Origin of the sequence: Streptomyces sp. CB02923, from assembly GCF_001905005.1 — a bacterium.
In the GTDB taxonomy this organism is placed as follows: Bacteria; Actinomycetota; Actinomycetes; order Streptomycetales; family Streptomycetaceae; genus Streptomyces.
This window is the reverse complement of record NZ_LWKZ01000012.1, coordinates 1,210,685-1,266,860: the sequence shown is the minus strand read 5'-3', so window position 1 is coordinate 1,266,860 and position 56,176 is coordinate 1,210,685. Positions and strand designations below refer to the sequence as shown.

Genomic DNA, 56,176 nt, shown 5'->3' with positions numbered 1-56,176 from the left:
GACGCCGACACGACGGCCGCCGTCGCGGGCGCCCTGGCGGGCGCACTGGGCGGCAGCAGAGCCGTCCCGGAGCACTGGGCCCGGGCCATCGGCCCGGTCCGCGGCAGCTGTCTCCCCTCCATGGCCGGTTACCACGTCCTGGACATCGCGGAGTTGCTCACTCCCCTGCCGGACGAGGCGACGGCGTCATGACCCTCGAACCACGCCCGGCCGGAGAGCACCGGGACTCGGCAGCGCCCATCGGCGACGCACCCAGCGGGCCCACCGAGCCCACTGACACCATTGGACCTTCTGGCCACTTTGAACCCACTGGAACCACTGCCCCTATTGGACCCACTGACCCCCTTGGCCTCGCCGGACCTGTTGAGCCTGTTGGGCCTGTTGGGCCTGTTGGGCCTACCGTCCCACCACCGGCCCGGTCCGACGCGGACGCTCCGCCGGGCCCCCGTCCCCCGCCGCGGCGCCGGGTCGAAGGGCTGCTGCTCGGACTGGCGGCGGGGGACGCGGCCGGATGGCCCGCGGCGCGGCACCGGGCGGCGCGGATGCCCGAGTGGACCCGGCGGCTGACCCGCGAGCTGGACACCTTCGCCGAGCAGAACGCGACGACGACCCTGCCCGTCCCCATCGCCCTCAACCAGCCGCCGGAACCACTGCGGCTGGGCCCGTCGGACGATGCCGAATGGGCGGCCTTCACCGCGGAGGCCGTGCTGGCCGCCGGGGGCACCCCACCCGGTGGCCTCGTCCGGGACCACCGGATCCGTACCGCCATCGACCTCGCGTGGAGCGCGCTGGCCGACGAGATCGCCGCGGCCGCCGAACGGGCGCCCGAGGTGGAGTCGGCGGTGCTGCCCCTGCGGGCCCGCATCTCGGTACGGGCCGGGCTCGGCAACCTGGCCGCAGGCCTCCGCCCGCCCGCCACCGGCCACGACAACCCCCACTTCTTCGACGACGCCGCCTGCGTACGGGCCTGCGTGCTGGCCGTCGTCCACCCCGGCGATCCGCTCGCCGCCGCGGAACTGGCGGAGTTCGACGCCCGGTACACCCAGGACGGTGACGGCGTGCACGGTGCCCGCGCCATGGCCGCCGCCGTCGCGGCGGCGCTCGGCGGTGCCACCGCGGACGCCTGCGCCGACGTGGCACTGGCCCAGCTGCCGGAGGGCACGGAAATCCGCCGCAACGCCCTGCACGCCGTCCGCCTCGCCCGCGCCGTGGCCGCGGACCGCCCCGATCACCCCGATCGCCCCAACCGCTCCGACCGCTCCGGTGACGCGTTCGCCCTCGTGCCGACCTTGGAGCACCAGATCGTCGATCACGTCTACAGCTACGGCATCGCCGCGGCGGAGACCGTCCCCGTGGCGCTCGCCCTCGGTATCGCCGGCGGCGGACGGCCGGCCGAGGCCGTACCGGCCGCCGCCTGTCTGTCCCGCGTCGCCGACTCGGCCCCCGCGCTCACGGGCGCGCTGACCGGCGCGATCAGCGGGGCGCCCGGTGTCCCCGGCAGCTGGCGCGATGCCTGTCGGACCCTCTCGGGCTGTGCGCTGCCCCGGCTGGCGGGCACCGACCTCGTCGAACTGGCGGCCCAGCTCGCCCGTACGGACCCGACCCCACCCGGGCCCGCCCATCCCCGCCCCCGTACGTCGGAACCCCGTCCCGGAAGGACTGAACGGTCATGACGTATCCCGTACCTCCCACACCACAGCCGGAACGACGACAGACGCACGCACAGGCACAGGCACAGGCGCACGCGCAGTCGCGGACACAAACGCAGGCACACGTACGGGAGTCGGCGGGCTCCGCAGCAACCCCATCGCCGCCGTCGCCCCCGTCCTCCCCCTCCCTGGAGGACCGGGCGGTCGGCTGCCTGGTCGGGGCCGCGGTCGGTGACGCTCTCGGCGGGCCCGTCGAGGGCTGCACACCGGAACAGATCACGGCGCGGCACGGCGGCCGCGTCACCGGCATCGTCGGCCCCTTCCACGCGGACTGGCGCACCGCACGCCCTCTCGCGCCGTACCACAAGGGCGACGGGCACGTCACCGACGACACCCTGATGACCCATGCGCTGGTGCGGGTCTACGAGAAGGTCCGCGACCATCTGGACGCGTACGCCGTCGCCGAGCACCTGGTGCCCGACCTGATCGGCGCGCCCCGCTGGATTCCCGAGCTGGAGGCGGAGGCACTTCCGCTGCACCGCCTCTTCCTCGCCGAGAAGTGGCTCGTGGCCCGGCTGCACTACGGACACGTCGACCCGCGCGAAGCGGGTGTCGGCAACATCGTCAACTGCGGCGCGGCGATGTACATGGCGCCGGTCGGCATCGTCAACGCCGGTCATCCCGAAGGGGCTTACGCGGAGGCGGTGGACATCGCCGGCGCCCATCAGTCCTCGTACGGGCGGGAAGCCGCCGGTGTCCTCGCGGCCGCGGTGGCCGCCGCCTTCAAGCCGCGGGCGACACCCGCGTCCGTCGTCGAGGACGTGCTGTGCCTGGCCAAGGACGGTACGCGCGCCGCCGTGGAAGCCGTCTGCACGGTGGCCGGGCGGTACACCGACTTCGAGTCCGCGCTGGAGCCCCTGCGTACGGCCGTCGAGCCCTTCGACACCGTGGGTCCTGCCTACCGCGAGCCCTCCCTCGGCGCCCGCCGCCCGTCCCGGCTGCACTCCATCGAGGAACTCCCCATCGCCCTGGGCATGTTGCTCGTCGGCGCGGGCGACTTCCGCCGTACGGTCCTGGGCGCGGTCAACTACGGCCGTGACTGCGACTCCATCGCCACCATGAGCGGCGCGGTCGCGGGGGCCCTGCGCGGTGAGCGCACGATCCCGGCGGAGTGGGGCGAAAAGGTCTCCCGCGCGAGCCGGCTCGATCTGCGTACCCCCGCCGTGGCGCTCGCCGAGGTCGCCCGCGAGGTCTTCGCGCGGGACCGGCGGCGCCGGCTCGACCACGAGCGCGCCTTCACGGCCATCGCGGGTGCGTGATGGCCCGCCGGCAGCCGGGCGAGTCCCCGGACCAGCGGCCCGGAGCCCTGCGCCTGACCTGGGTACAGCCCGAGGACCTGATCGGGCACGAGCTGCGGCAGGCCGCCGAGGACGGGCGTGACGCCTCGTCCGTCGAAGACCGCTGGCGCGCGGCGGGCGGCCACCCCGCCCCTGCCCGGTCCGGCGCCTCCCCGCGCCCGGCCGAGCCGCACCTGCGCGCCCTGGCCGGCCGGCTGCTCGACGAACTCGCCGAGCAGCCCTCCCCCTTGGCCGACGACGAACCCACCGACCTCCCCGCGATCAAAGCGGCCTGCCCCGGCCGGCCGCCCGACGTCGCACCGGTTCCCGGGCCCCAGCGCGCGTCCGGCCCCCTGCCCGCGTCCGATGCCCTCCGTCCCCGTCTGGAAGCCGCCTGGCTGGGGCGGGCGGCCGGGTGTCTCCTCGGCAAGCCGGTCGAGAAGCTGCCGCTCTCCGGGATCCGCGCGCTCGCCCGGGGCACCGGGAACTGGCCGCTGCGCGGCTGGTTCACCGAAGTCGGCCTGGACCCGGCCGTCGCGGCCCGCCATCCCTGGAACGCCCACAGCCGTGCCACCTCGCTGGCCGAGAACATCGACGGTATGCCCGAGGACGACGACCTCGACCACCCGGTGCTCGGCCTGCTGCTCCTCCAGCGCCACGGCCACGGCTTCCGCACCACCGACGTGGCCCGGCTGTGGCTCGACGAACTGCCCGCGGGGCGGACGTTCACGGCGGAGCGCGTGGCGTACCGCAATCTCCTGGACGGCATCGAGCCCCCGCACACGGCCTCCTTCCGCAACCCCTTCCGGGAGTGGATCGGCGCGCTCATCCGGGCGGACGTCTTCGGCTGGACCCGCCCCGGCGACCCGGCCGGTGCCGCGGAGGCCGCCTGGCGGGACGCGACGCTCACGCACACCGCCAACGGTGTGTACGGCGAGATGTTCGCGGCGGCCGCCATCGCCGCGGCGGCGGGCGGTGGCACGGACGTGCACGGCTGTCTGCGGGCCGGGCTCGCCGTCGTACCGCAGCGGTCGCGGCTGGCCAGGGCCGTACGGTTCGGCATCGAGGCGGCGCGCGCCGAACCCAGCGGTTCCGACGCCGGTTTCGCGGATGTCGTCGACCGGCTCCACCACGCGTTCGGCCACCACCACTGGGTGCACGTCGTGCCCAACGCGGCGCTGCTCGCCGCCGCCCTCACCCACGCGGACGGCTCCTTTCCCGGCTCCATATGCCGTGTGGTGTCCGGGGGCTGGGACACCGACTCCAACGGCGCGACGGCCGGTTCGATCACCGGTCTCCTGGCAGGGTCACCGGACGCACTGCCCGCCCGCTGGACGGCGCCGCTCCGCAACCGCCTCGCCACCACCATCAGCGATCTGAACGGCATCGGCTTCGACGCGCTCGCGGCCCGGACCGCTGAGCTGGTCGTCACCCGCAGCGCCGCCCGGCGACCACCGGACACCGGTCCTTGAGCGCTCCCCTCCCCCGGCCCGGCCCACCCCCCGAAGAACCCGAAGGACACGAAGGACACGAAGAGCTCGAAGGACTCGAAGAATGCGAGGCACACCGTGCGGCAACAACAACCACCGCCCGCGCACCACCCTCCCGCCACCGCCCCCGGGCCCCTCGCCGGGCTGCGGGTGCTCGACCTGGCCACCCTCTTCGCCGGGCCACTGGCCGCCACACTGCTCGGGGACTTCGGGGCCGAGGTCATCAAGGTCGAGCACCCGCGGCGGCCCGACCCGTCCCGCGGCCACGGCCCCGCCAAGGACGGCGTCGGCCTGTGGTGGAAGCTGCTCGGCCGCAACAAGAAGACCGTCACCCTCGACCTCGCCGCCCCGGGCGGCCGGGACGTCCTGCTGCAACTGGCCGCCACCGCGGACGTCGTGATCGAGAACTTCCGCCCCGGCACCCTGGAGAAGTGGGGCCTGGGCCCCGCCGAGCTGACCGCCGTCCAGCCGGGGCTGGTGCTGGCCCGGGTCACCGGATTCGGCCAGTTCGGGCCGTACGCGCACCGCCCCGGCTTCGGCACCCTCGCCGAGGCGATGAGCGGGTTCGCCGCGCTCACCGGGGAGCCGGACGGCCCTCCGACGCTGCCGCCCTTCGGGCTCGCCGACTCCATCGCCGCGCTGACCACCGCGTACGCCGTCATGGCGGCGCTGCGCGGCCGGGAGAGCAGCGGCCGGGGCCAGGTCGTGGATCTGGCGATCATCGAGCCGATGCTGACGGTCCTCGGCCCGCAGCCGGTCTGGTACGACCAGCTCGGCCACGTCCAGCCCCGTACGGGCAACCGCTCCTCCAGCAGCGCGCCCCGCAACACCTACCGCACCGCCGACGGCGACTGGCTCGCCGTCTCCGCCGCCACCCAGTCCGTCGCGGAACGGGTGCTGCGCCTGGTCGGCCACCCGGAGTTCGTCTCCGAGCCGTGGTTCGCGACCGGCGCGGGGCGGGCCCGGCACGCCGACGAGCTGGACGCGGCGGTGGGCGGCTGGATAGCGCGGCACGGCCGGGACGAAGTGATGGCCGCGTTCGAACAGGCCGAGGCGGCGGTCGCACCCGTCTGCGACATCCGCGGGGTCATGGACGACGAGCAGTACCGCGCGCTGGGGTCGATCACCGAGGTCCCGGACGACGAACTGGGTACGGTCCGGATGCAGAACGTCCTCTTCCGCCTCTCCGCGACGCCCGGCGCCATCCGGTGGGCGGGCCGGCCGCACGGCGCGGACACGGACGCGGTGCTGTCCGGTCTGCTCGGCCTGTCCGCGGCGCGGATCGCCGCGCTGCGTGCGGACGGTGTCGTATGACCGCCACCGGCGCCCTGCCCGCCGCCCCGGCCCCCATCCCGCCGCTGACCTGGCTCTACGTACCGGGTGACCGTCCGGCGGTGGTCGCGAAGGCGCTGGTGTCCGGGGCCGACGCGGTCGTGATCGACCTGGAGGACGCGGTGGCCGACGACCGTAAACCGTACGCCCTGCGGGCCACCGCCGAACTGCTCGCCGCACGACGGCCCGTGGACCCTGGCCCCGTCCCCGCCCCCGCGATCCACGTCCGGGTGAACGCGCTCACCGGCCCGCGCGCCGCGACGGAGATCCGGGCCCTCGCGGCTCTCCCCGCGCTGGCCGGGCTCCGGCTGCCCAAGGTGAGCGGGGCGGCTGACGTCCGCCGCGCCGCGGCCTGGGCGGCCAGGGCCGGACCGGCCCCCAGAAACGCCGTAGAGGTGCCACCCCTGCACGCACTGCTCGAATCCGCCCTCGGTGTGGAGAACGCCTTCGCCGTCGCCACCGCGCACCCGGCGCTGTGCGGCCTCTCCCTGGGCGAGGCCGATTTGCGGGCCGAGCTGAGCGTACGGGACGAGGACGGACTCGGCTGGGCCCGCGGCCGTACGGTGATCGCCGCCCGCGCGGCCGGGCTGCCGCCCCCGCCGCAGTCGGTCTTCCCCGACCTGCGGGACACCGAGGCGTTGGCGTTGTCGTGCGCACGGGGCCGGGCCCTGGGCTTCCTCGGCCGGGCCGCGCTGCACCCGCGCCAGCTGCCGGTGATCGAACGGGCCTACCTGCCCACCGCCGAGGAGGTCGAGAACGCCGTGGAGACGGTGCAGGCGGCAACCGGCCGCGGAGGCGCCTGTGCCCTGCCCGACGGCCGCTTCGTCGATCCGGCCGTGGTCGCCGCCGCCCGCCGCGTCCTCGCGCTGGCGGCCCGCGGAACCCGATGCGGGGAGGGCCGATGAGCCCGCGGGGACCGGCGCAAGCACACCCGGCGAACCGGCGTAGGCCAGCGCACGCAGCCCCGGCGAACCGGCATGGGCCAGCACACACAGACCCGGCGAACCGGCATGGGCCAGCGCGCTCAGACCCGGTGAGCCCGCCGGACACGGCGGAGGCCGTCCCGACCCCGCTGGGTCCGGACGGCCTCCGTGAAAGTCGGGCGGTACGACGCCGCGGGTCAGGACTCCTTGCCGCTCCGGCTCCCGGAACCGGCGTCCTTCGTCAGCTTCGCGGCACCCTTGGCCACGCTCTCCGCACCGCTGCCCGCAGCCTCGGGAGCCGCCTTGGCGTCCTTGGCATCCTTGCCGCGCTCGTCGCCTTGGGCGCGCTCATCGCCTTCGGCGCGCTCGGCGGTCTTGGTACCCGCCGTGGCCCCGGCGGTCCCCGCCTTCGCACCGTCCGCCTTCGCACCGTCCTTCTTCGTCCCGGCGTCGTCCGCGGCCGCGTCCAGTGCTCCCGGCTCGACGACCTCCTCGCGGCCCGGGATCTTCTTCGCGGAGACCACGATGTAGACGACGGACACGACGAGGCCGATGAGCGCGGTCCACACGTTCAGCCGCAGACCCAGGATGTGGTGGGCCTCGTCGACCCGCATGTACTCGATCCAGGCACGGCCGGCGCAGTAGGACGCCACATACAGTGCGAACGCCCGTCCGTGGCCCAGCTTGAAGCGCTTGTCCGCCCAGATGACGAGCAGCGCGACGCCGATGCACCACAGCGACTCGTACAGGAACGTCGGGTGGTAGGTGCCGCCGACCCGGCCGATGGACGGATCGTCGCTGATCTTCAGCGCCCACGGGAGGTCGGTGGCACGGCCGTAGAGTTCCTGGTTGAACCAGTTGCCCCAGCGGCCGATCGCCTGGCCCAGGGCGAGGCCGGGCGCCAGCGCGTCCATGTACGCGGGCAGCGGGATGCCGCGGCGGCGGCAGCCGATCCAGGCGCCCACCGCGCCGAGCGCGACGGCGCCCCAGATCCCGAGGCCGCCCTCCCAGACCTTGAAGGCGTTGAGGGGGTGGCCGCCCTCGCCGAAGTACGGCTCGTACGTCGTGATGACGTGATAGAGGCGGCCGCCGACGAGCCCGAAGGGCACCGCCCACACGGCGATGTCCGCGACGGTTCCGGAGCGGCCACCGCGCTGGATCCAGCGCTTGTTGCCGAGCCAGACGCCGATGAAGACGCCGATGATGATGCAGAAGGCGTAGCCGCGCAGCGGGATCGGGCCGAGGTGAACGACACCCGTGGAGGGGCTGGGAATGAATGCGAGGTCCATGGCAGGGACGACGCTACCGCGCCAGGTGGGCGCGACGACAACCCACCCGGCTACGGCTGTGTAACGACCATCACTGCCGGCGGTCGATTACGGACACCGTATCGGCCCGCCCCGACGCCGGACCGGGCCGACGCCGCACCGCATCGACCCGCCCCACCACCGGACCGGCCCGACGCCACACCGCCCCGGCCCGCCCGGCCAGTACCCCGGCCCGCCCGGCCAGCACCCCGGCCCCTCCGGCCAGCACCCCGGCCCGCCCGGCCATCGCACCGGCCCGCCCCGTCACGGCGCCGGGGACCGGTCCGCGCTCCCGCCCGTATGCCCGGCACCGGAGCCGGTACCGGCACTGTGCCCAGCTCCGGCACTGTGCCCGGCCTCCGCACCGGCACCGGCGCCCTGTCCGGCTCCGGCCCCGTGACCCGCACCGGCCGTCGTGCCCGCGCCCGCCGAGTGCCCGGCCCCACTGCCCGCCGAGTGCCCGGCCCCGCTGCCCGCCGAGGCGCCGGCCGTACCGGCCCCGGTCTGCGCCGTGCCGCTGCCGGAGTTGGCGCCGGACGGTTTGTCCCCAGAGGGTCCGCCGCCCGCCTTCTGGTCCTTGGCGGCGTCCCGGACCTTCTTCTTGAGCCCGTCGGGGGTGAGGTTCTTCTCGTCCGCCAGGTTCTTGCCGTTGAGCAGGACCGTCGGTGTGCCGCGGTGACCGGAGTTGGTGAAGGCGGAGTTGGACTTGTGGACGAAGTCCAGGTATTTGCCGTCGTTGACGCACTGGGTGAAGGTGTCGCCGGCCAGCCCGTTCACCTTCCCGGCCAGCTGGATCAGGTACTTCTTGTCCGCGAAGCGGTCCTGCTGCTCCGGCGGCTGGTTCTCGTACAGCACGTCGTGGTATTCGCGGAAACGGCCCGCGTCCTGGGCGCAGAGCGCGGCGTTGGCGGCGGTGACCGACCCCTTGCCGCCCATGCTGCCGTCGATGATCGTCGCGAGGTGGTAGTCGCTCTTGAGCTGCCCGGAGTCCTCCAGCTCGTGGATGGCGCCGCGGAAGCCCTTCTCGAACTGGGCACACGCGGGGCAGCGGAAGTCCTCCCACACCGTGAGTGTGGACGGGGCCTCCTTCTTGCCGACCGGCACCGCGGGCTTGTCGCTGTCCTGGGTTCCCTTGGGCAGGGCCACCTTGCCGCTGCCGGAGTTGTCGTCGCCCGAGGAGGCGGCCCAGACGCCGACGCCACCGGCGACGACCAGCACCGCCACCACGGCCGCACCGACCTTCAGCTGGCGGCCGCGCCGCTCGCGCGCCTTCTCCTTCGCCCGCTGGGCCTGGAGCCGCTCACGGGCGCTGTTCTTTTTGTCTTGATTGTTCTGGCTCACGCCCCTGAACAACGAAACGGAGGGGTGCCCTCGCACCCCTCCGCCGCGTTCTTCGTCCTAACGAGGGACAGTCCCGCCGGACACCAGCCCGGACACCGATCCGGGCACCGATCCGGACACCGGCCCGGACACCCGCGGGCACCCCGCTCGGACCACCCGGACGTGCGACACCACTCCACCGGGGGCCGAACACACGCCCGCCGAGGTCGGCCGCACGCCGCCCGGGATCATCCGCGCTTGCGTACGCCCGCGGCCAGTTCGCCCGCCAGTTCGCGGACGCCCGCGAGCCCGGCCGCCAGGTCGTCCCCGGCGTCCAGCAGCCGCTTGACGAAGGCCGAGCCGACGATGACCCCGTCCGCGAACCGGGCGACCTCGGCGGCCTGCCCGGCGTTCGAGACGCCGAGGCCGACGCAGACCGGCAGGTCGGTGGTGGCCCGGGTGCGCTCGACCAGGTCCTGCGCCTCGCGGCCCACCGACTCACGGGTGCCGGTGACCCCCATGAGCGAGGCCGCGTACACGAAGCCGCTGCCCGCCTCGGTGATCTTCGCCAGCCGTTCGTCCCGGCTGCTCGGCGCGACCACGAACACGGTCGCCAGTCCGTGCTCTTCGGCGGCCGCGCGCCACACCCCGGACTCCTCGACCGGCAGGTCGGGCAGGATGCAGCCGGCGCCGCCCGCGGCGGCCAGGTCGGCGGCGAAGCGCTCGACGCCGTACGCGTCCACCGGGTTCCAGTACGTCATGCACAGCACCGGCGCACCGGTCGCCGCGTACACCTCGCCGACCGTACGGATGACGTCCTTGATCTTGACGCCGCCGCGCAGCGCGATGTCGTCGGCGGTCTGGATGACCGGGCCGTCCAGCACCGGGTCGCTGTGCGGCAGCCCGATCTCGACGACGTCGCAGCCGCCCTCGATCATCGCCGTGACGGCCCGTACCCCGCCGTCCACGGTCGGGAAGCCGGCCGGCAGATATCCGACCAGCGCGGCCCGGTTCTCCTCCTTGGCCGCGGCCAGGGTGCTGCTGAGCAGCCCGACGTTGCCCGCCATCACTTGTTCCCCTCGTCGTGCGCGCCGAGCGCGGTGTCCGTGGCGTCGGTGTCGTCCGCCTCCACCGCGTCGTCGGCGGGCGCCCCGTACAGCCCGAAGTAGCGGGCCGCGGTGTCCATGTCCTTGTCGCCGCGCCCGGACAGGTTGACGAGGATCAGCCCGTCCGTGCCCAGTTCCCGGCCGAGCTCCAGCGCGCCGGCCAGCGCGTGGGCGCTCTCGATGGCCGGGATGATGCCCTCGGTCCGCGACAGCAGCCGCAGGGCCTGCATCGCCGCGTCGTCGGTGACGGCCCGGTATTCACCGCGGCCGGTGTCCTTGAGGTAGGAGTGCTCGGGCCCGATACCCGGGTAGTCCAGTCCGGCGGAGATCGAGTACGGCTCGGTGATCTGCCCGTCCTCGTCCTGCAGGACGTAGGAGCGGGAGCCGTGGAGGATGCCGGGGGTGCCCTCGGTGAGGGTGGCGGCGTGCTCGCCGGTCTCGACGCCGTGGCCGCCGGGCTCGCAGCCGACGAGCCGTACGGAGGCGTCCTGGAGGAACGCGTGGAACAGGCCGATGGCGTTGGAGCCGCCGCCGACGCAGGCCACCGCGGCGTCCGGGAGGCGCCCGGCGCGCTCCAGGATCTGGCGGCGCGCCTCGACGCCGATGACCCGGTGGAAGTCGCGGACCAGGGCCGGGAAGGGGTGCGGTCCGGCGACCGTGCCGAAGAGGTAGTGGGTGCGGTCGACGTTGGCGACCCAGTCCCGGAACGCCTCGTTGATGGCGTCCTTGAGGGTGCGACTGCCGGACTTCACGGCGATGACCTCGGCGCCGAGCATCCGCATCCGGGCGACGTTCAGGGCCTGCCGCTCGGTGTCGATCTCGCCCATGTAGATGGTGCATTCGAGGCCGAAGAGGGCGCAGGCGGTGGCGGTGGCCACGCCGTGCTGGCCCGCGCCGGTCTCGGCGATGACACGGGTCTTGCCCATGCGCCGGGTGAGCAGTGCCTGGCCCAGTACGTTGTTGATCTTGTGCGAGCCGGTGTGGTTGAGGTCCTCGCGCTTGAGGAAGATCCGGGCGCCGCCGGCGTGCTCGGCGAAGCGCGGCACCTCGGTCAGGGCGCTGGGCCGCCCGGTGTAGTTGACCATCAGGTCGTTCAGCTCGGCGGCGAAGGCCGGGTCGGCCTTGGCCTTCTCGTACTCGGCGGCCACCTCGTCCACCGCGGCGACCAGCGCCTCGGGGATGAACTTGCCGCCGAAGTCGCCGAAGTACCCTCCGGCGTTCGGGACCTGACCCTCCGGGTCCGGGATGAAGAAGTCAGAAGACATCCGACGTACTCCTCGATCGGGGCAACTGCCCCGGAAGTATGGATTTGCGGGCATCACGGGTCGCGGTGCCGCCGACGCACGCCCGATGCACTCCTCGTACGGCGACGCCGACGGCGCATGGCGACAGCCACGCCGGCAACAGCAGCGAGGAGACGAAAAAGGCGGGGCGGCGGAAGCGCTGTACGCGGTACGGCCGACGGACGGCCCGTACCGGGATCAATCACCCACGCTCGGCAACGAGCGGCTACAGCAGGCCGTTACGACGCCATCGCCGGCCGTTGATCTGGCCCGGCTCCGCGCCGATGTGATACCTGACCCGCCGTCCGCGCACCCGGCGTGCCGGCGCCCGGCAGCCGCGCGGCCGGCACCCGCGCCCCAGCGCCGCGTGCGGATCGCGCGCGGCACCGGCCGCGGCGAGCACGCCGGCCGGCCCCGGGAGCGGTCCCGGGCCGGGGCGGTGGAGGTGGGCGGCGGTCATGGGAGGAGTCAGCCCCGTCCGTGCCGGATGGCGGGGTGGGAGCCGGCCGCGACCAGGTCGGCGACGGCGGTCTTCGGGTCCTTGCCGGTGACCAGCGACTCGCCGACCAGCACGGCGTCGGCGCCGTCGTTGGCGTAGGCGATCAGGTCGTGCGGCCCGCGCACCCCGGACTCGGCGATCTTGACGATGTGGTCCGGGATCTCCGGCGCGATCCGCGCGAAGTTCCCGCGGTCGACCTCAAGGGTCTTCAGGTTGCGGGCGTTGACCCCGATGATCCGCGCGCCGGCGTCGACGGCCCGCTCGACCTCTTCCTCGTCGTGCACCTCGACCAGCGGCGTCAGCCCGATCGACTCGGCCCGCTCGATCAGGGAGACCAGGGCCTCCTGCTCCAGCGCGGAGACGATCAGCAGCGCCAGGTCGGCGCCGTAGGCACGGGCCTCCCACAGCTGGTAGGCGGTGACGATGAAGTCCTTGCGCAGGACGGGGATGTCGACCCGGGCCCGTACGGCCTCCAGGTCGGCGAGCGAACCGCCGAACTTCCGCTGCTCCGTCAGTACGGAGATGACCGCCGCGCCGCCCGCCTCGTAGTCGGCGGCGAGGCCGGCCGGGTCGGCGATGGCGGCCAGCGCGCCCTTGGAGGGGCTGGAGCGCTTGACCTCGCAGATCACCGTGACGCTGTCGCCCTTGAGGGCCGCGACCCCGTCCTTGGCCGGGCGCGCCTTGAGGGCCCGCTCCTTGAGCTCGTCGAGGCCTACGCGCGCCTGCCGCTCGGCAAGGTCGGCGCGGACTCCCTCGATGATCTCGTCGAGCACACTCACGCGAGCGGCCTCCTTCTTCAGCGGTGGAGGGTGACAGTCGCCCTCGGGGCCGGTGTCGTCCCGTCAGGCTCTCCGATGGTATCCGGCGAGGGGCAAAGGTCTCACATCCGGTTGACGGCGGTCCCACCAGGTGGACGGGCGCACCGCGAGCCGGGCGAGAAAACAGCAGGTCAGATGACCTTTCGATACCCCGTGGCGCAGATCTCGCGGACCTTGGTCCACCAGCCTCACCGCGCCCCGGAAACGGAGGGCACCCGTCCCCGGCATCCCCGCCCCAGGCCGTATCTTTCCGGATCCGTCACGGAATCAGCCCCTCCCCGAAGGGAAGATTGCGCACGGCCGTGAAGGCGAGGAGCAGCCCGCCCAGTGCCCACCAGTGCGCCGCTCCGGGCCGTGGGCCCGCCGTAGGGCGCCCGCGCGCTGCCCGTACGGCCCAGGCCGCCCAGAAGAGCGCGAAAGCCGCGTAACCGGCGACCGCCAGGGCGTTGGCTCCGGCGGCCGTGACGAGGTCACCGTGCGCGACCGCGTGCGCACTGCGCAGTCCGCCGCAGGCCGGGCAGAAGACGCCGGTGAGGGCCAGCAGGGGGCAGGCCGGGTAGTGACCGGGCTCGTTGGGATCGACGAGGCCCACGAAGGCGAAGGCGGCGACGACGGCCGCCAGGGTGCCGAACGGTGCCAGCAGCCGCCGGACGAGGCCGTGCGGACCACGGCGGCGGGCCGCTCCGCGGACAGGCTTGCCCACAGGCCCGGACGCGGAGACCGGCCCACCGGCCGGAGCCACGGGTTCACTCACGTGGCGATTGTGCTGCGGTATGGGCGAGGCCGCAGCCCACCGACCGCGTACGGGTGACAAATCCCCTCAGCCCCCGCCCCGGCTCGAACCGGGACCGAACCGAACCCCAACCGGGATCCACAAAGGCAAAGGCAACGCCAACACCAACAGCAACGACAACGGCGCAACCCCCCAGCCCCCGTACGGGCGGTGCCACCGGGCACCCCCTCCGCACGGGCCGTGAAGCCGCGCCGTCGTAGGATCCGCTGCCGCCGGGCCGGGCCCGGCGGGGACTCAGCCCTCCTGGGGCCGGGCCTTGGCCGGACCGTGGCCGGTCGCGCCCTTCTTGCCACTCTGGCCCATGCCGAGCGCGCGCATCACGCCGCCGACCACGGCGCCGAGGCCGATCAGGACCATGCCCGCCCAGAACCCGGGCACGTTCGCCAGCACGATGAAGGCGCCGGCGACGCAGAAGCCGATGAACGAGATGATGACGCCGGTCCAGGCGGCGGGAGTGTGTCCGTGGCCACTGCTCGACATGAGTGCTCCTCGTAGCTTTTTCGCGCCTGAGTCGGGCGCGGTGATCCCTCGCCATCCATTGTCCCCGATGGCCGGGGTGCGGCCACTACCGGGTCGGGTCCTCGCCCCGGTCCAGGGACTTCCACATCTCTTCCGGGCGGTCCGGGTCGGCGGCGGCGGAGCTGCGCGGGCCGCGGGCGGCCGCGCCGGCCCGTTCGTAGCGCCCGGACATCGCGGGCCAGTGGCGCCCGCACAGCAGTGCCAGCACCCCCGCGACCAGCAGCAGGAGGCCGCCGACGACCGCCGCCCAGGGCCAGAAGGTGTGCGAGACGTCCTGGACGCCCGCGTCGGACAGCCCGGTGGCGGTGGCCGCCTTCTCGCGGAGCGCCGCGGTGTCGGAGAGGCCCAGGTACGCGCCGACGACGGTGCCCAGGCCGCTGAGGGCGAGCAGCGCGGCGACCGCCGTCCGGCCCGCCCCGCGTACGGCGAAGAGGGCGACCAGGGCGGCGAGCCCGACGATGGCGAGCGCGCCGGGCACGCCCGTGACGTCCTGGCCCGAAGCAGTCTGCGGCAGCTGTCCCTGGGCGACGACGGCGGTGGCCCTGGCCCAGGTGCGGCCGGAGGCCAGCAGCACGACGGCGGCGCCGGCCGCGCCGAAGATCAGCGCGAGCGCGAGGCTCCTTCCGCTGCGCGCGGGCTTGGCCGGCGAAGTCGGCGGGGACACGGTCGCGCCGGTGCGGGGGTGGTCTACGGCAGTCACGCCTACCACTGTACGGAGGTGGCCCGACCGCCTTCCGTCCGCGGTGCCCCAGCCTCGTGGAGGCCCTGCTCAGGCCCCCAGCCCGTTGGCCGTGTGCACCGCCCGCAGCACCGCGGCCGCCTTGTTGCGGCACTCCGTGTCCTCCGCCACCGGGTCGGAGTCCGCGACGACGCCCGCGCCTGCCTGGACGTAGGCGGTGCCGTCCCGCAGCAGCGCCGTGCGGATCGCGATGGCGGTGTCGGAGTCGCCGGCGAAGTCGAGGTAGCCGACGCAGCCGCCGTACAGACCGCGGCGGCTGGGTTCCACTTCCTCGATGATCTGCATCGCGCGCGGCTTGGGGGCGCCGGAGAGGGTGCCCGCGGGGAAGCAGGCGGTGAGCACGTCGAAGGCGGTACGGCCGGGCGCCAGCCGCCCGGTCACGGTGGAGACGATGTGCATGACATGGCTGTAGCGCTCGACGGACATGAAGTCGACGACCTCGACGCTGCCGGGTTCGCAGACCCGGCCCAGGTCGTTGCGGCCGAGGTCGACGAGCATGAGGTGCTCGGCGCGCTCCTTGGGGTCGGCCATCAGCTCGTCGGCGAGGGCCTGGTCCTCCGGGACGGTCGCGCCGCGCGGCCGGGTGCCCGCGATGGGGTGCAGGGTGGCCTGCCCGTTCTCGACCTTGACCAGCGCCTCGGGGCTGGAGCCGACGATGTCGACGCCGTCCTCGAAGCGGAGCAGGTACATGTACGGGCTGGGGTTGGTGGCCCGCAGCACCCGGTAGACGTCCAACGCGGAGGCGCGGCACTCGGTTTCGAAGCGCTGCGAGGGCACGACCTGGAAGGCGTCACCCGCGCGGATGCGCTCCTTGATGTCCTCGACGACGTCCTGGTACGACTCCCCGCCCCACTTCGCGGTGTACGGCGGAAGTTCGGAGGGCGGCAGGGCCGCGGCGCTCGCGGGGGCCGGGCGGGCCAGGTCGTAGGCCATGGTGTCCAGGCGGGCCACGGCGTCCGCGTACGCCTCGTCCACGCCCGTTTCCAGGTCGTTGTGGTTGATGGCGTTGGCGATCAGCAGGACCGTGCCGTTCCAGTGGTCCAGTACGGCCAGGTCGGAGGTGAGCAGCATGGTCAGCTCGGGCAGGCCGAGATCGTCCGTGGTGCTGTCGCCGATCTTCTCCAGCCGGCGCACGATGTCGTAGCCGAGGTAGCCGACCATGCCGCCGGTGAAGGGCGGCAGGCCCTGGCCCTCGATCAGGTCGCGCGGGGTGTGCAGTGCCTCGACGGTGGCGCGGAGCGCGGCGAGCGGGTCGCCTTCGGTGGGCACGCCGACCGGCGGGGTGCCCAGCCAGTGGGACTGTCCGTCGCGCACGGTCAGGGTGGCGGCGCTGCGCACGCCGACGAACGAATACCGGGACCAGGTACGGCCGTTCTCGGCTGATTCGAGCAGGAAGGTGCCCGGTCGTTCGGCGGCCAGCTTGCGGTAGAGGCCCACCGGGGTGTCGCCGTCGGCGAGCAGGCGCCGGGTGACGGGGATGACCCGGCGGTCCTTCGCGAGCGTGCGGAAGTTCTCCAGGTCCGGTGTGGCGGTGCCGGTGGTTCCCGTGGTCATGGCGCGGAGCCTACTGCCCTTCTCTGAGCACATCCTCATCGAAGCAGGTGCGGGCGCCGGTGTGGCAGGCCGCGCCGACCTGGTCGACCTTGACCAGGACGGTGTCCGCGTCGCAGTCCAGGGCGACGGACTTCACGTGCTGGACGTGTCCGGATGTGTCGCCCTTGACCCAGTACTCCCGGCGGCTGCGGCTCCAGTACGTGCAGCGGCCGGTGGTGAGCGTGCGGTGCAGCGCCTCGTCGTCCATCCAGCCGAGCATCAGCACCTCGCCGGTGTCGTACTGCTGGGCGATGGCGGGGACCAGACCGTCGGCGTCGCGCTTGAGGCGGGCGGCGACGGCCGGGTCGAGCTGGGAATTCGGGACGCGGCTGCTCATGGGTCCATTGTGCCGTGTGCCGGGCGGCCCGTGTGCCGGGCGTCCGGTGTGCCGGGTGCTGCGCGGGCGGCGCGCGCGAAGGCGGGTGACGTACGGCATCCTGCATCCATGACCCGCCAGCCGCCGCCTCCGGACGCCGACCGCACGGCGAAGGTCGCGTCGGCGGTGCTGCTCGCGATCTTCGCCGCCGGGCTGCTGGTCGCCGCCGTACTGCTGCTGCGGAGCTGATCGCGTACGGCCGTCACCGCGGGGTACGGCCGTCACCGCGGGGTGCGCGGCGCGTGGCGCCGTGGCACCCGCCGCGCACCGGTCGTAGGCTGGGCGCATGTCGACCCATGCGAAGCGCGAACGGCTGCTCCTTGCCGACCTGTTGGAGGGCGCCGGGCCCGATGCGCCGACGCTGTGCGAGGGCTGGACGACGCGGGACCTCGCCGCGCACGTGGTGGTGCGCGAGCGGCGTGCGGACGCGGCGGGCGGCCTGATCGTCAAGCCGCTGGCGGGCCGCCTGGAGCGGGTGCAGCGGGAGTTCTCCGAGAAGCCGTACGACGAGCTGCTGCGGCTCATCCGGAGCGGCCCGCCCCGGCTGTCGCCGTACGCGCTCAAGCAGGTCGACGAGGCGGCCAACACCGTCGAGTTCTACATCCACTCCGAGGACGTGCGGCGGGCCCGGCCTGACTTCACGCCGCGCGAGCTGGACCCGGTCTTCTCGGACGCGCTGTGGTCGCGCCTGGAGAAGGCGGCGCGCATCCTGGGGCGCAAGTCGCCGGTGGGGCTGGTGCTGCGCCGCCCGGACGGCCGGACGGCGGTCGCGCACCGCGGCGCACCGGTCGTCACGGCCACCGGTGAGCCCGGCGAGCTGCTCCTGTTCGCGTTCGGGCGGCAGGCCGCGGCCGACGTCGGGCTGGACGGGGACAAGGACGCGGTGGCCAAGGCCCTGGAGGCCGGGCTCGGTCTGTGAAGGCACCTGCCCGGGGGCCGGCCGGCCCCCGGGCGTTCACCGGGTCCGGTCGACTTCGTAGAGTCCGCCGAATTCCTGGAGTTCCAGCGCGCGCAGCCGCCGGTAGTCCGCCTCGATCTGCCGCTCGTCGCCGTGCAGCAGGTAGCAGACGCCGGGCGACGTGGCCGCGTCCACCGTGGGGCTGAGGTAGGCGCCGGCCTGCACGCCGAGGTAGTGGTCGGCGTACGACGGCAGGTCGCGCAGCCGCTCGAAGCCGTCCAGGGACATCAGCCGCCCCGCGAACGGGGAGATCAGCGAGACGTAGCGCAGCCCGGTGCGCGGCTCGGCCGGGACCGCGGCGCGGGCGGCGAAGGCGGCCGGGTCGCTGCCGGCCAGTGCGGTCAGCTCCACGTGGTTGGTGCCGAAGCAGCGGCTGACCACGTGCGGCAGGATGCTGCCGGCCAGCCGGGCGCCGGTCTCGATCAGCACGGGGCCCTCGTCGGTCAGCATGACCTCCGAGTGGGCGGGCCCGTGCCGGACGCCGAGCGCGTCCAGGACGCCCAGGAGGTACGGCCTGAGGGCGGCGGCAGCGGGGTCGTCCGCGGTCAGCGGCTCCTCGTAGTCGTAGATCGCCGCCCCGCCGCGGCCGCGCCGCTTGTGATAGCGCCAGATCTCCGCGATGTGGTGGCGGCCGTCGACGCTGACGGTGTTGGCGAAGTACTCGGTGCCCGTCAGGCGCTCCTGGATGACGACGGTCTTGTTGCGGTTGCCCTGGATGTTGGACGAGCTGAGGATGTGGCCGAAGGAGGTGCACAGTTCGACCGGGTCGGCGCAGAAGAAGACGTTGTCGGTGCCCGCGCTGTCGGCGGGTTTGACCACCAGCGGCCAGCGGCCGTGCGCCCGCGCCCAGGAGAGGGCCGTGTCGAAGCGGGAGGTGCGCAGGGTGTCGGGGGCGCGCAGCCCGTGGGCGCGTACGGCCATGGCCATGTCGTACTTGTCGCGCCGTACCCGCCGCTCGTCCGGGGTGTTGCCGGGCAGGCCGAGGCGGCGGGCGAGGACGTCGGCGAGGTCGACGCCGGTCTCGTTGCCGGGCAGGACGAAGGCGGGGGCGGCCGCGCGCACCGCCGCCAGCAGCGCCTCCAGGTCGCCGTCGTACACGAGGGTCTCCGTGAAGGCTCCCTGCGGGAACGTGCGCTGGAGGTAGTCGGGAATGGCCGGAGTGCTCTGCACATGGACGCACTTGACACCGCGTTCGGCCAGGGCGGCGGGCAGGAAACGGCCGGTGGAGTAGGCGTCAACGATCAGACACTGCATGGGTCCTGCCTTCCTGGACCACCGCGGCCGGGGGCGCTCCCCGGCGGGCCAGCAGCCCGATCGCGATGAAGACGGTGATCACGGCGATGCCGACGGTCGACGGCACCGAGAACATCAGCCGGGAGTCGGCGAGCTGGATCAGAAGGGTCATGGCGGGGGCGAGCGCGCAGATCATGGAGGCGGTCATCGGGGTCACCTTCCGCACCCCGATCTGCACCAGATAGGCGGGGATGGAGACGCCGATGACGGCCACCACGGCCCCCGGCACCAGGGCCCGGCCCAGCTGCTCCGCGCCGGAGAAGGCGGCCAGGGTCCAGCCGACGGCCGCCACCAGGCCGAAGCGCAGGCCCATGACGGTGGGTACGTCCACCCCGGTCGCGCCCAGGCGGGCGGAGAAGACGACGTTGGCGGCCCCGCCGGCACCGGAGGCGACCGCGGCGCACAGGCCCAGCGTCATGGCCAGGGCGGCCCGGTCGCCCACCCCGCTGCGGCCGTCCAGCGACGCCCAGACCAGGCCGGCCAGGGTGAGCAGGATGCCGACCGCGGAGAGGAGCTCGCCCGGCAGGACGCGGTCCCGCTTCCACCACACGGCCTGGAGGAGGACGGTGAAGGCGGGGCCGATGGCGATGGAGACGACGTTGGTGACGGCCGGTTCCATGAGCTTGAGGGCGTACAGGAGGGTCAGCCAGGTCACGGCGGTGGTGATGTTGAGGACGATCAGGTCGACGGCGTGCGCGCGGACGACCGCCAGGAGCCGGGCCGGGCGCAGCCGGACGACGGTCAGCAGGCAGAAGAACGCTCCGGTGAGGGTGAACGCGACCGCGGCCACGCTTCCCGGGTCCACGTGCTGGAGGCGCTCGGAGGCGAAGACGTCCACCAGGGCGGAGAAGAGGCTGAAGACGAACAGCGCGGTCATGATGCCCCCTCAGTGTCGCGGGCGCGGCCCGAAGACCGCCTCGCCGACCCGGACCGTGGTCGCGCCTTCGGCCACCGCGGTCTCGAAATCGGCGCTCATCCCCATACTGAGCTGCCGCAGGCCGCATTCGGCTGCCAGTGCGCGCAGCAGGGCGAACTGCGGACGGGGGTCGCGTCCGTAGGGCGGGATGCACATCAGGCCGACGACGGGCAGCCCGTACGTGCCCACGCACTCCTTGACGAACGCGCCCGCCGCGGCGACGGGCACTCCGCTCTTGTGGGCTTCGTCGCCGGTGTTGACCTGGACGAAGCAGTCCGGGCGGCGGCCTGTGCGCTCCATGGCGGTGGCCAGGGCGGCGGCCAGGCGGGGCCGGTCCACGCTGTGCAGGACGTCGAAGGCGCCGACGGCCGCGGCGGCCTTGTTGGTCTGCAGCGGTCCGATGAGGTGCAGCCGGGTGCCGGGGTAGCGCTCCCGCAGCGGCGGCCACTTGCTCTGCACCTCCTGCACCCGGCTCTCGCCGAAGTGGCGGTGCCCGGTCTCCAGGGCGTCGGCGAGCACGGGCGGTGCGTGGAACTTGCTGACGGCGACGAGCCGTACGTCCCCGGGCAGCACCCCGGCCCGCTCGCAGGCCAGGTGGAGGCGGCGGGTGACGGCGGCCAGGCGCCGCGCGGTATCCGGCTCCGTGGCGGACGGCTGCTCCGCGGTCACGAGTCCGCCTCCGTCCCGTACTGCGCGTACTTGCCGTCCCAGATGCTGAGGTATTTCCAGGCGGAGTCGAACAGCACGGTGACCACGACCTCTTCCGGGGGCAGCGTCCTGGCCAGCCGCTGGGCGGCGAAGATGTTGCCGCCGGCGGTGGGACCGACGGGCAGCCCCTCCTCGGAGATGAGGCGCTTCATCGTGTTCCAGCCGTCGTCGCCGGTGATCAGTCCGACCTCGTCGACGAGTTCCTCCCGCAGGTTGGACGGCACCTTGCCAGGACCCAGGCCCATCATGTTGTGGGTGTGGTGCTCGAAGGGCAGGCCGTTGCGCTTGGCGTACAGGGCGGCCGAGCGGTCCACTTCGACGGCCCAGGTCCGCAGGCCGGGGTGGGCGTCCTTGAGGATGTCGGCGATCCCGGTGAAGGTGCCGCCGGTGCCGATGGAGCAGATGAAGTGGCCGGGGACCGCGCCCGCTTCCCGCAGGTCGGTGACGATCTCGCGGCCGCAGGAGCGCCAGGCGCGCCAGTTCAGTTCGTTGGTGGACTGGTCGAGGAAGTGGCTGCCGGGGTGTTCGGCAACGTACCGGCGGGCGGTCTCCTCGCCCTCCAGCAGGAAGCCTTCGGGGGAGGTCTCGACGACCGTGCCGCCCCATGACGCGATCTGCTTCCTGCGTTCTTCGGTCATGCCCTCCGGCATGACGATGATGATGCGGTATCCGCGCTGGGCGCCGACCCGGGAGAGCGCGGCGCCGCCATTTCCGGTCGAACACTCGATCAAGGTCATGCCGGGGCTGATCGTTCCTGCCTTCTCCAGCTCATCGATCATGTAGGAGAAGACACGGTCCTTATGACTTCCGGTGGGATTGTTGAATTCGCATTTGGCGAATATCCGCGCGGCTCCGGGTTCGGCAATGTGACGCAGTTCATACAATTGCGTGCGGCCGGTCCCGGCGCCGGGGCTGGTCGTGCTCACACAGAACTCCTCGGGCGGGTGTGAACGGGTGTGATCCGGCGTGGCTGCATCCGGAGAACGTACGGATGCGGGTCCCCGGGGAACGTACGGCGCGAGGGCGTGCGGCGCCATTCCCCGTGCGGCGGTCAGCCCAGGACGGCCACGCGGCCGGAGTCCGGGTCGACGGCGATGCGGATGACGGAGCGGACCTCGATGCCGAAGCGTTCGGCGACCCGCTGCCGGCCGCCGTTCTCCGGCTTCTCCACCGCCACCAGGACTTCTTCGACCCGGGCACCGGCCGCCCGGACGGCCTCGATCAGGGCGATGAGGGTGCCGCCGGTGCTGATGGTGTCGTCGACGATCGTCACCCGGTCGCCCGGCTCGATGCCGTTGATGTAGAGCGTGCCCGCGAAGTACTCGCTGTCTATGGGCACCGAGATGCCGTGGTCGCTCAGGTCGTAGGTGTACCAGCGGGCGACCGCGAGCGGCAGTCCGACGGCCAGTGACACCGCGCCGCCGAGGATCGCTCCCTTGTCCTCCTCGACCAGGATCTTCCCGGCCTCGAAGGTGCCCAGTTCGACCAGCCGGCTGGTCGCCTCCGCGAGCACTTCCGGGCGGAGTGCGGGCGACTGGTCGGTGAATTCATTCACCGTGGTGATGTGTCGCCCTGATTTGACGGTCGGCGCGCCCGCGTAAACTTCTTCCAGCAACATCGGCATTCCTTGCCTTTCCCCCGTTGGTGCCCATTGCTGTGCCGTCTTCCGGCAAGTGCAGCCTTTTTTACCGCCGCAAACGTAGAAAAGGCAATGGCCTTCCTGGCTTCTGCCTGGAAACAGCCTGTTCGCCTTGGGGCCCCTGGGCCGCGCGAGAATTCGCGCCCCCTGCCACCTGGGCACCGGCCCCGCCGGAGGCGCGCGCTTTCCGGGTTGTGTGACTGAAAACAGCCCTGCCATCGGTTCCGGACAGGCTGTCAAGGTGCCGGGACCCGTCACCTGCCCGGCATCTCCAGCCCCGGATGTGTCAGCAGGATGCGCCGGAGTTCGCGGGCGGCCCGTGGCGGCGAGACGTCCCCCCGGTGCGCGACCGAGATCACCCGGTGCATGTCCGGGCTGGCGAAGCGGGTGACGCGCAGCCCGGAACGTTCGGCGACCATGCTGGGGACGACCGCGACGCCCAGCCCGGCCCGTACGAATCCCAGCACCGCGTCCATCTCGCCGCCCTCGACGGTGAAGACCGGCTCGAACCCGGCCGCCCGGCACGCCGCCATGGTGAATTCCCGCAGGTCATAGCCGCGCCGGAACATCGCCAGCGGCCGGTTCTGCAGATCCTCGACGCGCATCCGCCGGCCGCCTGCCACCGGGGCCGGGCGGTCCGGCGCGGAGACCACGACCAGTTCCTCCCGCAGCAGTTCGGCGGTAGCCAGCGCCGGGGCCTGCTCCGGAAGCGGTGTGATGATGAGCGCCAGGTCCAGTTCACCGTCCGCCAGAACGCGTACCAGGTCCTGCGAACCGTCCTCGTGGACGACCAGTTCCACGCCCGGGTAGGCGGCGTGGAAGACGCTCAGTACGTCCGGGACCAGGCTCGCGCACAGGCTGGGCGGCGCGCCGAGCCGCAGCCGGCCGCGCCTGAGCTGCGCGACCTCCTGCACCTCGCGCCGGGCGGTCTCGGTGTCGGCGATGATGCGCCGGGCCAGCGGCAGCAGGGTCCGGCCCGCGTCGGTGAGGGTGATGTGGCCGCGCGCCCGGTGGAAGAGATCGGCGCCCAGCTCCCGCTCCAGGGCCTTGATCTGCTGCGACAGGGAGGGCTGCGCGACGTGCTCGCGTTCGGCGGCGCGGGTGAAGTGGCGGGTGTCGGCGACCGCCGCGAAGTAGCGGAGTTGCTGGAACTGCATACCGCCGATGATAGGCGTCGATAGGAAGGCCCTATGGAGATCAGCCGTTCCATGTCTTGGACTGATGGGCCGGGCGGTCCTTAACGTCAGGACTCATGGCACTGGACACCCGGACGGAACGACGGCCGTCCTTCGCGGGCCTGCTGTGGCGCTCGACCGTCGGCAAGAAGACCGCGATGGCGGTCAGCGGCGTGGTGATGCTGCTGTACCTGGTCGCGCACATGCTGAGCAACCTCAAGATTTTCTTCGGGCCCGACGAGTTGAACGGCTACGCGCACTGGCTGCGCACCGTCGGCGAACCCTTTCTGCACCACGAGTGGTTCCTGTGGATCGCCCGGGTGGTGCTGCTGGCCGCCGTCGTCACGCACGGCGTGGCCGCCTTCCAGCTCAGCCGCCGCGACATCAGGGCGCGGCCGAGCAAGTACGCGCACCGGAAGCGGCGCACCAGCTACGCCACCCGCACCATGCGCTGGGGCGGCGTCATCCTCGCGCTGTTCATCGTCTGGCACATCCTGGACCTGACGACGCTGACGGTGAACCCGCGCGCCGAGGCCGGGCACCCGTACCAGAACCTGATCGCCTCCTTCGACCGCTGGCCCGTCACCACGCTCTACATCGTGGCGATGCTCGCCCTCGGCCTGCACGTCCGGCACGGGTTCTGGAGCGCCGCGCAGACGCTGGGCGTCGGCAGCGCCGCCCGCGACCGGGTGCTCAAGACCGTCGCCAACCTCCTCGCCCTGGTGCTGACGGCGGGCTTCGTCGCCGTACCGGTGGCCGTCGTGACCGGAGCAGTGAGCTGACCATGACCTCGTACACCGATTACCGGACCGGGGACCCGGTCGCCGACGGCAAGGCGCCCGCGGGCCCGGTCGCCGAACGCTGGGACACCCGCCGCTTCACGGCCAAGCTGGTCAACCCGGCCAACCGCCGCAAGCACACCGTCATCGTCGTCGGCACCGGCCTGGCGGGCGGCTCCGCCGGTGCCACACTCGCCGAGCAGGGCTACCACGTCGTGCAGTTCTGCTACCAGGACTCGCCGCGCCGCGCCCACTCGATCGCCGCGCAGGGCGGCATCAACGCCGCGAAGAACTACCGCAACGACGGCGACTCCGTACACCGCCTGTTCTACGACACCGTCAAGGGCGGCGACTTCCGCGCGCGCGAGTCCAACGTGCACCGCCTCGCGCAGATCTCCGTCGAGATCATCGACCAGTGCGTGGCGCAGGGCGTGCCCTTCGCCCGGGAGTACGGCGGACTGCTCGACACCCGCTCCTTCGGCGGCGTGCAGGTCTCCCGTACGTTCTACGCCCGCGGCCAGACCGGACAGCAGCTGCTGCTCGGCGCCTACCAGGCGCTCTCCCGCCAGATCGCCGCGGGCAACGTCGAGCTGCACCCGCGTACGGAGATGCTGGACCTGATCGTGGTGGACGGCCGGGCGCGCGGCATCGTCGCCCGCGACCTGGTCACCGGCCGCATCGACACGTACTTCGCGGACGCCGTCGTCCTCGCCTCAGGCGGCTACGGCAACGTCTTCTACCTGTCGACGAACGCCATGAACTCCAACGCCACCGCCATCTGGCGGGCCCACCGGCGCGGCGCGTACTTCGCCAACCCCTGCTTCACCCAGATCCACCCCACCTGCATCCCGCGCACCGGCGACCACCAGTCCAAGCTGACGCTGATGAGCGAGTCGCTGCGCAACGACGGCCGTATCTGGGTGCCGAAGGCCCAGGGGGACGACCGCCCGCCCAACAAGATCCCCGAGGACGAGCGCGACTACTACCTGGAGCGGATCTACCCCTCCTTCGGCAACCTCGTCCCCCGCGACATCGCCTCCCGCGCGGCGAAGAACGTGTGCGACGAGGGGCGCGGCGTCGGCCCCGGCGGCCAGGGCGTCTACCTGGACTTCGCGGACGCCATCGCCCGGATGGGCCGCAAGGCCGTCGAGGAGAAGTACGGCAACCTCTTCGACATGTACGAGCGGATCACCGCGGAGAACCCGTACGAGGTCCCGATGCGGATCTACCCCGCCGTGCACTACACGATGGGCGGCCTGTGGGTCGACTACGACCTCCAGACCACCGTCCCCGGCCTGTTCGCCGTCGGCGAGGCCAACTTCTCCGACCACGGCGCCAACCGGCTCGGCGCGTCCGCCCTCATGCAGGGCCTGGCCGACGGCTACTTCGTCCTGCCGTCCACGATCAACGACTACCTGGCCCGCAACCCCCACCACGACGACATCACCGCCGACCACCCCGCCGTCCAGGAAGCCCTGGCCGAAACGGAGGACCAGCTCAACCTCCTGCTGTCCGTCGACGGCGACCGCACCCCCGACTCCTTCCACCGCGAGCTGGGCGAACTCATGTGGGAGCTGTGCGGCATGGCCCGTACGGAAACGGGCCTGCGCAAGGCGCTCGACCGCATCCCGCAGATCCGCGAGGAGTTCTGGCGCCGCATCAAGGTGCCCGGCACCGGTGAAGAGTTCAACCAGTCGCTGGAGAAGGCCAACCGCATCGTCGACTACCTGGAACTGGCCGAGCTGATGTGCCTCGACGCGCTGCACCGCGCCGAGTCCTGCGGCGGCCACTTCCGCGAGGAGTCGCAGACCCCGGACGGCGAGGCGGCCCGCCGCGACGAGGCGTACTCCTACGCCGCCGCCTGGGAGTTCACCGCCACCGGCGCCGCTCCCGTCCTGCACAAGGAAGACCTCGTCTTCGAGTACGTCCACCCCACCCAGCGGAGCTACGCATGAAGCTGACCCTGCGCGTCTGGCGGCAGCACGACGCCGACGCCGACGGCGGCATGTCCACCTACGACGTGGACGGCATCTCCCCCGACATGTCCTTCCTGGAGATGCTCGACACCCTCAACGAGGAACTCATCCTCAAGGGCGACGACCCGGTCGCCTTCGACCACGACTGCCGCGAAGGCATCTGCGGCGCGTGCAGCCTCGTCATCAACGGCGACGCGCACGGCCCGGAGCGCACCACCAGCTGCCAGCTGCACATGCGGTCCTTCCGGGACGGCGACACGATCGACGTCGAGCCGTGGCGCGCGGCGGCCTTCCCCGTCGTACGGGACCTGGTCGTCGACCGCTCCGCGTTCGACCGGATCATCCAGTCCGGCGGCTACATCACCGCGCCGACCGGCGCCGCGCCCGAGGCACACGCCACGCCCGTGCCGAAGCCGGACGCCGACTTCGCCTTCGAGCACGCGGAGTGCATCGGCTGCGGCGCGTGCGTGGCGGCCTGCCCGAACGGTTCGGCGATGCTGTTCACCTCGGCGAAGGTCAACCACCTCAACGTCCTCCCGCAGGGCGCGCCGGAACGCGAGAGCCGGGTCCTGGACATGGTCACCACCATGGACGACGAGGGCTTCGGCGGCTGCACCCTCGCCGGGGAGTGCGCCACCGCCTGCCCGAAGGGAATCCCGCTGTTCAGCATCACGAAGATGAACCGGGAGTACGTACGGGCGGCCCGCAAGGGCAGGCGGTGATCCGGCCGTCCCCGCGGCTCAGTCGAACGCGCCGTGCCTGCGCAGCCAGGCCATCGGGTCGACCGCCGACCCGTGGGCGGGGGTCGAGCGCACCTCGAAGTGCAGGTGCGGGCCGGTGACGTTGCCGGTGGCGCCGGACCGGCCGATGCGCTCGCCGGCGTCGACGGTCGCGCCCACCGGCACCCGGATCTGCGACAGATGCGCGTACTGCGTGTACGACCCGCTGTGATGGCGTACGACGACCTCGTACCCGAACGCGCCGCCCCAGCCCGCCGTCACGACGGTCCCGCCGCGGGCGGCGCGGACGGCGGTGCCGACGGGTACGGCGAAGTCCTGCCCGGTGTGCCCGTTGGCCCAGTGGCCGCCACCGGCCCCGAACCCGGCGGTGAGCGTGCCGCCCCTGACGGGCCGTACGGCGTCGTTTCCGGCCGCGGCGCGCACGGCGGGCCGTTCGGCGGCGCGGGAGGAGCGCCGCTGCGGCGCCGCGGCCGGACCGCTCAGCTTCAGTTTCGTACCGACCTTGATCAGGTCCGGATCACCGCCGACCGCCGAGCGATTGCTCGCGTACAGCTTCGTCCAGCCGCCCTTGACCCCCTGCTTCGCGGCGATCTCGGAGAGGCTGTCACCGGGGGCGACGGTGTACGTCCCGCCGTCCGCGGCGGAGGCGACGGACGCGCCGACGACCGGCAGCGCGAGGGTGGCGGCCGCGGTCGAGGCGCGGGTCAGTAATCGCCCCGCACCACTGCGGCGGCGGGGTGCTCGGTGACGGCCGGTCGGGGAGAACATCATCGCGGGGCGTCCTTCCGGTGGGCATCCGGGATCCGAACGCGAGCACGGTATGGAGACCTCGCCCATGAACACAAGCACCACGGGGGAATCGGACAGCGGCTGTCCCGATAGGCCCGTTACGCGCCCGGGTCGAGCCCCTCCGCAGTTCCCTTCACGTTCCCTTGCCGTCACTCGGAGGCAAGACGGCCTCGAACGGGCCGACTGCACCAGAGCGGGCAGCGCACTCGGCGGCGGACCTCTGCCGCCTTCTGCGCGCGACGCTCTCGCAGACGATCGCGTACGCCAGCCGCTCGACCGACACGCCCGCCTTCTCGGCTCCGGCGCGCAGTTCGGTCAGTTCTTCCTCGGTGACATCAACCGTGATCGCAGGCATGGCCGCAGACTAGACGGCTCACAGCCGCGCCCGCTCCCGACGTCACCGCTACGGGTGACCGGCCGTACTCACTCGCGACCGGATCACCGCACCGGATGCCCCGCCCCCCGCAGCGTCTCCTTGACCTCGCCGATCCGCAGATCACCGAAGTGGAAGACGGAGGCGGCCAGCACCGCGTCCGCACCGGCCTCGACCGCCGGGGGGAAGTCGGTCAGGCGGCCCGCGCCGCCGCTGGCGATGACGGGGACGGTGACGTGCTTGCGGACGGCGGCGATCATTTCCGTGTCGTAGCCGTCCTTGGTGCCGTCGGCGTCCATGGAGTTCAGGAGGATCTCGCCGGCGCCGAGCTCCGCGGCGCGGTGGGCCCATTCGACGGCGTCGATGCCGGTGCCGCGGCGGCCGCCGTGCGTGGTGACCTCGAAGGAGCCGGTCTCCGTGCGGCGGGCGTCGACGGACAGGACCAGGACCTGGCTGCCGAAGCGTTCGGCGATCTCGCGGATCAGGTCGGGGCGGGCGATGGCGGCGGTGTTGACGCCGACCTTGTCCGCACCGGCGCGGAGGAGCTTGTCGACGTCCTCGGGCGCGCGGACGCCGCCGCCGACGGTGAGCGGGATGAAGACCTGCTCGGCGGTGCGCCGCACCACGTCGTAGGTGGTCTCGCGGTTGCCGGAGGAGGCCGTGATGTCGAGGAAGGTCAGCTCGTCGGCGCCCTCCTGGCCGTAGATTTTGGCCATTTCGACGGGGTCGCCGGCGTCGCGGAGGTTCTTGAAGTTGACGCCCTTGACGACCCGGCCGTTGTCGACGTCCAGGCAGGGGATGACTCGGACCGCCAGGGTCATGTGCTCGTGGCCTCTCTGAATGCTTCGAGTTCGACTTCGACCAGTACGCGCGAGTCGGCGAAGCCGGAGACCACGACCAGGGTCGCGGCGGGCCGTACGGCGTCGAAGAGTTCCTTGTGGGCGCGGGCCGCCTCGTCCACGTCCCGCGCGTGGGTCAGGTACATGCGGGTGCGGATGACCGCGTCGGCCCCGAGCCCGAACGGCTCCAGCGCCGCCAGCGCGTTGCTGAAGGCGACCTTCGTCTGCTCGTACGGGTCGCCCTCCCCGTACAGCACGCCGCCGGCCAGCGGCATCGTGCCGGCGACCAGGACGCGGTCGCCGGCCGCCACGGCGCGCGCGAAGCCGATGATCTCTTCCCAGGGACTGTCGGTCTGCGCGCGCTCGATGGTCATGACGACACGGCCTCCAATGCCTCTTCCAGGGTGAATGCCTTGGCGTAGAGCGCCTTGCCGACGATCGCGCCCTCCACACCTTCCGGTACCAGTGTGGCGATGGCGCGCAGGTCGTCCAGGGAGGAGACGCCGCCGGACGCGACGACCGGCTTGTCGGTCGCGGCGCAGACGTTGCGCAGCAGTTCCAGGTTGGGGCCCTGGAGCGTGCCGTCCTTGTTGATGTCGGTGACGACGTAGCGGGCGCAGCCCTCGGAGTCCAGGCGGGCCAGCGTCTCGTACAGGTCGCCGCCGTCGCGGGTCCAGCCGCGGCCGCGCAGCGTCGTACCGCGTACGTCCAGGCCGACCGCGATCTTGTCGCCGTGCTCGGCGATGACCTTGGCGACCCACGCGGGGGTCTCCAGCGCGGCGGTACCGAGGTTGACGCGCTTGCAGCCGGTGGCGAGCGCGGCCTCCAGGGACGCGTCGTCGCGGATGCCGCCGGAGAGTTCGACCTTGATGTCCATCGAGCGGGCCACCTCGGCGATCCGCGCGCGGTTGTCGCCGGTGCCGAACGCCGCGTCGAGGTCGACCAGGTGCAGCCACTCCGCGCCGGACTGCTGCCAGGCCAGCGCGGCCTGCAGCGGGTCACCGTAGGACGTCTCGGAGCCGGACTCGCCGTGCACGAGGCGGACCGCCTGGCCGTCGCGGACGTCGACGGCGGGGAGGAGTTCGAGCTTGCTCATCGCGGAGGGTCCTAGAGGGTCTTGGTCCAGTTGGACAGCAGCTGGGCGCCGGCGTCGCCGGACTTCTCGGGGTGGAACTGGGTGGCCCACAGCGGGCCGTTCTCGACGGCGGCCACGAACGGCTCGCCGTGCGTGGCCCAGGTGACCTGGGGTGCGCGGATGTGCGGGTTGCCGACTTCCAGCTCCCAGTCGCGTACGGCGTAGGAGTGCACGAAGTAGTAGCGGGCGTCGGCGGGCAGGCCGTCGAACAGCCGCGTGCCCTCCGGTGCCTCGACGGTGTTCCAGCCCATGTGCGGGACGACGTCGGCCTTGAGCGGGCCGACCGTGCCGGGCCACTCGTCCAGGCCCTCGGTCTCCACGCCGTGCTCGATGCCGCGGGCGAAGAGGACCTGCATGCCGACGCAGATGCCCAGGACCGGGCGCCCGCCGGACAGGCGGCGGCCGATGACCCAGTCGCCGCGGGCCTCGCGCAGGCCCTTCATGCAGGCGGCGAAGGCGCCCACGCCGGGGACGAGCAGTCCGTCGGCGTTCATGGCCTTGTCGTAGTCACCGGTGATCTCCACGTCGGCGCCGACATGGGCGAGGGCGCGCTCGGCGGAGCGGACGTTGCCGAAGCCGTAGTCGAAGACGACGACCTTCTTGGCGGGCGTGGCGCTCTTCGCGGGTGCGGCGCTCAATTCCAGACCTCCAGGCGGAGGATGCCGGCGACCAGGCACATGGCCGAGCCGATGCCCAGCAGGACGAGCACGCTCTTGCCCATCCCCTGCTTCCAGAAGGAGTAGAGCCCGCCGAGCAGGAAGAGGCCGAGGACGATGAAGACGGTGGAGAGGCCGTTCACAGCGCTCCCTTGGTGGACGGGAGGATGCCGGCGGCGCGCGGGTCACGCTCGCTGGCGTACCGCAGCGCGCGGGCCAGCGCCTTGAACTGGCACTCCACGATGTGGTGGGCGTTGCGGCCGTACGGGACGTGGACGTGCAGGGCGATCTGCGCCTGCGCGACGAAGGACTCCAGGATGTGCCGGGTCATCGTCGTGTCGTACGTGCCGATCATCGGCGCGATGTTCTCGGGCTCGGTGTGCACCAGGTACGGACGCCCTGAGAGGTCGACGGTCACCTGGGCGAGCGACTCGTCCAGCGGGACGGTGCAGTTGCCGAAGCGGTAGATGCCGACCTTGTCGCCGAGGGCCTGCTTGAAGGCGGCGCCCAGCGCGAGGGCGGTGTCCTCGATGGTGTGGTGGGTGTCGATGTGCAGGTCGCCGTCGGTCTTGACCTTGAGGTCGAAGAGGCCGTGCCGGCCGAGCTGGTCGAGCATGTGGTCGTAGAAGCCGACGCCTGTCGACACATCGACCTGGCCGGTGCCGTCGAGATCGATCTCGACCAGCACCGAGGTCTCCTTCGTGGTGCGCTCCACGCGCCCAACGCGGTTCATCGGTTCTCCTTCAGTACTGCACGGACCGCGTCGAGGAACGCGTCGTTCTCGGCCGGGGTTCCCGCGGTGACCCGCAGCCAGCCCGGTACGCCGTTGTCACGGACCAGGACACCGTGGCCGAGCAGGGCCTGCCAGGCGGCGTGCTGGTCATCGAACCTGCCGAACTGGACGAAGTTGGCGTCGGAGTCGACCACCTCGCAGCCGGCCGCGCGCAGTTCGTCCACCAGCCGGTCGCGCTCGGCCTTGAGCTGTTCGACGTACTTCAGGAGCGTATCGGTGTGCTCCAGGGCGGCGAGCGCGGTGGCCTGGGTGACGGACGAGAGGTGGTACGGCAGGCGTACCAGCTGGACGGCGTCGACCACGGCCGGATCGGCGGCCAGGTAGCCCAGGCGCAGCCCGGCGGCGCCGAACGCCTTGGACATGGTGCGCGAGACGACCAGGTTGGGGCGGCCCTCGATCAGCGGGAGCAGCGAGGGACGGTGGCTGAACTCGCCGTACGCCTCGTCCACGACGACCAGCGCGCCGCCGGTGCCGGCACGGGCGGCCTGCGCGGCCTCGTACAGCGCGAGAACCGTTTCGGCGGCGACGGCGGTGCCGGTGGGGTTGTTGGGCGAGCAGACGAAGACCACGTCGGGCCGCAGCTCGCCGATGGCCGCCACGGCCGCCTCGACGTCGATGGTGAAGTCGTCGTTGCGCGGCCCGGAGATCCAGCCGGTGCCGGTGCCGCGGGAGATCAGGCCGTGCATCGAGTACGAGGGCTCGAAGCCGATCGCGGTGCGGCCCGGACCGCCGAAGGTCTGGAGCAGCTGCTGGATGACCTCGTTGGAGCCGTTGGCGGCCCAGACGTGGGCCGCGGTGACCTCGTGGCCGCCGGTGCGCGTCAGGTAGGCGGCGAGTTCGGTGCGCAGCTCGACCGCGTCCCGGTCGGGGTAGCGGTTCAGCTCGCGGGCGGCCTCGGTGACGCGCTCGGCGATCCGCCGCACCAGGGGCTCGGGCAGCGGGTACGGGTTCTCGTTGGTGTTCAGGCGTACCGGTACGTCGAGCTGCGGCGCGCCGTACGGGGACTTGCCGCGCAGCTCGTCCCGGATGGGGAGGTCGTCGATCTTCGTCACGTGCCTGCTCACTTGCTCTGCGGGACCTTCCAGTCGAACCTGGCCTTCAGCGCGGCGCCGTGGGCCGGGAGATCCTCGGCCTCGGCGAGGGTCACCACATGGTGGGCGACCTCGGCCAGCGCGTCGCGGCTGTAGTCCACGACGTGGATGCCGCGCAGGAACGACTGGACGGACAGACCCGAGGAGTGGCAGGCGCAGCCGCCGGTGGGCAGGACGTGGTTGGAGCCGGCGCAGTAGTCGCCGAGCGAGACGGGGGCGTACGGGCCGACGAAGATCGCACCGGCGTTGCGCACCCGGGCGGCGACCGCGGACGCGTCGGCGGTCTGGACCTCCAGGTGCTCGGCGCCGTACGCGTCAACGACCTTCAGGCCCTCGTCCACGCCGTCCACCAGCACGATCGCGGACTGGCGGCCGGCCAGCGCGGCGCCGATCCGCTCGGTGTGCTTCGTCGCGGCCACCTGGGTCTTCAGCTCGGTCTCGACGGCCGCGGCCAGTTCGGCCGAGTCGGTGACCAGGACGGCGGCGGCGAGCGTGTCGTGCTCGGCCTGGCTGATCAGGTCGGCGGCGACGTGCGCGGCGTCGGCGGTGGCGTCCGCGAGGACCGCGATCTCGGTGGGACCGGCCTCCGCGTCGATGCCGATACGGCCCTTGAGCAGGCGCTTGGCGGCGGCGACGTAGATGTTGCCGGGGCCGGTGACCAGGTTGACGGGGCGGCACTCCGCGGTGCCGTACGCGAACATGGCAATCGCCTGGGCACCGCCGGCCGCGTACACCTCGTCGACGCCGAGCAGGGCGCAGGCGGCGAGGATGGTCGGGTGCGGCAGGCCGCCGAACTCCGCCTGCGGCGGGGAGGTGACGGCGACGCCCTCGACACCGGCCTCCTGGGCCGGAATCACGTTCATGACCACGGAGGACGGGTAAACCGCCAGGCCACCGGGTACATACAGGCCGACGCGCTCGACCGGGACCCAGCGCTCGGTGACCGTGCCGCCGGGGACGACCTTGGTGGTGACGTCCGTACGGCGCTGCTCGCGGTGGACGATCCGGGCGCGCCGGATCGACTCCTCCAGGGCGGCCCGGACGGCCGGGTCCAGCTCCGCGAGCGCCCGCTCCAGCGCCTCGGCGGGCACCCGCACCCGCTCGATGGCGACGCCGTCGAACCGATGGGCGTACTCGATCAGCGCGGCCGTCCCACGATGGCGCACGTCCTCGCAGATGGGCCGCACCTTCTCCAGGGCGGCTTCCACGTCGAACTCGGCACGGGGCAGCAGGTCGCGCAGGGCGCCGCCCTCGGGGAGGGCGTCACCGCGCAGATCGATTCGGGAGATCACCCCTCCAGTGTCTCAGACCCGTTCCCGGGCCCGAGCGCCCGTATCAGTCGGTGATACACAGCACCGGGACCGCGTCGGGGCTGGTGGGGCCGGGGACGGCGGCCAAACCCCTGAGACCGTCTCGAATCGATCCTCACGTTTCGCGTTCGAGTGGTCACGCAGCGGGCATGGGGTTCGTACGGACGTACGAGCGTACGGAGTGGCGCGGCGGACGCGGGGCATGTGGCGCGGTCGGCGTGCAGAAACGGTTGGACGCGGCCACCGCGCACGCGGGACCGTACGGAACCGCTCGGGGGAGCGGGGAAAGGGGGGATGGCACGGTGGCCACGCCGGAAGAGGGCGACGCACCCGCAGAGCTGATGCTGAACCCTGCCGAGTGGAGCCTGTGGCAGGCGTTCCGCAACGGCAGCACCTGCGACCTGCGCACCGGCGACCCGGCCAGGGACGACCCGCACGGGCAGTTCCGCTGGGGCCCGGAGCGCCGGGTGCGCGCCCGCATCGTCGCGCTCCTGCTGCTGGAGGGGCCGCCCGCGCAGCCCGGCCGGGTCTCCGCGCTGAAACTGGCAGGTGCGTACATCACCGACACTCTCGACCTTGCGGGCGGCACGATCAAGCCATTCGTGGAGCTGCGCGACTGCCGCTTCCAGAACGAGGTCGTGCTGCCCGAGAGCCGCTTCACCACCCTGCGGATGGTGGGCTGCGCGATACCCCGGTTCGAGGCGGCCCGGCTGCACACCGAAGGCGACCTGCACCTGCCGCGCTGCGTCGTGCGCTCCGGCATCCGCCTGACGGACGCGCACATCGGCACGGACCTGCTGCTCAACCAGACGGTGGTGCACAAGGACCGGCAGGGCCGCTCGGTGATGGCGGACGGGCTCACCGTCGCCCAGGACCTCCAGGCCGAGATGATGGAGTCCTACGGCGAGCTGTCGCTGCGCGGCGCGACGATCGGCGTGTCGCTGAGCCTGCGCGGCAGCCGGCTCAGCAACCCGTACGGGCGCCGCGCCCTGAACGCCCCCCAGATGACGGTCGAGCGCACCCTCTACCTGACCGGCGCGGGCCTGGCCAACTCGCCGTTCTCCAGCGCCACCGCCACACCCCCGTACGGCATCGCCCACACCCCCACCCGCGGCACCCGTATGCAGCGCTTCGAGTGCGAGGGCGGGATGCGCCTGGACGACGGGCGCTTCGGTGACGCCGTCGACTTCGAGCAGGCCCGCTTCATCATGGAGGCCGACCAGGAACTGTCGCTGCGCCGCATCCAGACCCCGGAGCTGCGCTTTCTGGGCGAGCGGCCGCAGCGCGGGCGGGTCATCCTCTCCGGCGCGCGGGTCGTCAACCTCGTCGACAAGGCGGCGAGCTGGCCGGGGCTCGGCGGCCTGTGGATGGCGGGATTCAACTACGAGACGCTCATCCCGCGCGGGCACTTCCCGCTGTCCCGCCGGCTGGAGTGGGTCGCCGCCGCCACGCCGGAGTACGCGCCGGAGCCCTACGAGATGCTCGCCACCGCGCTGCGCAGCGGCGGCGAGGACTCCGACGCGCGCGAGGTGCTGCTCGCCAAGCAGCGGCGGCGGCGCGAGACGCTGCCGCTGGCCGCCAAGTCGTGGGGCGTCCTCCAGGACTGGACGGTGGCGTACGGCTACCGGCCGGGGCGGGCCGCGGTCTGGATGGTGATCCTCTGGGCCCTCGGCACGGTCTACTTCGCCCAGTCCCCGCCCCCGGCCCTCAAGCCGGGCGAGGCGCCGCCCTGGAACCCGTACCTCTACTCCCTCGACCTGCTGCTGCCGGTGATCGATCTCTACCAGGGGTCGTCGTGGAAACCGGACGGCGGCTCCCAGTGGGTCGCCGCGATCATGATCCTCACCGGCTGGGTCCTGGCGACGACGGTCGCGGCGGGCGCGTCGCGGCTGCTGCGCCGGCAGTAGGAGCGCGCGGGGGCGCGTGGCGCCGGGCGGGCTTCCGGAAGGGGCGGCGCGGGGCGTCCGGCGGCCCCGGCGCCGGGTTACCGGAGGGCGGGCGGCCGTGCGCCGCCTGGATTCCGGCCCCTGGTCCGGGGCCGGATCAGGGCGGGCCCTGGGGCCGTTCGGAGGCCGTACGTCACCGGAACGGAGCCCGTCGTGCCCTCGCGCGGGGCCCCGGATTGCGGGCCGCGAACCACACCCGCCTCCACAGGCTCTAGGCTTACGGGCTGTGACCTCCGTGCGCCTACCGCTCTTCCCGCTGAACTCGGTGTTGTTCCCGGGACTCGTCCTCCCGCTCAACGTCTTCGAGGCGCGGTACCGGGCGATGATGCGCGACCTCCTCGCCCTGCCCGAAGACGAACGCCGTTTCGGGGTCGTCGCGATCCGCGACGGCCGCGAGGTGGCGCCCTCCTCCCCCGGCCTGCCGGACAGCACGGCGCTGCCCGCCGACGGGCCGGGCGCGGGCTTCGGCCCCGACCCGATCAGCGCCTTCCACACCGTGGGATGCGTGGCCGACGCGGCCACCATCCGCGAGAAGAGCGGCGCCCCCGGCTCGGCCCTCGCCTCCGACGAGGCCGCCGAGGCCGCCGCCGACGCGGCGCTCTCCCCCGGCACCGGACCCGACGCCCCCGGGTACGAGGTGCTGGCCACCGGCACCACCCGCTTCAAGCTGCTGTCGGTGGACTCCTCGGGCCCGTACCTGGTCGGCGAGGTGGAGGAGTTGGAGGAGACCGACGGCGAGGGCGCCGGCGCGCTGGCCTCCGGTGTCGTACGGACCTTCCGCAATTACCAGAAGCGGCTGGCCTGGGCGAACGAGCGCACGCTGTCCAGCGGCCAGGACCTGCCCGACGAGCCGTCGGTGCTGTCGTACCTGGTGGCGGCCGCCGCCGTGCTCGACATCCCCGCCAAGCAGCGGCTCCTGGAGGCGCCGGACACCGCGGCCCGGCTCACGCAGGAGCTGAAGCTCCTCCGCCAGGAGACCGCGGTGATCGGCAAGCTCCCGTCGCTGCCCGCGGTGGACCTGACCCGGCACCCCACCAGCCCCAACTGAGGCGGGGGCCGCCGCCCCTTTCCGTACCCGTACCTGTCCCCGTACCGACGACCTCTACGAGCGAGCCGAGGCGCGACGACCTTGTCCAAGAAGCCGAAGCGGACCAAGCAGCCGAAGAACGGGAAGCAGCCGGCCGGCGCCGGCGGCACCCCGGCGACCGTCGCCCTCACCGAGGCGGGCGTCGACTTCACCCTCCACGCGTACGAGCACGACCCGGCCGCCGCGTCATACGGCGAGGAGGCCGCCGAAGCGCTCGGCGTCTCCCCCGACCAGGTCTTCAAGACGCTCCTCGCCGAGGTGGACGGCGCGCTGACCGTCGCCGTCGTACCGGTCTCCGGCTCCCTCGACCTCAAGGCCCTGGCCGCGGCGGCCGGCGGCAAACGCGCCGTGATGGCCGACCCGGCGGCGGCGGAACGCAGCACCGGCTACGTACGCGGCGGCATCTCGCCGCTCGGCCAGCGCAAGCGGCTGCGTACGGTGATCGACGCGTCGGCGGCCGCGCACGCGACGGTGTGCGTGTCGGCCGGACGCCGCGGGCTGGAGGTCGAACTGGCCCCCGCCGACCTCCGGAACCTCACGGAGGCAACGCTCGCGGAGATCGCGCGCGACTGAGGCACGGCCGACGGCGCGCCTTGGAGCACAACCGAGGGCGCGGCTGAGAGCGCGGCTGGGGGGCCGCCTGAGGGCGCGGTGCCGCACGGTGCCCATGCGGCCGGGCGCGCCCCATGCGCCGTTTGCCGTGTTCCGCGCGGCCGGATGTACCCGTACGCCCCGGCCGTCACGACGCCAGGCCTTTACGCCCCCGCCGTCCTCCGATACGACCCGTGGAGGAGGTACGCCATGTCGAAGAAGACCCGTAAGCGGAAGTGGCGCATCAAGAAGGGCAAGGCCAATCACGGGCGGCGCCCCGCCTGAGACACGGAGCGAGCCCGCCGCGCGGCGCGGCCCCGTCAGCCGTCCGACGGCGGCGGGGTCTGCTGCGTTCCGGGAAACCACTCCGGCTCCGGCGGCTCCGGGTCGCGGGGACCGAAGAGGCCGGTCAGGAGCAGGTGGGCGATCATGGCGCCGGCCGGCCAGGCGAGCAGCGCGCCCTTGGCCTCAAGGCGCAGCGGCCCGTCGAAGGGCACGCCCTTGCCTGCCTCCGCCGCGCGCGCCGCCAGGTCGGACGACGGCCCCAGCCAGACGCCCAGCCGCCAGGCCACCACGGAGCCGAGCAGTCCGCCCACCACCAGCGCCACCACCAGCGGGATGCCCCCGCCTCTGCGGATCAGGAACGCCACCGCCGCGCACACCACACCGAAGCCCAGGGCCAGCAGGATGAAGGTGCCGTCCCCTCCTATGGCCTCCTCGCCCTCGATGTTCTTGAGGTAGACGTTGCCGATGCCGTCCCCGATGAGCGGGACGTGCGGCGCCAGCCACGCCCACAGGACGCCCAGCAGCGCGCCGCACACCGTCACCGCGAGCGCGATCAGCGCCGCCTCGCGCAGTTCACGGCGGAATGCGGCCCGGTCGTGCACGGCGGACCCTTCGGAGGTCGGTTCGGACGACGCCCCGGACGGACTGGCCCAGGGGTTGTACGGGTGCTCGGACGGTCGGTTCTCGTGCGGTTGGTCGTCGTGCGGCGTCTGCGGTGCGGTCACCCCGTCATCGTGCCAGGTGGGCACGGTGCCGCTGTCGGCAGGACGGTTCCGCGGCCGGTTCCGGCCGGTCTGCCCGGCCCCGTCCGCCGGGCCCCGCGCGTCGCCCGGAGCCCCGGAAGGCCGCCGCCCCGCCGGATCCGTCACCGTACGGCCGCCCGGCGGTACGCCCAGGTCGCCACGGCCAGCGACAGGACGCCGACGGCCGCGCAGACTCCCAGGTCCACGAGGACCGCCAGCCAGTCGGGCCGGGCGTCGAAGCCGCGCGCCAGGGCCTCGACCCCGTAGGTCGACGGCAGCAGGTCTCGCGCGTACGAGATCGGCACGGGCAGCCCGGCGGCCGGCAGCACACCCAGCAGCAAGGCCGCGGACATGCCCAACTGGCCGCAGAGTGTGGCCAGTTCCGGCCGCGGCGCGAGCAGGCCCAGCGCGGCGCCGAGCCCGGCGAGGGCCGCTCCCGCCAGCGGGATCACCGCGATCAGCACCCACAGGTTCGCCATCGGCAGCTGGAACAGCAGACACCCGGTCACGGCCGTGACCACGGTCCCCGGCGCGGTGAACGAGGCGTACGCGGCGGCCGCGCCCAGCACCACCGCGGCGGGCGGCACCGGCAGCGTGGCGTAGTGGTCGAGGCCGCCGCTGGCGCGCAGCTGCCCGAAGTACTGGGCCAGCAGGTTCAGCGCCACGAACGCCACGACCAGCACACTCGAACCGGCCACGACGGCGCGCGCGGCGTCACCCCCGTCGACCACACCGCGCATCAGGACCATGATCCCGATCGACTGGAAGGTCGCCACGAACAGCAGCGGGATGCGGGCCACCCGGGCCCGCGACAGCTGGGCCCGGTACACGGCACCGAGAGCGGGCAGCAGACGGGCCGCGGGCGCCAGCGGCGCGGGGGCCGGACCGTCCGCGTCCGGCCGCGGGCCGGCGGCGCTCCCCGGCCCGGCCGCGGCCGACGCCACCGCCTGTGCCTTCGCCTCCGCGGGAACCACGCTCACGCCTTCACCAAGCCTTCCTCCGTACGGCCCCCGAGCGCGAGGTACACATCTTCCAGGCTCGGCGTCGCGAGTGTGAAGTCGTCCAGCGCGGCGAAGGCCGGACCGGCCGTCACGGCGGCCACCGCCTCCCGCGCCCGGTCCGGCGGCAGCCGCAGCGTCCAGCGCCGCCCGCTGGCCCGTGCGTCCTCGCGCAGCGCGGCCACCGCGGGCACGTCCAGCGGCGCCTGCTCCCGCCACACCAGCTCCAGCCGCACCTCTTCACCCACCAGGCTCTTCAGCCCGCCGGGCGTGTCGCAGGCGATGACCTTGCCGCGGTCGATCACCGCGACCCGGTCCAGCACGCTCTCCGCCTCGATGACGTTGTGCGTCACCAGCAGCACGGTGGCGCCGCGTTCCGCCCGGCGCCGGTCCACGGCGGCCCACACGGCGCGGCGCGCCACCGGGTCCATGCCGGTGGTCGGCTCGTCCAGGACCAGCAGCGGCCGCTCGCCGACCAGTACGGCGGCGAAGCACGCGAGGCGGCGCTGGCCCCCGGAGAGCCGCTTGAGCGGGCGTCCGGCGATCTCGCCGAGCCCCAGCTCCGCCACCACCTCGTCCCGCTCGGCGCGCGCGTCCCGGGCCGCCAGGCCGCGCAGGCGGCCGGTGGTCTCCACGGCCAGCGCGACCGTCATCTCGTCCAGGGCGCTCGACTCCTGGCCCAGGTATCCGAGCAGGCGCGAGGCGCGCTCCGGGTGCCGGACCAGGTCGTGGCCCAGCACGGTGACACTGCCGGAGTCGGGGCGCAGCAGCCCGGTGAGCTGCCGCACCAGCGTCGACTTGCCGGCTCCGTTCGGCCCGAGCAGCCCGAAGATCTCCCCCCGGTGCACGTCCAGGCCGATCCCGTCACTGGCCCGCACGGCCGGCGTCCCCGCCGCTCCCCGCCGCCCGCGCACCGCGGGGTACGTCTTGACCAGGTCCCGCACGGCACACACCGGCTCGCCGCGCTCCACCCGCTTCGCACCCATCCTCACGAGCAACGAGCGTACGCGCATCCGAGCCCATGACTGTCCTCACCCCCTGCGCGCGGCGGAGGCGGGGCCGCCGGACCGCGCCGTCCGGACCTGCGGGCGGCTCCGCCCTCACTCCCCCACCGGCACGTGGGACGCCGCCGTCCGGAGGTCGACTTCGCGCCAGAAACCGGCGCGGATCGCATACCGGTCGTGCTCGTCGATCTGGTCGTCCTTGTGGGCGAGGAGGCCGAAGCGGGCCGCGTAACGGAGCAGTTCGCCGTCGATGCGGTGCGGAATGCGGGGGTACTCCGTGGAGATCTGCTGGAGGTGGGCCGTGTCGGAGAGCCGTTCCGTCCAGCGGCGGGCGAAGACCTGGCCCACTTCGAAGGGGTCGCCGCTGACGGCCGTGATGTCCTCCTCGCGGTCGGCCCAGCGCTGCTCCGCGCTGGTGAGCTGGGCGAGTGTCGGGAGCGAGGCGGTTTCGGGCGGTTCGCCGACCGGGCCGCCGCGCTCGACCCAGCCCTTGTCGGAGGACCAGCGCAGCGTCGCGCTGGGGACGGGGGCCGGGGCCCCAGAGGCCCCGCCCGGCCCGGCGCCGGGCCCCCGGTTCAGGTCGGCGAGGTCCTTCGGGGTGGGGACCGGCGCGCCCTTGCCGCCCGGCGCGCCGCCCTCGGCGTCCCGCTCGGCGGCGCCCGGCCGGGCGCACGCCCCGGTGGAGCCGGCCCGCTCCGCGGGGGCGGGCCGCGGTGTGCCGTTCGCGCCGTTGCGGTCACGGACGGCGGCCCGCTCCGCGTCGTGGGCGGCGGAGGCCGCGGCCGCGGCGGCCGCGACGGCGGATTCGGGCAGGGGCGCCGAGAGGATGGCGGCGATCTCCGGCCGCGGTACGGGCGGCGGCGCGCAGGGGCCGCCGAGCTCCTTGAGGCGCACGGCGCGGGTGATCCACGCCCGGTCGAGGACCCGCCGCTCGTCGGCCTCGGCGACGAGGTCCTCGGACTGGTTGTAGTCGCCGTCGGCGGCCTGTACGGCCCACAGGTGTACGGCGACGCCGTGCTCCTTGGCCGACATCAGGCCGGGCAGCAGGTCGCCGTCGCCGGTGACGAGCACGATGTCGGAGCAGGCCCGGTTGCGGGCCAGTTCGGTCAACTCCGCGTGCATCGCGGCGTCGACGCCTTTCTGGGCCCAGCGGCCGTCGCTGCGGGTCAGCGCGCCGAGCCGGACGGTGACCCGCGACATGACGCGCAGCCGCCGGTGCTCGGGCTGCGGCACCCGGTCGGGCGCGCCGTCGAACCAGTAGATGCGCAGCAACGGCCGTTCCGTGTCGGCCTCGGCGCGCTGTCGCAGGCCCTGGATGAGGGCGGCGTGATCGACAGTGATCCGGGACCGGGTGGGCTCTCCGGCGAGCAGGCTCGCGGCGGCGCCCAGCAAGTATCCGGCGTCCACCAGGACGACGCAGCGATCCACGTTCCACCCTCTTCCCTGAGGTGCTGAAGTCGGACGCCCCCCGGCTCGGCCCGTGGCCCGAGATTTTTGCTTCTGCTTTCCTTCGAGTCTGCCCGACCGTACGGGGGTTAACTGCCCGAACTCGATCATCGGCGTGGCGGATCCGGCGCCGAGGGCGAACACACCACGTGGAGCGACGCATTACTCACGGTAATTGCCCGAAATGCGCGGAACAACGGCGCGTGTAAGCCTGGTCACGGCCCCGATCCCAGGATCCCCCTCAGGAGGCACGGTCATGGCCAAGAACAAGAATCGCGACCGTAATCAGCAGGAGAAGGGCGCTCAGACCACTGAGCGCAACCGCCAGGACGCCGAGCGGTCGGCGATGGAGGCCCAGGCATCGGCCCAGTCCGTGGAGGCGACCCCGCGCGACGTTGCCCGTAAGCACCAGCGCCGCTTCGGCCACAACTGACTGCCGTCACACAGCAGTAGAGGGGCGCACCCGTTTGGGGTGCGCCCCTCTTGCGCTCCGTGCGCCGTCTCTGCCTCCGGCGAGCCTCAGTCCGTGAAGCCGTGCCGCTCGTGGGCCGCCGCGAAGTAACGGGGCTGCGTCAGGTCGGACGCCTTGGTCCGGCACGCCGGGCGGCCGCCGCTGACGATGTCGTACGCCGCCTGGACGTGCCGCACCCGGTCGGTCATGTCCAGACCCGGGAAGTAGGCGGCCAGGCCGTGGCGGGCCTGCAGGGGCGAGAGGTGAGCGTCCCTGAGGAGGAAGACGGCCTTGTTGATCACTGCTGCGTTCATTGACGAAACCATCCCTCACGCGAAAGTTCGTTCCGTTGGGAACGCTACTCGCGTAGATGTCCGGTTTACGCCATGGCTTTCCACCGGTTGGGCAAATTAGTTTCGCGGTTGTACAAAGTCGCCACGCACCCTGTCGGCCGTACGGAGCCCGGGGGCGTCACGGTGCCGGGAACCTCGGCCCCCGGCACCGCTCACCCACTCGGCCCGCTCAGCCCGCTCAGCCCGCCAGGCAGGACGGCCCCAGCAGCACCTTCAGGTCGCCGAAGAGGGACGGGTCCGGCGTCACCCGGTGCCGGTCCAGCCGGAGCACCGTCGTCTTGCGCGCCCCCTGGAGCTTGATCCGCACCTCGGTCGCGCCGCGGTGGCTGGTGAGCACCTCGCCCAGTTTCTCGACCAGCGGCGGGGTGACCTTGACCGTGGGGATCGTGATCGTCACGGGGGCGTTGGCGCCGGCCTCCGAGAGGTCGGGAACCATCATCTCCATGGCGACCAGCCGCGGGATGTCCTCGCGCTTGTCCAGCCGCCCCTTGACGAAGACGACGGTGTCCTCGACGAGTTGGGTGGAGACCAGCTGGTACGTCGCCGGGAAGAACATGCACTCGATGGAGCCGGCCAGGTCCTCGACGGTGGCGATGGCCCAGGCGTTGCCCTGCTTGGTCATCTTGCGCTGGAGGCCGGAGATGATGCCGCCGATGGTGACGATCGAGCCGTCGGAGTAGTCGCCGCCGGTCAGCTGGGAGATCGCCGCGTCCGCCTTGTCGGACAGGACGTGCTCCAGGCCGAACAGGGGGTGGTCGGAGACGTACAGGCCGAGCATCTCGCGCTCCTGCGCGAGCAGGTACGTCTTGTCCCACTCGATGTCGGAGAACTCGATGTCCATGCCGAAGCCGGGGCCGTCGTCGGCGCTGTCGTCGCCCATCCCGCCGAAGAGGTCGAACTGCCCCTCGGCCTCCTTGCGCTTGACCTGCACCACGTTGTCGATCATGGGTTCGTAGTGCGCGGTCAGGCCCTTGCGGGTGTGCCCCATCTCGTCGAAGGCACCCGCCTTGATCAGCGACTCCGTGGTGCGCTTGTTGCACACGACCGCCTCGACCTTGTCGAGGTAGTCGGGGAAGGAGGAGTACTTCCCCTTGGCCTTGCGGCAGCGGATGATCGAGTCGACGACGTTCTGGCCGACGTTGCGCACGGCGGTGAGGCCGAAGAGGATCACGTCGTCGCCCTGGGCGGCGAAGTTCGCCAGGGACTCGTTCACGTTCGGCGGGAGCACCTTGATGCCCATGCGGCGGCACTCGTTGAGGTAGACCGCCGACTTGTCCTTGTCGTCGCGCACCGAGGTGAGCAGCGCGGACATGTACTCCGCCGGGTAGTTCGCCTTGAGGTAGGCGGTCCAGTACGTGACGAGTCCGTACGCGGAGGAGTGCGCCTTGTTGAACGCGTAGCCGGCGAAGGGGACCAGGACGTCCCACAGCGCCTGGATCGCCGCGTCGGTGTAGCCGCCCTTGCGGGCACCGGCCTGGAAGATGGTGAAGTTCTTCGCCAGTTCCTCGGGCTTCTTCTTGCCCATGACGCGGCGGAGGATGTCGGCCTCGCCGAGGCTGTACCCGGCGACGATCTGGGCGGCCTTCTGCACCTGCTCCTGGTAGACGATGAGGCCGTAGGTCAGACCGAGGGTCTCCTTGAGCGGCTCCGCCAGCTCCGGGTGGATCGGGGTGATCTCCTGGCGGCCGTTCTTGCGCTCGGCGTAGTTGATGTGCGAGTTCATGCCCATCGGGCCCGGCCGGTACAGGGCCGACACGGCGGAAATGTCCTCGAAGTTGTCGGGCTGCATCTGGCGCAGCAGCGAACGCATCGGACCGCCGTCGAACTGGAAGACGCCGAGGGTGTCACCGCGGCAGAGCAGTTCGTACGTCTTCGGGTCGTCGAGCGGGATCTCCAGGAGGTCCAGCGTGACGCCCTTGTTGGCCTCCACCATCTTGCGGGCGTCGTCCATGATGGTGAGGTTGCGCAGGCCCAGGAAGTCCATCTTCAGCAGGCCGAGCGACTCGCACTGCGGGTAGTCCCACTGCGTGATCGTCACGCCGTCGGTGTGCCGCGTCCAGAGCGGGGCGTGGTCGACGATCGGCTCGCTGGACATGATCACGCCGGCCGCGTGCACACCCATCTGCCGGACCAGGCCCTCGACGCCCTTGGCGGTGTCGATGACCTTCTTCACGTCCGGTTCGTTCTCGTACATCCCCCGGATCTCGCCCGCCTCGCTGTAGCGGGGGTGCGCGGGGTCGGTGATGCCGTTGAGGTCGATGCCCTTGCCCAGGACGTCGGCGGGCATCGCCTTCGTGAGCCGGTCGCCCATCGCGTACGGGTAGCCCAGCACCCGCGCGGAGTCCTTGATGGCGTTCTTCGCCTTGATCTTGCCGTACGTACCGATCATGGCGACCTTGTCCTCGCCGTACTTCTCGGTGACGTACCGGATCACCTCGACGCGCCTGCGCTCGTCGAAGTCGATGTCGACATCGGGCATCGAGACGCGCTCGGGGTTGAGGAACCGCTCGAAGATCAGACCGTGCGTGACCGGGTCGAGGTCGGTGATGCCCATCGCGTACGCGACGATCGAACCCGCGGCGGAACCACGGCCGGGGCCCACCGCGATGTCGTTGCGCTTGGCCCACATGATGAAGTCGGCGACCACGAGGAAGTAGCCGGGGAACCCCATCTGGATGATGACGTCCATCTCGTACGCGGCCTGCTTCTGCCGGTCCTCGGGGACGCCGCCCGGGTAGCGGCGCTCCATGCCGCGCCGCACCTCCTCCTGGAACCAGGTGACCTCGGTGAACCCCTCGGGGATGTCGAACTTCGGCATCAGGTCGCGCTTCTCGAACATGCCGGTGGTGTCGATCTGCTCGGCGACCAGGAGGGTGTTGCGGCAGCCCTCCTGCCAGGCGTCCGAGGAGTCGATGGCGTACATCTCGTCCGTGGACTTCAGGTAGTAGCCGGTGCCGTCGAACCGGAAGCGGTCGGGGTCCGAGAGGTTCTTGCCGGTCTGGATGCACAGCAGGGCGTCGTGGGCGGTCGCCTCGTGCGCGTAGGTGTAGTGGGAGTCGTTGGTGACCAGCGGCGGGATGCCGAGCTTCTTGCCGACCTCCAGCAGACCGTCGCGGACCCGGCGCTCGATCTCGATGCCGTGGTCCATCAGCTCCAGGAAGTAGCGGTCCTTGCCGAAGATGTCCTGGTATTCGGAGGCGGCCTTCAGCGCCTCGTCGAACTGGCCGAGGCGCAGCCGGGTCTGCAGCTCACCGGAGGGGCAGCCGGTGGAGGCGATCAGGCCCTCGGACCACTGGGAGATCGTCTCCTTGTCCATCCGGGGCCACTTCTGGAGCCAGCCCTCCCGGTACGCGTCGGAGGAGAGCTTGAAGAGGTTGTGCAGCCCGGTGCTGTTCGCCGCCCAGATGGTCTTGTGGGTGTAGCCGCCGGAACCGGAGACGTCGTCGCGCTTCTGGTGCGGCTGGCCCCACTGGATCTTGCGCTTGGTGCGCCGCGACTCGGGCGCCACGTACGCCTCGATGCCGATGATCGGCGTGACGCCGGCCGACTGGGCGGAGTGGAAGAAGTCGTAGGCGCCGTGGAGGTTGCCGTGGTCGGACATGGCGATGTGCGTCATGTCCATTTCTTTGCACGCGTTGAACATGTCCTTCAGCCGCGCGGCACCGTCCAGCAGCGAGTACTGGGTGTGCACGTGCAGATGCGTGAAGGGCGGCTTGGCCACGGCGGAAGACCTCCGGGAAAAGTAGCGGCTGGGGGAAGCGACGGTTGTGAAGTCTACGACCCCCCACCGACAATCCGCGGGGGTGGCGCACGGTCCCCGGTCGGGTGACGGGCGGGCGGGCTGCGGCGCGCAGCGCCTCGATGAGGGGTGGCGGGCACTCGTGAGTAGCCTCGGCCGTTGGAAGAGGCGGCACACCCGTCCGCACCACTTGCCTCAGGAGGCACCCCGCGATGTCGTCCCAGCTCGTCCCGGCGCCGGACGCCGCTCAGCGCGGCGAGGAGATCCTCGCCGTCTTCGACACCGCCTTCGGGGAGCTGCTCGCCGCCGACCCGGCGGCCTTCCGGGTCAAGTTCCGGAAGATGGCCGCCTCCGCCTTCGCCTTCTACCGGGGCACGGCCTGCCTCTTCTACCACGATCTCCAGGCGCAGGACGGCGGCCCCGGCAGCGGTCCGTACGAGGACGAGCGCACGGGCCAGGTGTGGATCCACGGCGATCTGCACGCGGAGAACTTCGGCACGTACATGGACGCCACCGGCCGGCTGATCTTCAACGTCAACGACTTCGACGAGGCGTACGTCGGCCCCTTCACCTGGGACCTCAAGCGCTTCGCCGCCTCCGTCGCCCTGATCGGCTACGCCAAGGCGCTGAGCGACGAGCAGATCAGCGAGCTGGTGGGGATCTACGCCACCGCGTACCGCGAGCGCATCCACGCCCTGGCCACCGGCGCCAAGGACGACGACGTGCCGCCGTTCACCCTGGACACCGCCGACGGGCCGCTGCTGGGCGCGCTGCGGATGGCCCGCTCGCTGACCCGCTTCGGCCTGCTCGACTCGATGACCGAGATCCGCGACTTCGAGCGCCGCTTCGCCGCGGGCGGCGGCACGGTCGAGCTGGACGCCGCGACCCGTTACAAGGTCCTGGCGGCGTTCGACGGCTATCTGGAGACGCTGCCCGAGTCCAGCCTGACCCGCCCGGACTCCTACCGCGTCAAGGACGTGGTGGGGCGCCGCGGCATCGGCATCGGCTCGGCGGGCCTGCCCTCGTACAACATCCTGCTGGAGGGCAACAGCGACGCCCTGGAGAACGACGTCGTGATCTACCTGAAGCAGGCGCAGACCCCGGCCGTCTCCCGGCACATCACCGACCCGCGGGTGCGCGGCTACTTCCAGCACGAGGGCCACCGCACGGTGATCTCGCAGCGCGCCCTCCAGGACCACGCCGACCCGTGGCTGGGCTGGACCGAGCTGGACGGCGCCGGCCAGCTCGTGGCCGAGATCTCCCCGTACGCGGTCGATCTGGACTGGTCGGACATCGACGACCCGGAGGAGATCGCGGCGGTCGTCGCCGATCTGGGCCGGGCGACGGCGACGATGCACGCCGCCGCGGACGACGAGAGCGGCCACTCCCTGGTGCCGTTCTCCACCGAGCGCGCCATCGACGCGGCCATCGCCGCCGACGAGGAGGGCTTCGGCCGGCTGCTGGTGGACTTCGCCCACGCGTACGGCGCGCGGGCCCGCGCCGACCACCAGACGTTCGTGGACCTCTTCCGCAACGGCCGTATCCCCGGTCTGTGAGCCGGGCCACGGAGTGAGGGCGGCGGAGGCGCAACGGGTTCGCGCCTCTTAGTCCACACTTACACCGGGCCGTGGCAGACTCGCTGCAATGGACATCTCGGCGGCACACCTGCGGGCACTGCGCGCAGCGCTCTTCACGGCGCTGTGCGTGACGCTGTCCGCCGCGGGTCATGTGCTGCTGTCCCGGATGCCGCTGCCGCTGACCACCGTCGCCGCCCTGTCGGCCGCCGTCTTCGCCGTCTCGTACGCGCTGGCCGGCCGGGAGCGCGGCTTCTGGCGGATCGCCGCGCTGCTCGTTCCGCTGGAGCTGGCCGCCGACACGGTCTTCAGCGCAGGTCAGCACACGTGTTACGGGCAGGCGGGCGGTCCGGTCACCGGGCCGTTGCGGTCCCTGGGCGTGGACCTGCTGTGCGGCGGCGGCAATGTGGGCGCTCCCCTGGCGCACTTGTCCGGGGAGGACCCGGCGCCCGTCTCGACGTGGCTGCTGCTGCTCGCCGCGCATGTCTCCGTGGGGCTGCTCGCGGCGGCCTGGCTGCGGCGGGGAGAGGCGGCGCTGGCCCGGTTGCTGGGGGCCGTGACGGCGTTCGCGTTCCGGCCGCTGCTGCTGGCGGTGGCGTGCGTACGGGCGCTGCCCGTGCCGCACCGCCCGGCCTCCCGGCCCGCGCGTGCCGCGTCCGCCCCGCGGGCCGTCCCGCTGCTCGTGCACTGCGTCGTACGGCGTGGACCGCCCTGTTCCCTCGCTGCGTAGCCTTCGGGCCGCGGCTTCCGGACAGGTACCCGTTCACACCTTTCTCAGGAGCAGGACAGTCATGAGCAACCGCAACAGCCAGGCCAACAAGCAGGCAGCCCGCGAGCGGCTGCGCGTCGAGCGCGAGCGGCAGAAGAAGAAGGAGAAGGTCCGCCGGCAGCTGACCGTCGGCGGTGCGATCGTCGCCGTGCTGGCCGTCGCGGGCGGTATCGGCGTCGCCGTGGCCAACTCGGGTGGCGGCGACTCGGGCGGCGGCTCCGCCAAGTGGTCCGACGCGGCGAGCGCCAAGCTGGTCCAGCCGGCCAACACCTCCGGCAAGAACGGCACGGAGATCACCGTCGGCAAGAAGGACGCCAAGCACACGCTGTCGCTCTTCGAGGACGCCCGCTGCCCGGGCTGCGCGGGCTTCGAGCAGAACGTCGGCGAGACGATCCAGAAGGATCTGAAGGACGGCAAGTACAAGGCCTCCATCCACCTGGGCACCTTCCTGGACGACAACCTCCAGGGCACCGGCTCCAAGAACGCGCTCAGCTCGCTGGGGGCCGCGCTCAACGTGAGCACCGACGCCTTCCTGAAGTACAAGGAGGCGCTGTTCTCGAAGGAGTTCCACCCCGACGAGCGGCAGGACAAGTTCGCCGAGAACGACTACCTGCTCAAGGTCGCCGACACGGTGCCCGCCCTGAAGGGCAACGCCACGTTCCAGGACGCGGTGAAGGCCGGTACGTACAACCGCTGGGCGATGGAGATGTCCAAGACCTTCAACGGCTTCAAGGACGTCAAGAGCACGCCGACGGTCAAGATGGACGACACGGTGCTGGGCACCGACTCCGCGAACGGCAAGGTCGCCCCGTCCACGCCGGAGGCGTTCACCGCGGCTGTCGACAAGGCCATGAAGGGCTGACCGAAGCCGCTCCCGGGCCCCGGTCCGGGGCTCCGGCGGACGGCTCCCGCGGCCGGCGTGCACACCGCGCGCCGGCCGTCGCCGTACCCGGTGACCGCGGGTCCGCCGATGCCAAATCTTGACCCGGCACATCGCCGTGTCCATGGCAGACTCCGGGCATGGAGCGGACCGGGGCACGGCCGGGTGTCCCACTGCGCGCGGTACGCGCCGCGGTGTTCACCACGCTGTGCGTGACCCTGTCCACCACCTCGCACGTCCTGCTCACCCGCACCCCGGTGGCGCTGTCCACGCTCGTCCCGGTCGGTGCGGCGGTGTTCGCCCTCGCGTACGTCCTGGCGGACCGCGAGCGCGGCTTCCGGCACATCGCCGGGCTTCTCGTCCCGGTGGAACTGGCCGCCGACACCGTCTTCACCACCGGGCAGCACACCTGTTACGGGCAGGCCGGCGGCCCGGTCACCGGGCCGCTGCGCTCGGTCGGCGTGGACCTGCTGTGCAGGGGCGGTGAGCTGGGCACGCCGCTCGCCCGGGACGGGAGCATCTCCCCTATGGGGGAGGCCCACCCGTGGCTGCCCGTGCCCCCGGCCGGTCCGGCGGTGCTCCCCTGGCTGCTGCTCATCGCGCATGTCGCCGTCGGGCTGCTGGCCGCGGCCTGGCTGTGGCGCGGCGACGCCGCGCTGGAGGGGCTGCTGCGCGCCGTGCCGGCCTGCGCGTTCCGGCCGGTGCTGCTGCTGGCCTCCGCGGACGCCGCCGGTCCCTTTCCGGTGCGCCGCCAGGTTCTGCCCGTACGCCGTCTCCCCCTCCCCCGGCCGCTGTTCCGGCTCGGGCACTGCGTCGTACGGCGCGGTCCGCCGCTGCCCGTACAGCGGGGGTCCACCACGGCACGTACCAAGGGAATCGGGACAGGGAGTCGGTAAGCACCATGAGCGACCGCAACAGTCAGGCGGGCAAGCAGGCGGCCCGCGAGCGGATCCGGGCCGAGCGCGACCGGCAGAAGAAGAAGGAGAAGGTCCGCCGGCAGCTCGTCGTGGCGGGGTCGGTGGTCGGTGTCCTCGTGATAGCCGGCGGTATCGGCTTCGGGATCATGAAGGCGAACGAGCCCACCGGCTGGGAGGCGGCCAAGGAGGCCGACCTGGTCAAACCCGCGCACACCGGCGGCAAGGACGGCACCGAGATCGTCATCGGCAAGCCGGAGGCGAAGGAGACCCTGGAGGTCTTCGAGGACATCCGCTGTCCGGCCTGTGCGGGCTTCGAGCAGAGCGCCGGTCCGGCCCTCCTGAAGGGCATGGAGGACGGCCGCTACAAGATCCGCTTCACCATGTACACGTTCATCGACGGCGGGCAGGGCGGTGAGGGCTCCAAGAACGCGCTCAGCGCGCTGGGCGCGGCCCTGAACGTGAGCCCGGAGGCGTTCCTCAAGTACAAGACCGCGCTGTACGCGGAGAAGAACCACCCCGAGGAGGCCGACGACGCCTACGCCAAGGACAAGAAGCTGATCGAGGTGGCCGACCAGGTACCCGAGCTGAAGAACAACAAGAAGTTCCAGGCCGCGGTCAAGGACGGTACGTACGACCGGTGGACGATGGACATGACGGCGCTCTTCGGGCGTAAGGGAGTGACCGGGACGCCCGCCTTCCTGCACGGCGACAAGAAGCTCAAACTGCCGCAGGTCCCGCAGCAGCAGATGACCAAGGAGCAGTACCAGCAGCTCGCCACGGCCAACTTCAACAAGATGATCGACGACGAGTTCGGCCCGGCGAAGAAGTAGCCGCACGGCGGGCGCACCCGGCACGGCCGTTCCAGGTGCGCCTGCTGTTCGCGCCGTCCGGGTGCGCCCGCCGTTCCGCGCCGTTCCGGGCTCTGCCGTCCCTCGCCGTTACAGCGAGTCGAGGAAGCCGAGGGCGACCTTCCAGGCGCTCTCGGCGGCCTCCTCGTCGTAGTCCGGCAGGCCGGGGTCGGTGAACAGGTGCCCGGCGCCCGGGTAGCGGTAGACCTCCACGTCCGCGCCGGCCCGCCCCATCCGCAGGTACCAGGCGTTCAGCCAGTCGTGCGGCTCGAACGGGTCCGGGTCGGCGACGTGCAGCTGTACGGGCAGCTCGTCGACCGAGGCGTCGTCGGCGATGTCCGAGGTCCCGTGCATCAGCAGCAGCCCGCGCGCCTTCTCGTCCCCCAGCGCGAGGTTCTGCGCGACCGCGCCACCGAAGGAGAAGCCCGCGTAGACCACGCCCCGGTCGGAATACGGCGCGGCGGCGGTCACCGCGCGGAGCAGCAGCTCGTCCTTGCCGATCTCGTCCTTGATCACCACGCCGTCCTCGACGGTCTCGGCGGTCCGCCCGTCGAAGAGATCCGGTACGACGACCTCGTGCCCGGCCTCGCGGAGCCGGTCGGCGGCGGCGTGCACCGCGGGCCGCAGACCGCACACCGAGTGGAACAGGACAACCGTCGAAGGCGCCGCGGACGGCGCGGAGGACGAGGCGGACGAAGAGGCCACTGGATTCACTTCCCTGTCATTGGATCGCACTTCCACCATCGTGCCAGTTACGGTCAGTAGGAACCGGCACGAAGCTGACCACAACTAGGAGGACCGAAGTGTCCATGGAGGACGTGCTTCGTCCGCTCATCGTCGTAGGCGGCTCGATAGTCGTGACGCTCGTTCTGGGCTGGCTGGCCGACCTGGCACTGCGCCGGGCCGACACGGCCCGCCCGGACACGCCACTGTGGGGCCTGCTGCGGCGCTGCCGCGTCCCCCTGCAAGTGGTGCTGGTGACCGCGCTGCTGCGCGGCTTCTACGACAGAACCGGACTGGAGTTCATCGAGGACCACGAGGCCGGTCTCGGCCAGATCCTCTCCCTGATCCTGATCGCGGCCACCGCCTGGCTCGCCATCCGCGCGTCGGCGGCCATCGTGGAGTCCTCGTACTCCCGGTACGCCGCGGGCGCGCGGGACGCCGCCCGGGTCCGGCGGGTCCGTACCCAGGTCACCCTGATCCAGCGGGTGGTCACGGCGGTCGTCATCATCGTCGCCGCGGCCTCGATGCTGCTGACCTTCCCCAGGATGCAGACGGTCGGCCAGTCCATGCTGGCCTCGGCCGGGCTGGTCGGCATCGTCGCCGGTGTGGCGGCGCAGTCCACCCTCGGCAACCTCTTCGCGGGCCTGCAGATCGCCTTCGGCGACATGGTCCGCATCGGGGACACGGTCGTCGTGGACAAGGAGTGGGGCACGGTCGAGGAGATCACCCTGACCTTCCTGACCGTACGGACCTGGGACGAGCGGCGGATCACCATGCCCGTGTCGTACTTCACGAGCAAGCCGTTCGAGAACTGGTCGCGCGGGGGCGCGCAGATGACCGGCACGGTCTTCTTCCACCTCGACCACGCGGCGCCCGTGGAGAAGATGCGGCACCGGCTGCACGAGATCCTGCAGAACAGCACCGACTGGGACGGCCGCGGCTGGAGCCTGGTGGTCACCGACACCACTCCGACCACGATCCAGGTACGCGCCCTGGTCACCGCCCGTGACTCGGACTCCATCTGGTCGGTGCGCTGCGAGGTCCGCGAGCGGATGATCGACTGGCTGCGCGCGGAACACCCGTACGCGCTGCCGCGGGTCGCCACCGCCGTCGCCCCCGACGGCGGACAGGACCCCGCCCGCCTGGCGGAAACGGACGGCGAGCGGCGCCCGGGGACCCTGGACAAGGGTCCGGGCGCGGACGGCTGACGGTGCGGGGCGGGGTGCGATGCCGTACCCCGCCCCGGCCCCTTAGGGCAGCGGAGCGCCCCGCAGGCTGCGCATGTCCAGCTGGCGCAGCACCCGGTCCACGATCTCCGGGTCGGCGCCCGGCTCGCTGCGCGCCGCCAGCACCTCGTGGCGGGCCGCCGAGAGCATCTCGCTCTGGATGCGCTGCACCTTCTTCATCCGGGTGATGCGCTTTTCGAAGTTCTCCCGCCGGTCGTCGTCCACGATGTCCGGCGCGATGCGCGCGCCCATGTCGTACGCGCGCCGGCCGAGCTGCTCGCTGATCTCCTCCGGCAGTTCCTCGACCTCCAGGATCTCCTTCAGCCGCCGCTTGGACGCCTTGATCACCCGCAGCGCCAGCTCGTGCTCCAGCTTCTCCTCGGCCTCCGTGTCGGCCCGTACCCGCAGCTTCTTGACGAGTGTGGGCAGCGACAGGCCCTGGATGACGAGTCCGGAGAGCACCACGGCGAAGGCGATGAAGAGGATCTCGTCGCGGGCCGGGAAGTCCGCGCCGCCGTCGATCGTGTACGGGATGGCCAGCGCCAGCGCGACGGACGCCACACCGCGCATCCCGGACCACCACATGATCAGGGTCTCCCGCCAGCTCATCGGGATGTCCTCGTCGAAGTCCCGGCGCTTGTGCATCCGCTTGGCCAGCCAGGCGGCGGGCAGCAGCCACAGCAGCCGGACGCCCACCACGACCACCACGACGGCCGCGCCCACTCCGAGCATCTCGCCCCAGCGGCCGGAGGCCACCTTGATGACGTTGTGCAGTTCCAGGCCGATCAGGCCGAAGGCGACGCCGGTGACGAGGGTGTCGACGATCTCCCAGAAGGTGTAGCCGGCCAGCCGGCCCATCACGTCGTCGGCGTCCACCGCGTACTCGGCGAGGAACAGCGCGGTGGTCAGCACCGCCAGCACCCCGGAGCCCTCGAACTCCTCGGCGAGGACGTACGCGACGAACGGCACCAGCAGCGTCAGGCCGATCTGCAGCGTCGGGTCGCCCAGCAGGCCCATCAGCTTGTTGGCGGCCCACCCCAGCAGCAGACCGACGGCTATGGCCACCACCGCGGACAGCACCAGCGAGCCCACCGCGGAGGGCACCGAGAAGGAGCCGCTGACGGCTGCGGCGAGCGCGACGTGGTAGAGCACGATCGCGGTGACGTCGTTGAACAGCCCCTCGCCCTCCAGGATGGAGACCATCCGGCGGGGCAGGCCCAGCTTGCCCGCCACGGCGGTCGCGGCGACCGGGTCGGGCGGCGCGACGAGGGCGCCGAGCACCACCGCCGCGGCGATCGGCATGCCGGGGACGATGGCGTGTGCCACAGCGGCGACGGCGGCCGTGGTCGCGAAGACCAGGGCCACCGCCAGCAGGAAGATGGGCCGGATGTTGGCCGTGAACTGCCGCCAGGAGGTGCGCTGGACGGCGGCGTAGAGCAGCGGCGGCAGTACCAGCGGGAGGATGAACTCCGGCGGTACCTCGACGTTCGGTACGAACGGCAGCAGGGCCAGTACCGCGCCCCCGAGCGTCATCAGGACCGGCGACGGCAGGCCCAGCCGGTCACCGACCGGGACCATGACCACGGCCCCGAGAAGTAGGACGAACATCAGGGCCAGCTGGTCCACGGTGACTACGCTCCGGGGTCGAGATCGATCACTTTCCGCCCCAAGCCTGCCATGAAGCGTGCAAAAACCGCTCGGACGAGCAGTCGGGCCGCTCGGCCGTCCGGTCTACCGCCGCCCGGAAACCGCTCCGCCCCGCGCGCGGCGTGCGGCTCAGGCGCTCTCGGACCGCACCCGGTCCAGGGCGCGCTGGAGGTCCTCCGGATAGGCGCTCTCGAACTCCACCCACTGCCCGTCGGCCGGGTGCTCGAAGCCCAGCCGCATCGCGTGCAGCCACTGCCGGGTGAGACCCAGCCGCTTGGCCAGCGTCGGGTCGGCGCCGTAGGTCAGGTCGCCGACGCACGGGTGGCGGTGCGCGGACATGTGGACCCGGATCTGGTGCGTACGCCCCGTCTCCAGCTTGATGTCCAGCAGGCTGGCCGCCCGGAACGCCTCGATGAGGTCGTAGTGCGTGACCGACGCCTTGCCGTCGGCCGTCACCGCCCACTTGTAGTCGTGCTGCGGGTGCCGGCCGATGGGTGCGTCGATCGTGCCGCTCATCGGGTCCGGGTGGCCCTGCACCAGGGCGTGGTAGCGCTTGTCGACCGTACGCTCCCGGAACTGCTGCTTGAGCAGGGTGTACGCGCGCTCCGACTTGGCCACCACCATCAGGCCGGAGGTGCCGACGTCGAGGCGGTGCACGATGCCCTGGCGCTCGGCGGCACCGGAGGTCGCGATAC

The 56,176-nt window shown here is 72.2% G+C and carries 56 protein-coding genes (2 of these 56 cut by a window edge); 20 read left to right on the top strand and 36 right to left on the bottom strand.

Features of this window, described 5'->3' with window-relative positions; all coding sequences use genetic code 11:
* The 6 genes from A6A06_RS17240 to A6A06_RS17215 all read left to right on the top strand — a co-directional run.
* Positions 1-192 carry the 3' portion of an ADP-ribosylglycohydrolase family protein gene (locus A6A06_RS17240; protein WP_443333747.1) on the top strand. The gene continues 900 nt to the left of window position 1, outside the view, so only the last 192 of its 1,092 coding nucleotides appear in the window; its start codon lies beyond the left edge, outside the window; its stop codon occupies positions 190-192.
* On the top strand, positions 189-1,673 hold the full coding sequence (locus tag A6A06_RS17235) for an ADP-ribosylglycohydrolase family protein (protein WP_443333746.1): 1,485 nt from the start codon (positions 189-191) through the stop codon (positions 1,671-1,673). The genes A6A06_RS17240 and A6A06_RS17235 overlap by 4 nt, the downstream gene beginning before the upstream one ends.
* Positions 1,670-2,968 carry an ADP-ribosylglycohydrolase family protein gene (locus A6A06_RS17230; protein ID WP_079194047.1) on the top strand — a complete coding sequence of 433 codons (1,299 nt, stop codon included), beginning with the start codon at positions 1,670-1,672 and terminating at the stop codon, positions 2,966-2,968. The genes A6A06_RS17235 and A6A06_RS17230 overlap by 4 nt, the downstream gene beginning before the upstream one ends.
* Positions 2,968-4,458 carry an ADP-ribosylglycohydrolase family protein gene (locus A6A06_RS17225; RefSeq protein WP_073762035.1) on the top strand — a complete coding sequence of 497 codons (1,491 nt, stop codon included), beginning with the start codon at positions 2,968-2,970 and terminating at the stop codon, positions 4,456-4,458. Before A6A06_RS17230 ends, A6A06_RS17225 begins: the two co-directional genes overlap by 1 nt.
* A gap of 96 nt (positions 4,459-4,554) precedes the next feature.
* Positions 4,555-5,790 (top strand): CaiB/BaiF CoA transferase family protein, encoded by a 1,236-nt coding sequence (locus A6A06_RS17220; protein ID WP_073762034.1) that lies wholly within the window; start codon positions 4,555-4,557, stop codon positions 5,788-5,790.
* Positions 5,787-6,713 (top strand): HpcH/HpaI aldolase/citrate lyase family protein, encoded by a 927-nt coding sequence (locus A6A06_RS17215; RefSeq protein ID WP_073762033.1) that lies wholly within the window; start codon positions 5,787-5,789, stop codon positions 6,711-6,713. Before A6A06_RS17220 ends, A6A06_RS17215 begins: the two co-directional genes overlap by 4 nt.
* A 215-nt stretch (positions 6,714-6,928) precedes the next feature.
* Here A6A06_RS17215 and lgt read toward each other — a convergent pair whose 3' ends face one another.
* The 11 genes from lgt to hisI form a co-directional block, all read right to left on the bottom strand.
* A complete protein-coding gene (lgt, locus tag A6A06_RS17210; protein ID WP_073762032.1) occupies positions 6,929-8,020 on the bottom strand; it encodes a prolipoprotein diacylglyceryl transferase in 1,092 nt (363 codons plus the stop codon).
* 282 nt (positions 8,021-8,302) lie between these two features.
* Positions 8,303-9,379: a DsbA family protein gene (locus A6A06_RS17205; protein WP_073762031.1), complete on the bottom strand. Its 1,077-nt coding sequence runs from the start codon at positions 9,377-9,379 to the stop codon at positions 8,303-8,305.
* A 227-nt stretch (positions 9,380-9,606) separates the two neighbouring features.
* On the bottom strand, positions 9,607-10,425 hold the full coding sequence (gene trpA, locus A6A06_RS17200) for a tryptophan synthase subunit alpha (RefSeq protein WP_073762030.1): 819 nt from the start codon (positions 10,423-10,425) through the stop codon (positions 9,607-9,609).
* Entirely contained in the window at positions 10,425-11,729 is a 1,305-nt protein-coding gene (gene trpB / locus A6A06_RS17195; protein WP_073762029.1) for a tryptophan synthase subunit beta, read from the bottom strand. The genes trpA and trpB overlap by 1 nt, the downstream gene beginning before the upstream one ends.
* 244 nt (positions 11,730-11,973) lie before the next feature.
* Positions 11,974-12,207 (bottom strand): tryptophan biosynthesis modulator TrpM, encoded by a 234-nt coding sequence (gene trpM, locus A6A06_RS42810; RefSeq protein ID WP_073762028.1) that lies wholly within the window; start codon positions 12,205-12,207, stop codon positions 11,974-11,976.
* A gap of 8 nt (positions 12,208-12,215) precedes the next feature.
* Positions 12,216-13,025 carry an indole-3-glycerol phosphate synthase TrpC gene (gene trpC / locus A6A06_RS17185; RefSeq protein WP_073762027.1) on the bottom strand — a complete coding sequence of 270 codons (810 nt, stop codon included), beginning with the start codon at positions 13,023-13,025 and terminating at the stop codon, positions 12,216-12,218.
* A gap of 298 nt (positions 13,026-13,323) precedes the next feature.
* The gene (locus tag A6A06_RS17180; RefSeq protein ID WP_443333745.1) at positions 13,324-13,818 is read right to left on the bottom strand and encodes a DUF2752 domain-containing protein; all 495 of its coding nucleotides are present in this window, start codon (positions 13,816-13,818) and stop codon (positions 13,324-13,326) included.
* Between the two features lie 273 nt (positions 13,819-14,091).
* Entirely contained in the window at positions 14,092-14,337 is a 246-nt protein-coding gene (locus A6A06_RS17175) for an HGxxPAAW family protein (RefSeq protein ID WP_073762025.1), read from the bottom strand.
* An 85-nt stretch (positions 14,338-14,422) separates the two neighbouring features.
* The gene (locus A6A06_RS17170) at positions 14,423-15,076 is read right to left on the bottom strand and encodes a TIGR02234 family membrane protein (RefSeq protein WP_073762024.1); all 654 of its coding nucleotides are present in this window, start codon (positions 15,074-15,076) and stop codon (positions 14,423-14,425) included.
* Positions 15,077-15,145: 69 nt separating this feature from the next.
* Entirely contained in the window at positions 15,146-16,669 is a 1,524-nt protein-coding gene (locus tag A6A06_RS17165) for an anthranilate synthase component I (protein ID WP_073762023.1), read from the bottom strand.
* A gap of 10 nt (positions 16,670-16,679) precedes the next feature.
* Positions 16,680-17,045, bottom strand: coding sequence for a phosphoribosyl-AMP cyclohydrolase (hisI, locus tag A6A06_RS17160; RefSeq protein WP_073762022.1), 366 nt, complete (start codon positions 17,043-17,045; stop codon positions 16,680-16,682).
* Between the two features lie 325 nt (positions 17,046-17,370).
* Here hisI and A6A06_RS17155 point away from each other — a divergent pair, with 325 nt between their 5' ends.
* The gene (locus tag A6A06_RS17155) at positions 17,371-18,003 is read left to right on the top strand and encodes a TIGR03085 family metal-binding protein (protein ID WP_073762021.1); all 633 of its coding nucleotides are present in this window, start codon (positions 17,371-17,373) and stop codon (positions 18,001-18,003) included.
* 36 nt (positions 18,004-18,039) lie between these two features.
* Here A6A06_RS17155 and A6A06_RS17150 read toward each other — a convergent pair whose 3' ends face one another.
* From A6A06_RS17150 to A6A06_RS17125, 6 genes are all read right to left on the bottom strand, one after another.
* Positions 18,040-19,296 (bottom strand): ATP-grasp domain-containing protein, encoded by a 1,257-nt coding sequence (locus A6A06_RS17150; protein WP_073762020.1) that lies wholly within the window; start codon positions 19,294-19,296, stop codon positions 18,040-18,042.
* Positions 19,277-20,212 carry an EamA family transporter gene (locus A6A06_RS41745; protein WP_199930902.1) on the bottom strand — a complete coding sequence of 312 codons (936 nt, stop codon included), beginning with the start codon at positions 20,210-20,212 and terminating at the stop codon, positions 19,277-19,279. The genes A6A06_RS17150 and A6A06_RS41745 overlap by 20 nt, the downstream gene beginning before the upstream one ends.
* A gap of 9 nt (positions 20,213-20,221) precedes the next feature.
* Positions 20,222-20,920, bottom strand: a complete 699-nt coding sequence (locus A6A06_RS41740) for a YggS family pyridoxal phosphate-dependent enzyme (protein ID WP_073762019.1) — start codon at positions 20,918-20,920, stop codon at positions 20,222-20,224.
* On the bottom strand, positions 20,917-21,885 hold the full coding sequence (locus tag A6A06_RS41735; RefSeq protein WP_073762018.1) for a cysteine synthase family protein: 969 nt from the start codon (positions 21,883-21,885) through the stop codon (positions 20,917-20,919). Before A6A06_RS41735 ends, A6A06_RS41740 begins: the two co-directional genes overlap by 4 nt.
* Positions 21,886-22,010: 125 nt before the next feature.
* The gene (locus A6A06_RS17130; protein WP_073762017.1) at positions 22,011-22,577 is read right to left on the bottom strand and encodes a phosphoribosyltransferase family protein; all 567 of its coding nucleotides are present in this window, start codon (positions 22,575-22,577) and stop codon (positions 22,011-22,013) included.
* Between the two features lie 275 nt (positions 22,578-22,852).
* A complete protein-coding gene (locus tag A6A06_RS17125; RefSeq protein ID WP_073762016.1) occupies positions 22,853-23,755 on the bottom strand; it encodes a LysR family transcriptional regulator in 903 nt (300 codons plus the stop codon).
* A gap of 95 nt (positions 23,756-23,850) precedes the next feature.
* Here A6A06_RS17125 and A6A06_RS17120 point away from each other — a divergent pair, with 95 nt between their 5' ends.
* The 3 genes from A6A06_RS17120 to A6A06_RS17110 are packed head-to-tail and all read left to right on the top strand — an operon-like array spanning position 23,851 to position 27,250.
* A complete protein-coding gene (locus A6A06_RS17120) occupies positions 23,851-24,555 on the top strand; it encodes a succinate dehydrogenase cytochrome b subunit (RefSeq protein ID WP_073762015.1) in 705 nt (234 codons plus the stop codon).
* A gap of 2 nt (positions 24,556-24,557) precedes the next feature.
* Positions 24,558-26,507, top strand: a complete 1,950-nt coding sequence (locus A6A06_RS17115) for a fumarate reductase/succinate dehydrogenase flavoprotein subunit (RefSeq protein WP_073762014.1) — start codon at positions 24,558-24,560, stop codon at positions 26,505-26,507.
* On the top strand, positions 26,504-27,250 hold the full coding sequence (locus A6A06_RS17110) for a succinate dehydrogenase/fumarate reductase iron-sulfur subunit (RefSeq protein ID WP_073762013.1): 747 nt from the start codon (positions 26,504-26,506) through the stop codon (positions 27,248-27,250). The genes A6A06_RS17115 and A6A06_RS17110 overlap by 4 nt, the downstream gene beginning before the upstream one ends.
* 18 nt (positions 27,251-27,268) lie before the next feature.
* On the opposite strand, the gene A6A06_RS17105 is transcribed toward A6A06_RS17110, so the two are convergent.
* The 10 genes from A6A06_RS17105 to hisD form a co-directional block, all read right to left on the bottom strand.
* Positions 27,269-28,039, bottom strand: a complete 771-nt coding sequence (locus A6A06_RS17105) for a LysM peptidoglycan-binding domain-containing M23 family metallopeptidase (protein ID WP_242440768.1) — start codon at positions 28,037-28,039, stop codon at positions 27,269-27,271.
* 151 nt (positions 28,040-28,190) lie between these two features.
* Entirely contained in the window at positions 28,191-28,412 is a 222-nt protein-coding gene (locus tag A6A06_RS17100) for a hypothetical protein (RefSeq protein ID WP_073762012.1), read from the bottom strand.
* 83 nt (positions 28,413-28,495) lie between these two features.
* Positions 28,496-29,251, bottom strand: a complete 756-nt coding sequence (gene hisF / locus A6A06_RS17095; RefSeq protein WP_073762011.1) for an imidazole glycerol phosphate synthase subunit HisF — start codon at positions 29,249-29,251, stop codon at positions 28,496-28,498.
* A complete protein-coding gene (locus A6A06_RS17090) occupies positions 29,248-29,643 on the bottom strand; it encodes a RidA family protein (RefSeq protein WP_073762010.1) in 396 nt (131 codons plus the stop codon). The genes hisF and A6A06_RS17090 overlap by 4 nt, the downstream gene beginning before the upstream one ends.
* Entirely contained in the window at positions 29,640-30,365 is a 726-nt protein-coding gene (gene priA, locus A6A06_RS17085) for a bifunctional 1-(5-phosphoribosyl)-5-((5-phosphoribosylamino)methylideneamino)imidazole-4-carboxamide isomerase/phosphoribosylanthranilate isomerase PriA (protein WP_073762009.1), read from the bottom strand. Before priA ends, A6A06_RS17090 begins: the two co-directional genes overlap by 4 nt.
* Positions 30,366-30,376: 11 nt before the next feature.
* On the bottom strand, positions 30,377-31,042 hold the full coding sequence (gene hisH, locus A6A06_RS17080; RefSeq protein WP_073762008.1) for an imidazole glycerol phosphate synthase subunit HisH: 666 nt from the start codon (positions 31,040-31,042) through the stop codon (positions 30,377-30,379).
* Positions 31,039-31,203 carry a hypothetical protein gene (locus A6A06_RS41730; RefSeq protein WP_199930901.1) on the bottom strand — a complete coding sequence of 55 codons (165 nt, stop codon included), beginning with the start codon at positions 31,201-31,203 and terminating at the stop codon, positions 31,039-31,041. The genes hisH and A6A06_RS41730 overlap by 4 nt, the downstream gene beginning before the upstream one ends.
* Positions 31,200-31,793, bottom strand: coding sequence for an imidazoleglycerol-phosphate dehydratase HisB (gene hisB / locus A6A06_RS17075; RefSeq protein WP_003984418.1), 594 nt, complete (start codon positions 31,791-31,793; stop codon positions 31,200-31,202). The genes A6A06_RS41730 and hisB overlap by 4 nt, the downstream gene beginning before the upstream one ends.
* Complete coding sequence (locus tag A6A06_RS17070) at positions 31,790-32,905, bottom strand: histidinol-phosphate transaminase (RefSeq protein WP_073762007.1); 1,116 nt, start codon at positions 32,903-32,905, stop codon at positions 31,790-31,792. Before A6A06_RS17070 ends, hisB begins: the two co-directional genes overlap by 4 nt.
* Positions 32,906-32,913: 8 nt before the next feature.
* The gene (hisD, locus tag A6A06_RS17065) at positions 32,914-34,236 is read right to left on the bottom strand and encodes a histidinol dehydrogenase (protein WP_073762006.1); all 1,323 of its coding nucleotides are present in this window, start codon (positions 34,234-34,236) and stop codon (positions 32,914-32,916) included.
* A gap of 359 nt (positions 34,237-34,595) precedes the next feature.
* Here hisD and A6A06_RS17060 point away from each other — a divergent pair, with 359 nt between their 5' ends.
* The 3 genes from A6A06_RS17060 (at position 34,596) to ybaK (ending at position 37,860) form a co-directional block, all read left to right on the top strand.
* The gene (locus A6A06_RS17060) at positions 34,596-36,161 is read left to right on the top strand and encodes an oxidoreductase (RefSeq protein WP_073762226.1); all 1,566 of its coding nucleotides are present in this window, start codon (positions 34,596-34,598) and stop codon (positions 36,159-36,161) included.
* Positions 36,162-36,426: 265 nt separating this feature from the next.
* A complete protein-coding gene (locus A6A06_RS17055) occupies positions 36,427-37,248 on the top strand; it encodes an LON peptidase substrate-binding domain-containing protein (RefSeq protein ID WP_073762005.1) in 822 nt (273 codons plus the stop codon).
* 81 nt (positions 37,249-37,329) lie between these two features.
* Positions 37,330-37,860, top strand: coding sequence for a Cys-tRNA(Pro) deacylase (ybaK, locus tag A6A06_RS17050; protein ID WP_073762004.1), 531 nt, complete (start codon positions 37,330-37,332; stop codon positions 37,858-37,860).
* A 338-nt stretch (positions 37,861-38,198) separates the two neighbouring features.
* Here the strand turns inward: ybaK and A6A06_RS17045 are convergent, their stop codons facing one another.
* The 4 genes from A6A06_RS17045 to A6A06_RS17030 all read right to left on the bottom strand — a co-directional run bounded on the left by A6A06_RS17045 (position 38,199) and on the right by A6A06_RS17030 (position 42,336).
* Entirely contained in the window at positions 38,199-38,888 is a 690-nt protein-coding gene (locus A6A06_RS17045) for an ABC transporter permease (RefSeq protein ID WP_073762225.1), read from the bottom strand.
* 140 nt (positions 38,889-39,028) lie between these two features.
* Positions 39,029-39,886 carry an ABC transporter permease gene (locus tag A6A06_RS17040; RefSeq protein ID WP_073762003.1) on the bottom strand — a complete coding sequence of 286 codons (858 nt, stop codon included), beginning with the start codon at positions 39,884-39,886 and terminating at the stop codon, positions 39,029-39,031.
* Entirely contained in the window at positions 39,883-40,890 is a 1,008-nt protein-coding gene (locus tag A6A06_RS17035) for an ABC transporter ATP-binding protein (protein WP_073762224.1), read from the bottom strand. The genes A6A06_RS17040 and A6A06_RS17035 overlap by 4 nt, the downstream gene beginning before the upstream one ends.
* Before the next feature lie 114 nt (positions 40,891-41,004).
* Entirely contained in the window at positions 41,005-42,336 is a 1,332-nt protein-coding gene (locus A6A06_RS17030; RefSeq protein ID WP_073762002.1) for an NYN domain-containing protein, read from the bottom strand.
* A gap of 274 nt (positions 42,337-42,610) precedes the next feature.
* Here A6A06_RS17030 and A6A06_RS41725 point away from each other — a divergent pair, with 274 nt between their 5' ends.
* Complete coding sequence (locus A6A06_RS41725; protein WP_199930899.1) at positions 42,611-42,787, top strand: hypothetical protein; 177 nt, start codon at positions 42,611-42,613, stop codon at positions 42,785-42,787.
* Between the two features lie 86 nt (positions 42,788-42,873).
* On the opposite strand, the gene A6A06_RS17025 is transcribed toward A6A06_RS41725, so the two are convergent.
* Together A6A06_RS17025 and dnaE are read right to left on the bottom strand one after the other, a co-directional pair.
* Positions 42,874-43,119, bottom strand: a complete 246-nt coding sequence (locus tag A6A06_RS17025) for a hypothetical protein (protein ID WP_199930898.1) — start codon at positions 43,117-43,119, stop codon at positions 42,874-42,876.
* 217 nt (positions 43,120-43,336) lie between these two features.
* Entirely contained in the window at positions 43,337-46,879 is a 3,543-nt protein-coding gene (gene dnaE / locus A6A06_RS17020; RefSeq protein WP_073762000.1) for a DNA polymerase III subunit alpha, read from the bottom strand.
* A 230-nt stretch (positions 46,880-47,109) separates the two neighbouring features.
* Here dnaE and A6A06_RS17015 point away from each other — a divergent pair, with 230 nt between their 5' ends.
* The 5 genes from A6A06_RS17015 (at position 47,110) to A6A06_RS16995 (ending at position 51,867) form a co-directional block, all read left to right on the top strand.
* On the top strand, positions 47,110-48,453 hold the full coding sequence (locus tag A6A06_RS17015; protein WP_073761999.1) for a DUF2252 domain-containing protein: 1,344 nt from the start codon (positions 47,110-47,112) through the stop codon (positions 48,451-48,453).
* Between the two features lie 88 nt (positions 48,454-48,541).
* Positions 48,542-49,201, top strand: a complete 660-nt coding sequence (locus A6A06_RS17010) for a hypothetical protein (protein WP_073761998.1) — start codon at positions 48,542-48,544, stop codon at positions 49,199-49,201.
* A 61-nt stretch (positions 49,202-49,262) separates the two neighbouring features.
* Complete coding sequence (locus tag A6A06_RS17005) at positions 49,263-50,102, top strand: thioredoxin domain-containing protein (RefSeq protein WP_073761997.1); 840 nt, start codon at positions 49,263-49,265, stop codon at positions 50,100-50,102.
* Positions 50,103-50,260: 158 nt separating this feature from the next.
* A complete protein-coding gene (locus tag A6A06_RS17000; protein WP_073761996.1) occupies positions 50,261-51,016 on the top strand; it encodes a hypothetical protein in 756 nt (251 codons plus the stop codon).
* A 5-nt stretch (positions 51,017-51,021) separates the two neighbouring features.
* Positions 51,022-51,867 carry a thioredoxin domain-containing protein gene (locus A6A06_RS16995; RefSeq protein ID WP_073761995.1) on the top strand — a complete coding sequence of 282 codons (846 nt, stop codon included), beginning with the start codon at positions 51,022-51,024 and terminating at the stop codon, positions 51,865-51,867.
* Positions 51,868-51,975: 108 nt separating this feature from the next.
* Here the strand turns inward: A6A06_RS16995 and A6A06_RS16990 are convergent, their stop codons facing one another.
* Positions 51,976-52,590 (bottom strand): dienelactone hydrolase family protein, encoded by a 615-nt coding sequence (locus tag A6A06_RS16990; protein WP_199930897.1) that lies wholly within the window; start codon positions 52,588-52,590, stop codon positions 51,976-51,978.
* Positions 52,591-52,694: 104 nt separating this feature from the next.
* Here A6A06_RS16990 and A6A06_RS16985 point away from each other — a divergent pair, with 104 nt between their 5' ends.
* Complete coding sequence (locus A6A06_RS16985) at positions 52,695-53,816, top strand: mechanosensitive ion channel family protein (protein ID WP_242440767.1); 1,122 nt, start codon at positions 52,695-52,697, stop codon at positions 53,814-53,816.
* Between the two features lie 42 nt (positions 53,817-53,858).
* On the opposite strand, the gene A6A06_RS16980 is transcribed toward A6A06_RS16985, so the two are convergent.
* Together A6A06_RS16980 and A6A06_RS16975 are read right to left on the bottom strand one after the other, a co-directional pair.
* Positions 53,859-55,460, bottom strand: a complete 1,602-nt coding sequence (locus A6A06_RS16980; RefSeq protein WP_073761992.1) for a Na+/H+ antiporter — start codon at positions 55,458-55,460, stop codon at positions 53,859-53,861.
* A 150-nt stretch (positions 55,461-55,610) separates the two neighbouring features.
* Positions 55,611-56,176, bottom strand: partial view of an RluA family pseudouridine synthase gene (locus A6A06_RS16975; protein ID WP_073761991.1) — the 3' portion only. It continues 376 nt past the right edge of the window; 566 of the gene's 942 nt are visible here — the last part of the coding sequence; the start codon falls outside the window, past its right edge; the stop codon is at positions 55,611-55,613.

Coding starts and splice junctions, on each gene's coding strand:
- A6A06_RS41725 (WP_199930899.1), top strand. CDS start 42,611: ATGGCCAAGAACAAGAATCGCGACCGTAATCAGCAGGAGAAGGGCGCT.
- A6A06_RS17000 (WP_073761996.1), top strand. CDS start 50,261: ATGGAGCGGACCGGGGCACGGCCGGGTGTCCCACTGCGCGCGGTACGC.
- trpA (WP_073762030.1), bottom strand. CDS start 10,425: ATGGCGGGCAACGTCGGGCTGCTCAGCAGCACCCTGGCCGCGGCCAAG.
- A6A06_RS16985 (WP_242440767.1), top strand. CDS start 52,695: ATGGAGGACGTGCTTCGTCCGCTCATCGTCGTAGGCGGCTCGATAGTC.
- A6A06_RS17230 (WP_079194047.1), top strand. CDS start 1,670: ATGACGTATCCCGTACCTCCCACACCACAGCCGGAACGACGACAGACG.
- A6A06_RS17025 (WP_199930898.1), bottom strand. CDS start 43,119: ATGAACGCAGCAGTGATCAACAAGGCCGTCTTCCTCCTCAGGGACGCT.
- A6A06_RS17165 (WP_073762023.1), bottom strand. CDS start 16,669: ATGACCACGGGAACCACCGGCACCGCCACACCGGACCTGGAGAACTTC.
- A6A06_RS17015 (WP_073761999.1), top strand. CDS start 47,110: ATGTCGTCCCAGCTCGTCCCGGCGCCGGACGCCGCTCAGCGCGGCGAG.
- lgt (WP_073762032.1), bottom strand. CDS start 8,020: ATGGACCTCGCATTCATTCCCAGCCCCTCCACGGGTGTCGTTCACCTC.
- A6A06_RS17175 (WP_073762025.1), bottom strand. CDS start 14,337: ATGTCGAGCAGTGGCCACGGACACACTCCCGCCGCCTGGACCGGCGTC.
- A6A06_RS17100 (WP_073762012.1), bottom strand. CDS start 28,412: ATGCCTGCGATCACGGTTGATGTCACCGAGGAAGAACTGACCGAACTG.
- A6A06_RS17090 (WP_073762010.1), bottom strand. CDS start 29,643: ATGACCATCGAGCGCGCGCAGACCGACAGTCCCTGGGAAGAGATCATC.
- A6A06_RS41745 (WP_199930902.1), bottom strand. CDS start 20,212: ATGACCGCGCTGTTCGTCTTCAGCCTCTTCTCCGCCCTGGTGGACGTC.
- A6A06_RS17105 (WP_242440768.1), bottom strand. CDS start 28,039: ATGATGTTCTCCCCGACCGGCCGTCACCGAGCACCCCGCCGCCGCAGT.
- A6A06_RS17235 (WP_443333746.1), top strand. CDS start 189: ATGACCCTCGAACCACGCCCGGCCGGAGAGCACCGGGACTCGGCAGCG.
- A6A06_RS17110 (WP_073762013.1), top strand. CDS start 26,504: ATGAAGCTGACCCTGCGCGTCTGGCGGCAGCACGACGCCGACGCCGAC.
- A6A06_RS17120 (WP_073762015.1), top strand. CDS start 23,851: ATGGCACTGGACACCCGGACGGAACGACGGCCGTCCTTCGCGGGCCTG.
- A6A06_RS16995 (WP_073761995.1), top strand. CDS start 51,022: ATGAGCGACCGCAACAGTCAGGCGGGCAAGCAGGCGGCCCGCGAGCGG.
- hisF (WP_073762011.1), bottom strand. CDS start 29,251: ATGACCCTGGCGGTCCGAGTCATCCCCTGCCTGGACGTCGACAACGGC.
- A6A06_RS17115 (WP_073762014.1), top strand. CDS start 24,558: ATGACCTCGTACACCGATTACCGGACCGGGGACCCGGTCGCCGACGGC.
- A6A06_RS17130 (WP_073762017.1), bottom strand. CDS start 22,577: ATGTTGCTGGAAGAAGTTTACGCGGGCGCGCCGACCGTCAAATCAGGG.
- A6A06_RS17215 (WP_073762033.1), top strand. CDS start 5,787: ATGACCGCCACCGGCGCCCTGCCCGCCGCCCCGGCCCCCATCCCGCCG.
- hisI (WP_073762022.1), bottom strand. CDS start 17,045: ATGAGCAGCCGCGTCCCGAATTCCCAGCTCGACCCGGCCGTCGCCGCC.
- A6A06_RS17125 (WP_073762016.1), bottom strand. CDS start 23,755: ATGCAGTTCCAGCAACTCCGCTACTTCGCGGCGGTCGCCGACACCCGC.
- trpB (WP_073762029.1), bottom strand. CDS start 11,729: ATGTCTTCTGACTTCTTCATCCCGGACCCGGAGGGTCAGGTCCCGAAC.
- priA (WP_073762009.1), bottom strand. CDS start 30,365: ATGAGCAAGCTCGAACTCCTCCCCGCCGTCGACGTCCGCGACGGCCAG.
- A6A06_RS17150 (WP_073762020.1), bottom strand. CDS start 19,296: ATGCAGTGTCTGATCGTTGACGCCTACTCCACCGGCCGTTTCCTGCCC.
- A6A06_RS17035 (WP_073762224.1), bottom strand. CDS start 40,890: ATGGGTGCGAAGCGGGTGGAGCGCGGCGAGCCGGTGTGTGCCGTGCGG.
- A6A06_RS17155 (WP_073762021.1), top strand. CDS start 17,371: ATGTCGACCCATGCGAAGCGCGAACGGCTGCTCCTTGCCGACCTGTTG.
- A6A06_RS17060 (WP_073762226.1), top strand. CDS start 34,596: ATGCTGAACCCTGCCGAGTGGAGCCTGTGGCAGGCGTTCCGCAACGGC.
- hisB (WP_003984418.1), bottom strand. CDS start 31,793: ATGAACCGCGTTGGGCGCGTGGAGCGCACCACGAAGGAGACCTCGGTG.
- A6A06_RS17010 (WP_073761998.1), top strand. CDS start 48,542: ATGGACATCTCGGCGGCACACCTGCGGGCACTGCGCGCAGCGCTCTTC.
- trpM (WP_073762028.1), bottom strand. CDS start 12,207: ATGACCGCCGCCCACCTCCACCGCCCCGGCCCGGGACCGCTCCCGGGG.
- A6A06_RS17225 (WP_073762035.1), top strand. CDS start 2,968: ATGGCCCGCCGGCAGCCGGGCGAGTCCCCGGACCAGCGGCCCGGAGCC.
- A6A06_RS17005 (WP_073761997.1), top strand. CDS start 49,263: ATGAGCAACCGCAACAGCCAGGCCAACAAGCAGGCAGCCCGCGAGCGG.